The following is a 56,772-nucleotide window of genomic DNA, read 5'->3' as shown; positions in this document are numbered from 1 at the left end:
TTTGGCAACAGTGGCCGAACCTTTACGCAGACCAACGGTAACGTCGACGCCGGAGTCTTTCAGGTTGCAAGCCTGGGCGTGGCCCTGGGAACCGTAACCGATGATGGCAACTTTCTTGCCCTGGATGATCGACAGGTCGCAGTCTTTTTCGTAATAAACTTTCATGAAATTCCCCTATATATCCAGGCCGTTCAGGCCATTCGCTAATTTGGTTTAGATGCTGAGTACTTTGTCGCCGCGGGCAATACCGGTCACGCCACTACGGACGGTTTCCAGAATCGATGCGGTGCCGATGGACTGAATGAAGCTGTCGAGCTTGTCGCTGGTACCGGTCAATTGAACGGTATACACGCTGGCGCTGACATCGACGATCTGTCCACGGTAAATATCGGTGGTGCGTTTGATCTCGGCGCGCTGGGCGCCAGTGGCCTTGACCTTGACCAGCATCAGTTCGCGCTCGATGTGAGCACTTTCCGACAGGTCCACCAGCTTGACCACTTCGATCAGCTTGTTCAGGTTTTTGGTGATCTGCTCGATAACTTCATCATGACCCACAGTGGTCAGCGTCAGACGCGACAGGGTCGGGTCTTCGGTCGGGGCCACGGTCAGGCTTTCGATGTTGTAGTTGCGCTGCGAGAACAGGCCGACTACGCGAGACAAAGCGCCGGGTTCGTTTTCCAGAAGCAAGGAAATAATGTGCCGCATGATTAAGTACGCTCCGTCTTGCTCAGCCACATATCGCGCATGGAGCCGTCTTTGATCTGCATCGGGTAGACGTGCTCGCTGGTATCAACCGAAACATCGATGATCACCAGACGATCTTTCATGGCGAACGCTTCTGCCATCTTCGACTTCAAATCTTTCGATTCGGTGATGCGTACGCCGACGTGGCCATAAGCTTCAGCCAACTTGACGAAGTCAGGCAGCGATTCCATGTAGGAGTGCGAGTGACGGCTGCCATAGCTCATGTCCTGCCACTGACGAACCATCCCCAGAACACCGTTGTTCAGGATGACGATTTTCACTGGCAAGCCATATTGCAGGCAGGTCGACAGTTCCTGGATGTTCATCTGGATACTGCCTTCGCCGGTGACGCAGGCAACGTCATCGTCCGGGAAGCTCAACTTGATGCCCATGGCTGCGGGGAAACCGAAGCCCATGGTGCCCAGGCCACCGGAGTTGATCCAGCGGTTAGGCTTGTTGAACGTGTAGTACTGCGCAGCGAACATCTGGTGCTGACCCACGTCGGAGGTGATATAGGCATCGCCCTTGGTCACTTCGCACAGGGTTTCGATAACGGTCTGGGGCTTGATCTTGCTGCCGTCGCCCTTGTCGTAAGGGAACAGGCCGCGATCACCGCGCCATTCATCAACCTGCTTCCACCAACTGGCCACGGACTCCTTGTTCGGGGTCTCGCCGATTTCCTTGAGGATCGCGACCATTTCGGTCAGGACGCTCTCCACCGGGCCAACGATAGGCACGTCGGCCTTGATGGTCTTGGAAATCGAAGCCGGGTCGATGTCGATGTGAATGATCTTGGCGTTCGGGCAGAACTTCGCCGCGCCGTTGATCACTCGGTCATCGAAACGTGCGCCAACCGCCAGGATCACGTCGGCATGGTGCATCGCCAGGTTGGCGGTGTAGCTGCCGTGCATACCGAGCATGCCGATGAACTGACGATCAGTGCCAGGGAAACCGCCCAGGCCCATCAACGTGTTGGTCACCGGCAGGTTGAGCATTTTCGCCAGTTCGGTCAGCGGAGCGGAACCGTTGCCCAAAATGACGCCGCCGCCGGAGTACAGCACTGGGCGCTTGGCCGCCAGAAGCATTTCTGCTGCCTTGCGGATTTGCCCGGAGTGCCCACGAACGGCCGGGCTGTAGGAACGCAGCTTGGCTTTCTTGGGGAAGATGTATTCGAACTTTTCGGCCGGGTTGGTCATGTCTTTCGGGATATCGACCACGACCGGACCAGGACGACCGGATTGCGCCAGGTAGAACGCTTTCTTCATGACTTCCGGGATTTCCGAGGCGTGCTTGATCATGAAGCTGTGCTTCACGATCGGCCGGGAGATACCGATCATGTCGGTTTCCTGGAACGCGTCGGTGCCGACCATGGTGCTTGGCACCTGACCGGAAATGATCACCATTGGAATCGAGTCCATATAGGCCGTGGCAATACCGGTGATGGCGTTTGTGGCGCCTGGACCGGAAGTCACCAATACCACGCCGGCTTTACCGGTGGCACGGGCGTAGCCGTCAGCCATATGGGTTGCCGCTTGTTCGTGACGAACCAGAATGTGAGTCACTTCCGGTTCTTTGAACAGGGCATCGTAAACATGCAGGAGAGCACCACCCGGGTACCCGTAGATATATTTGACGCCTTCGTCACGCAAGAAGCGGACGAGCATCTCACCGCCAGATAAAAGCTCCACGTTGTTCACCTCTAAAACGCCAGAATACCGCCCACGAAAATGGGACGGGTCTTAATAGGTTTACTTCTCGGCAGAGCATGAGCGACGGTGGTCGCCGACTACGTCAGCACTGACTGAGCAAGTATTGGGATCGTCCCAAGTGTTGCGGGCCTTTCCCACCCAGCGCGAGGTAACGCGTTGCGGGTGTAACAGGTCGGCGCGGGTATGCGCCTCATGATCTACCGAGTGGGTCTGCTTCTGGCAGTCCCTCTACAGCGGACTTTGGATTCTTCTGTTTCGCCCTCTCCAAGTCAAGTCGTCTCTGTGGTTAATTGTGGGTAAGCACATGAGAACGCAAGAAAAAACCTGAAAACAGCTACTCTGTTAGCGTCAATTGCGCAATTTTGCCAAGGAATCAGCATGCGAATGCTTCTGTTAACCCTGCTGATCGGCCTCAGCCCATGGTGCACAGCCGCTCAGATTTACAAATGGGTCGATGCCCAAGGTGTTACGCACTTCGATGCGCAACCTCCGCAAGGCCAACCATCCACCACGGTGCACATGCCCTCCCAAGCCCCGGCAAAACCCGCAGCCATACCGGGCAGCGGTGTGCTGGGCGATCAGAAAGCCATCGACGACAAGGTCAAGAAACAGGTCGACGACCAACAAGCGCAGCTCAAGGCATTTTGTGAGCAGGCACGGACGAATCTTGCGCAATTGCAGAACAATCCGCGTTTGCGAGAGGACGTGGGGGGAGAATTGCGGCGGCTGGATGATGCACAACGGCAGGAGCGCATTGTCGAAGCGCAGAAGCAGATCAGAGAGAACTGCCAGTAAAGCCTGGCAGTTTTCGGTTCAGCGGGAAGCGGTGATCAGCAGGTCAAACTCTTTAAGCAGTACCTGCAGCCGTCGATCCTTGCCCTGCAGATTGCGCTGGGCGAAGACCATTTCCGCCATTTCCTGAATGCCCGAGGCGTTCGGCAGCGGCAGATCCTGTTCAAGGATCATCTTCATGCGGGGCAGGAAGATCCATTGCAGCCACTGCTCGAAATCAAGCGTATCGACCGAAAACGGCTCGACACTGCTCAAGGCCTCGGCCGACGGCGAGACCTCATCCCACCAACCCTGCGTACGCAGCTCACGCTCGATCAGCAATAACTGATCGGCGATTTTCGGGAAGCGCGCATCCATCACAGCGTGACCTTGGCCTTTTGACGGGCCTGAGCAGCGCCGGCGGAATCACCTTGTTTCTCCAGGGACTGAGCGATGATTTCCCACAGGCTGGCCTGCAAATCCGGACGACCGCCGGCCATGGTCAACGCACGACGGGCGAATTGCTCGGCCTGTGGCGCATCGCCTTGAGCCATGCGCACCTGAGCCAGACGATAGAGCACTTGCGGCTCACGCGGGGCGACACGTTGCGCGCGCTCAAGGCTCGACGACGCGCCGTTGAGGTCGCCACCGGCCTGTTGCTGTTGAGCAGTCGTCAACAAGGCGAGCACCGGACCATCCAGTTGCTCGTCCGCCGACAAACCACCGCCACTGCTGGCCGAAGGAATGCCGCTCGGTGTCGAGGGCATGCTGTAGCTGCCGGAGTTGATCGGTGCCGACTCGACTGGCGACGGGTTATATGGCCCCGGCGTAATACCGCCGGATGCCGGGCCCGGCACAATTGGCGCAGCGCTGATCGGTGCCGACGTTGTCGCGCCACCGCCCGGCACCATAACTACGACGCCGGTATCGCCTTGCGGGATGGCTTGAGGCTGGCCCTGCACAGGACGCTTGACCGTCGTCTGACGGAAACCGCCATTGGCGGAAATGCGCTCGCTGTTGGACACGGCTGTGCCCGAATCCACTACAGGGATCGAACCACGCTGAACGGTAGAGCAGCCGCTGAGCAAAGCCACGGCGGTCACCGCTGGAATCAACCACTTGTTCACTTGAAACCCTCTTTGCTTAATTCATCCAGCCCTTGACCCAATCCATCACCGACTCGCCAGATGCAGGCGTTTCGCTTGCACACGCAGGGCCGGGTGGTGGTTCGCTGCCGCGAATATACGGCATCTGCACCGCACCCGGGCAGTTGGCGTCAGAACCTTGCCCGGTACGCGAATCAACCCATGCCTGCACGACGTTATCCGGCTGCGGCATGTCCAGCGGCAGCGGATCGGCCTTGCGCATGAAACTGCTCCAGACCTGCAACGCACCGGTTGCGCCGGTGAACGGCGTCTTGCCGTTGTCATCACGACCCAGCCAGACCACTGCCAGCAAGTCCTGACTGAAACCTGCGAACCAGCTGTCGCGCGAATCGTTACTGGTACCGGTCTTGCCGGCCAGCGTCAGAGTCTTTGGCAACACGTTATAAACCGAGCGGCCTGTACCCTCACGCATTACCCGCTGCATGGCGTTCTGAATCAGGTAGATCGAAGCCGGATCGAAACGCTGCTCGATCTGGAACGGATAGCGCTTGAGCGGCTCCCCTTCGGCGGTCAGTACGCTGCGAATGCCGCGCATCGGCGTATTGAAACCGCCGTTGGCCAGCGTCTGGTACATGGTCGCAACTTCCATCGGCGTCATCGCGCCCGCACCCAGCAACATCGACGGGAACGCCGGGAACTCACGGGTCACACCCAGACGGGCCAGCGTCTTGAGGACATTCGGCACGCCCACTTCCAGACCCAGGCGCGAGGTCGACAGGTTGTAGGAATGCGCCAGCCCCTGATACAGGAACACGGTGCCGTGGGAACGACGATCGTAATTCTGCGGCTTCCAGACTTGACCGTTCGCGCCTTTGACCGACAACGGATCATCCGACAGCCAACTGGTCAGCGTGTACTGGCTCGGTTTCTCCAGCGCAGTCAGATAAACCGCCGGTTTGATCAACGAACCGATTGGCCGCACGGCATCCAGTGCCCGGTTGAAACCGGCATAACTGGCCTGACGGCTGCCGATCATGGCCTGGACTTCGCCGGTCTCAGGATTGGTCACGACCATCGCCGCTTCGACGTCGTCGGAGCCCTTGCGACCGGACAGACGCTTGAAGGTGTCGTTGACCGACGCCTCGGCCTTCATCTGCAGGATCGGGTCGAAACTGGTGAAGATCCGCAGGCCTTCTTCAGTCAAGTCTTCGTCGCGATAGTCTTCACGCAGCTGACGTTTGACCAGGTCGATAAAGCCCGGGAAGGAGCTATCGGCCAGTTTGCCGCGAGTGGTGACACCCAGAGGCATATTCTTCGCTGCAGCAACTTGCTCGGCAGTCGCTACGCCTTGCTGCTCGAGCACGTCGAGCACCAGATTACGACGTTCCAGCGCACGTTCTGGATTGCGGCGCGGGTTGTAATAGGACGGGCCTTTGACCATGCCGACCAGCATCGCGACCTGATGCAGTTTGAGCTCGGACAATGGCTGACCGAAGAAGAACTGACTGGCCAGACCAAAACCGTGCACGGCGCGCTGACCGTCCTGACCGACAAAGACTTCGTTGAGGTACGCCTCAAGGATTTCCTTCTTGTCGTAATGCAGCTCCAGCAACATCGCCATCATGGCTTCGGTGAGCTTGCGGCTCAGGCTGCGTTCGTTGGTCAGGTAGAAGTTTTTCACCAACTGCTGGGTCAGCGTACTGCCGCCCTGAGTCATCTTGCCGCCAGAGGTGTTGACCCAGATCGCCCGGGCAATCGACTTCGGCGACACGCCCCAGTGGCTGTAGAAATCCCGGTCTTCGACGGCGATCAGGGTTTCCAGCAGATACGGCGGCACCTGATCCAGTTTGATCAGGATGCGGTCTTCGAGGTTCTTCGGATAAATCCCGCCGATCAGAACCGGCTCCAGACGTACCACGGACAGTTTCGAACCGTTGGTCGCCGACAACTCGGCCACGTAATCGCCCGAGAAGCGCACGCGCACGGGTTGCGCCTTCTCAAGGCCTTCATAGAACTGGAAGCCACGGGTATTCAGGTCGACGGTGTTTCCGGAAACTGCGGCAGCGCCGGGGCCATTGCTCACGGCTTCGCGGCGATAGCCGAGGGCGTCGAGTTCGGTGAGGAAATCTTCCTTGCTGAGTTTCTGTCCGACGAACAGCTCAAGCGGGCGCGCGTATACCTTGGCCGGGATGGTCCAGCGCTTGCCGGAGAACTTCTCCTGCACCACGGCATCGAGGTAAACGGCGAAGCCAGCCAGCACTACAAGGCCGACCAGACTGAGTTTAATGGCCCAGCCCATCCATGGGCGCAGGCCCTTGGAAGGTGGTTTTTTCTTGGTACGGGGAGATCGAGTTCGAGTCATGGCGGCGGATTATACGCACTTTATTCAGACTCAACAGGAGCGCTCCAAGGTTTGCGTCAGGCGGGCGAGCGGCCATAATGGCGACCTCGAATTTCCCCCAGTCTCTGAAGGATCGCCCGTGAGCCAGTCCCTGATCGCTGCCCTGCAAAACCCGGCCCTGTATCCGCACCCCGTCGAAGGGTTCCAGGTCATCGAAACCCATATTTCGTGGGTGATCCTCACCGGCCCCTTTGCTTATAAAGTGAAGAAGCCGGTGAATTTCGGCTTCCTAGACTTCACCGGCCTCGATCAACGCGAACACTTTTGCGCTGAAGAGCTGCGTCTGAACCAGCGTTTGACCGAAGATTTGTATCTGGAAGTGTTGCCGGTGACGGGCAGCGTCGACGCCCCGCAACTGGGCGGCGACGGCCCAGCGATCGACTACGTGCTGAAAATGCGCCAGTTTCCACAGTCCGGCTTGCTAAGCACCCTGCAGGCCAACGGCGAGTTGACCACCCAGCACATCGATGAAATGGCCGAGCAGATCGCCCACTTCCACCTCAACGCGCCCAAAGTCCCGGCCGAACACGACGCCGGCACCCCGGACAGCGTGATGGCGCCAGTCCGCCAGAACTTCGAACAGATTCTGCCGTTCCTCAGCGACAAAAACGATTTGCTGCAACTCGAGGCTCTGAAAGCCTGGGCCGAAAGCAGCTTCGAGCGCCTAAAGCCGCTGTTCGCTCAGCGCAAGGCCGAGGGTTTCACCCGCGAATGCCACGGTGACATCCACTTGGGCAACGCCACCGTCATCGACGGCAAAGTGGTGATCTTCGACTGCATCGAATTCAACGAGCCGTTCCGCTTCACCGACGTCTACGCCGACACCGGTTTCCTCGCGATGGACCTGGAAGACCGCGGCCTGAAGTCGCTGGCTCGCCGCTTCATCAGCCAATACCTGGAACTGACCGGCGACTACCAAGGCCTGGAAGTGCTGAACTTCTATAAAGCCTACCGCGCACTGGTTCGCGCCAAGGTGGCCCTGTTCAGCATGCCGGCGGACGCGACTCCGGTGCAGCGCGCCACTACCCTGCGCCAGTACCGCAACTACGCCAACCTGGCGGAAAGCTACAGCACCATTCCTTCGCGCTTCATGGCGATTACCCACGGCGTTTCCGCTGTCGGCAAGAGCCACGTGGCCATGCGCCTGGTCGAAGCACTGGGTGCAATTCGTCTGCGCTCCGACGTTGAACGCAAGCGTTTGTTCGGCGAGCAAACCGTAGCCAACGATGTGCAGGCCGGCATTTACAGCGCCGACGCCAGCGCCAAGACCTACTCGCGCCTGCATGAAATTGCCGAGGTCATCCTGCACGCCGGTTTCCCGGTGGTTATCGATGCGACTTACCTCAAGCGCGAGCAGCGCGATAACGCCGCAGAAATCGCTGAAGCGACTGGCACACCGTTCCTGATCCTCGACTGCAACGCCCCGCAAGCAGTGATCGAGAGCTGGCTTGCGATTCGTCAGGCCGATAAACAGGATCCGTCCGACGCCACGTTGGCTGTGATTGAAGCGCAACAGGCCAACCGCGAAGCGTTGACGCCGGAAGAGATTCTGCGCAGCAAACGCATTCAGACCAATGAATCCGGGACACTGGACACCGTTGTCGCGCAGATCCGTCAGCGCCTGCCAGGCTTGTAAGAAACTATTTCGGCCGTGAAGCCCTCGCTCGCTTCACGGCCACTAAATAGTGGCACTATACTGGCGTCATAAAACCAACAGGTGATGTGACATGAGCCAGCCGAAACTTCTCGACACCCCGCTGTATGCCTTGCTGCATAAAGATGACATCACAGGTTTCAACAAGGAACGCCCACAAGACGGCCCGATCGACATGGTCGGTGGCGACTTCCGTGGCCTCGATTTGCGTGAATTGAACGCTGATGGCGTAGATTTCCGGGACGCGTATTTCCGTTCTGCCGATTTGCGTGGCATTGATTTCCGCAACGCCTCGCTTGAAGGCGCAAGCCTGGCCCACGCGCAGATTTCCGGAGCGTACTTCCCGCCGGAACTGAGTGCTGACGAGATTCTGATGTCGATGAATTTCGGCACACGCCTGCGTTATCGCACTCGCTGATATCTCTGACACCACACCCACCCTGTGGGAGCGAGCCTGCTCGCGAAGACGGAGTGTCAGTCACCCTGATCGTGAAAGTAAGACCGCTTTCGCGAGCAGGCTCGCTCCCACATTTGATATTTGTTTGCCCCCTTCTTTCTGCGTTCGCAGGCCTTACAAGCGCCCTTTCTTAGAAGCGTTTGCGTTGAATCCGACCAAACAACCACGCTTTTCCTACTGATGGCTACACTCCTGAGAAGCTCGCCCACGCACCATTCGGCCGTCGCAAGGAGGCTTGATGAATGATGAACTGCAACACCTGAAGAATCTTGGGAAGACGTCGGCGCAATGGCTGCATGCCGTGGGCATCCACAGCGCCTCGGACTTGCGTCGCCTGGGCGCAGTGGACGCCTACCGGGCCGTGCGCACCCGCGGGTTTCGCGCGTCGAAGGTGTTGCTGTATGCGATCGAAGGCGCGTTGATGGATGTGCACTGGAACGACATCCCCGCCGAACGCAAGGACGCCCTGAACAAGCAGCTCGAAGCCATTTCCACACGCCACAAGAATTGAACGGGCGCTGCCATGTACCTGCTTGGGGAACAATCGGCATTGGCCGACGCAATGATCAACCGTTTGCAGAATCTGCCTGCACAGTGGCTGGAAGGCCTTTTGTCGTGCGGGCCGGCAATTGAGCTGGAAGCGACTGATGACCTGTCGGCGCAGTTGCCCGACGATCAAGTGTTTCTACTGGCAGAAGGGGTGATCAACGGCTTCATCGGTTCGCGCGCACTGTTCTATTGGCAGGAAGGCGACTTGATCGGCCTCCAGCAGAGTCACGCCTGGGCGGATTGCCGCTTGCGCAGTGACGGGCCGTTACGTCTGCTGCCTTATCGGCGCTGTGATGTTTTCCAGCATTTATTTGCAGACGCCAGCCGTGCGGAGCAATTTCTCGAGTATCTGCTGGGGCAAATGGCCCTCCTCGCCCACGCCGTGGCCGAACTGAAACCGCGGGAGTTTCGCAGTACCAACGGTTTCAAACGGGTCGAGGCCGGGGAAACCCTGATTCACCAAGGCGACCCTGCCGATCACGTGTTCGTGATCATCGAGGGGCACGCCGAAGTCTTTGTCGACGGACACAAGGTCGGCGAGGTTCCCAAGGACGAGATTTTCGGCGCCATGGCGCTGTTCACCGGGGAGCCGCGCAACGCTACGGTGGTCACGCGAGAACCTTGCACAGTCATGCTGATTCCTGGGGATCAATTTTTGAGCATGACCAGCAGTAATCCGAAGATCGCCCACAGCCTGATTGCGAGCATGGCGCGGCGCATCGGCCAAATGAACCAACAGATCGCCCGTTTGACAGCTGACAAAGGGTAGCGCGAACTCCTTTATTTACGGGGCGTTCGAGCCATTGCAGAGATCAGATCAAATAAATGCAGAATCAGCGATTGACATGGTAATGAGAATCGCTATGATTATCACAACTGGTCGCGAGATCAGTCGATATTCTGAAAAGCCCTTGGTTCGGACTCTCAGATTATCTCCTCATCAGGCTAATCACGGTTATTTGACCCGGTTCTTACCGGGTCTTTTTTTTGCCTGTGGAAAAGTCATTTGCCGAACTGTTTACGCATCTCTTCACAGTAATCGCGCTTCGGGGTGGCCGGGGTGTACCAGACGTAATCGGCCATCGCCTCAGTCACCTCATCGCCCTGCTCTGCCAGCATCAGCACCGTCGGTGCTCGGGACTCGCTCACATCCACGACGTGCAGCGGCACCCCGACATCCTTGCGCGCATGCCACGCGCCGGCCAGCAGCAAGGACGGAGTCGGCGCCGACAGCAAAACCTCTGCCATGCGTCGATCCCGCTGCTGCTGAACCGCCAGCATCGCCGGCATCTGTGAATCAGGCAGCAGACCACAGTGAGAATCGCTGATCTGCCCCAGCAAAGTCGTTTTCACTGCTTCAGCATTGCTGCGCTTGCCACTCAAACCCGGCGGATTACGATAGAAGGCGCGGATTTCGCCGTTATCCAGGTTGGCGGCCAGCAGTGGATACGGTTGCGTGAGGGCGAAGCGGACGATCGGCCCATAGAGATTCCAGTCCCAACCCTCCTGCCAGGCCAATGCGCCGGGAAGGTCAGAGGGAGGCGACGCGGACTGGCGAACCGCAGTAACTTTGGCCTGTTGATCCGGTGTGAGCATTTCCAGCAGCAGGCTACCCTGCGGCCGTAGCTCGCCAAGCGACCTTAAAAGCCATAACTGCGCAGCGTGGTGGTCGGCGTTGTCATGCTGCTCACCGACGATCACCCGATCAGGTTCGGCGAGACGCGCGAGCAATTGCTGCGCGGTCAGCGGCTGACCGCTGTGCAGATCACGAATCTGACCACCTGTCGGCGGCGGCGCAGCAACATGCTGACACCCGGCGAGCAACAACACGGCCAACAGCCACATCCCACGCATGCGATCACCTCGATGAGAAAATCAGCGGGCGATGATCAGCGGATGCCCACGCTCCGGGTGCGGCTGCACCAATACCTCAAGGCCGAACACGGCTTTGAGCGTTTCCGGCTGCAACACCTGCTGCGGCGTATCCAATGCTACCGGACGCCCGCCTTCAAGCAGCAACACGCGATCACAATAACGTGCTGCCAGATTCAGATCATGCAGGATCACCAGCACGGCGGCGCCACGATCGGCAAATTCGCGCACCGCTTGCAACGTCGTGTGTTGATGCAGCGGGTCGAGCATCGAGGTCGGCTCATCCAGCAACAGCGTTTGCCCCGCCTGCCCCGGCCAGAGTTGCGCGAGCACCCGCGCCAGATGCACACGCTGCCGTTCGCCACCCGACAATGCCAGATAACTGCGACCGCTCAGATGCCCGGCGTCTGCGGCCGCCAGTGCCGCGGCGACAATCTCGTCATCGCGCACCCGGCCACTTTGATAAGGCAAACGCCCCATGCCGACCACTTCTTCGACGCGAAAGGCAAAATCCAGCGTCGACACCTGCGGTAACACGGCCAGGCGTTGCGCACGTTGGGTACCAGTCCAGTGGCTCAACACGTGAGCGTCGAGCAAGACCTCTCCCTCACTGGCCGTCAACTCACCGCACAAAGCGCCGAGCAAGGTACTTTTTCCGGCGCCATTCGGACCGAGCACACCGAGTACTTCACCCGGTTCAAGCTCAAGGGTGATACCGCTGAGCACGGTTTTACGACCACGGCGGATGTGCAGATTGTGCGCACGCAACATCAGGCACGCCCTCGCAGCAGCAGATACAGGAAGAACGGCGCACCGATAAACGCGGTGACGATACCGATCGGCAACTCCGCCGGCGCCAGAGCCAGTCGCGCCACCAGATCGGCCAGCAACAACAGGCTCGCCCCGGCTAACACCGAGGCCGGCAGCAAGACCCGGTGATCTGGGCCGGCCAGCAATCGCACCAGATGGGGTACCACCAGCCCGACAAACCCGATCATCCCCGCCGCCGCCACTGCCGCGCCGACACCCAGCGCCGTGCAAAAAACCAGTTCACGTTTGAGCCGTTCGACATCGATGCCCAAATGCCCGGCTTCGGATTCACCCAGCAACAAGGCGTTCAGTGCCTTCGCCCGACGCGGCAACCACAACGCCACACCGGCACTGATGATCAGCAATGGCCACAGCCGCGCATAACTGGCGCCATTGAGGCTACCGAGGTTCCAGAAAGTCAGCGTGCGCAGGGTCGCGTCGTCTGCCAGATAAGTGAACAGGCCAACTGCCGAACCGGCGAGTGCCGTCAGCGCGATCCCCGCCAGCAACATGGTCGCGACATTGGTTTGCCCATTGCGCCGACCGAGACGATAAACCAGTGCCGTAACGCCGAGCCCACCAAGAAACGCGCACGCCGACAACAGATAAGGCCCGAACCATTGCGGCAAGCCGCCAAAAAAAGAACCGCCGACAATCGCAATCGCCGCGCCCAGCGCCGCACCACTGGAAACGCCGACCAGACCCGGGTCTGCCAACGGATTGCGAAACAGTCCCTGCATCGCGACCCCCGACAACGCCAGCACGCCGCCGACCGCCAGCCCGAGCAAGGTTCGCGGCAGACGAATCTGCCCGAGAATCAGCTCAGCCTGCTCAAGCCCTTCCGGTGCCAGCGGTACGCCGATCATGCGCAACGCTGCGCGCAACGTATCGAACAGCGGCAAACTGACCGGCCCCAACGCCAACGACAACCAGATCGCCAGCAGACACAGAAGTGTCAGGCCAATGAACAGGCTGCGGGGTTTTACCAATTTTCGACACACAGCACAGCAACGCGGGTACTCAGGCGCATACACAGCTTCCTTGAACAAGGTTTTCCCGGGCGTCAGGATGTCAGGCCAAGTATCCTCGGCATCTGGCCGGCGCCTTCGGGTGAAGGCCGCCATTTGATAATTGTTTGCATTTAAACGTCAAGCTCGGACATATCCCGACACGACACTAGAGGATAGCCATGAAGTTTCTCTGCGCCGGCGCCGATCTGGCCGAGGCCGGCAGTCGCGGTTTTGATGTCGACGGGAAAAAACTGTTTGCCGTGCGTCGCGACGGTCAGGCGTATGTCTATCTCAATCGCTGCCCGCACCGCGGTGTAGGGCTGGAATGGCACCCGGACCAGTTTCTCGACCCGAGCAATAGCCTGATCCAGTGCGCCACCCACGGTGCACTGTTTCTGATCGAGGACGGTGAATGCGTTTCCGGGCCCTGCGCCGGACAATCGCTGACGGCCATACGTTGCCGCGAAGATGCGCAAGGTCTGTGGATAGATGTTTAACCGTTGAGCAGCACATCGAGGCGGCGGTCGATCACCATTTCTTCATGGCTCAGGCGAACCCCGTAAGCCAAAACCTCAACACCACAGGCGACCGCCTCACGCAACGCCTCGGCATAGGCCGAATCGATTTCGTCGGCCGGACGCACCGCCTCGATTCCGCTGAGATTCACGCAATACAACTGCACAGCACGAATCCCATCCCGCGCCAGATGCGCAAGCTCACGCAAATGCTTGGCGCCGCGCTGGGTGACAGCATCGGGAAACGCCGCCACGTTCGTGCCATCGAAACCCAACGTCACGCTTTTCACTTCCACGTAAGCCGGGCCGCTCGGGTATTCGAGGCGAAAATCGATGCGGCTTTTTTCCTGTCCGTAAGCCACTTCACGCTTCAACGCGGTAAAGCCGTTCAACTCGGTAATGATGCCAGCCTGCAGCGCCTCTTCAACCAAACCGTTAGCGCGGCCGGTATTCACGCAGAACAACCGTCCTTGCGGGGTTTCACCGATTTCCCAAGTGCCGGGTAATTTGCGCTTCGGGTCGTTGGAGCGGCTAAACCAGACCTGCCCGCCCTCGACCTGACAATTGAGCATCGAACCGGTGTTCGGGCAGTGAATAGTCAGCAACTCGCCGCTAACGGTCTCGATATCGGTGAGAAAACGCTTATATCGGCGGATCAGTCGCGCCTCTTCCAGAGGAGGATAAAACCGCATCAGGCTTGCCAGCTCTTCAAGCCACGGGCAATCCGTTCCACCGCTTCCTGTAAGCGAGGGAGGTTTTGCGTGTAGGCAAATCGCACATGGTGACTGGCCTGATAACGGCCGAAATCGAGCCCAGGTGTAAACGCAACGTGCTCGGTTTCGAGGAAATGACGGCAGAACGCGAAGGCATCGCCGCCGAACTTGCTGATATCTGCATAAAGATAAAACGCGCCTTCTGGTTCTACTGCGATGTTGAACCCCAACTCGCGTAATGCCGGCAGCAGGAAATCTCGACGTCGGCTGAATTCGGCGCGGCGCTCCTCAAGAATCGCGATGGTATCCGGCTCGAAACACGCCAGCGCCGCGTATTGGGCCATGCTCGGTGCGCTGATGTAGAGGTTCTGCGCGAGTTTTTCCAATTCACTGACTGCCGCATCCGGTGCGACCAACCAGCCGAGACGCCATCCGGTCATGCCAAAATATTTGGAGAAACTGTTGAGCACAAAAGCGCTGTCATCAACTTCCAGAACGCTGGCCGCATCGGTGCCGTAAGTCAGGCCGTGATAGATCTCATCCACCACCAGATGTCCGTGCCGCGCCTTGATGGCTGTGGATAACCCGGCGAGTTCATCGCGGGTCAGGATCGTCCCGGTCGGGTTGGCCGGCGAGGCCACCAGTGCGCCGACGCTGTCGTGATCCCAGTGCCGCTCGACCAAGTCCGGAGTCAGTTGGTAACGCACCTCCGGCCCTACCGGAACAAGCTGCGCCGCGCCTTCGACCAAGCGCAGGAAGTGCCGGTTGCACGGATAACCCGGGTCCGCCAGCAACCAGTGTTTACCGGGATCGACCAGCAGAGCACTGGCCAGCAGGAGGGCCCCGGAGCCGCCCGGCGTGATCAGGATGCGCCGCGGATCAATGTTCAAGCCGTATCGCGATTGATAAAAACCGGAAATCGCTTCGCGCAGCTCGGGAATACCGCGCGCGGCGGTGTAGCGCGTCTTGCCCGCCGTGAGTGCCGCATGCCCCGCCTGGATGATCGGCTCGGCCGTGGTGAAGTCCGGCTCGCCGATTTCCAGGTGGATCACATCGTGCCCTTCAGCCTGCAATTCATTGGCCCGCGCCAGCAGCGCCATCACATGGAACGGTTCGATCGCACGACTGCGCGCACTGTAGGGCTGAGCCATTGGCCTTCCTTCGACGGGGGAAAAGAAACGATTCTACCCATCTGCCGGAACGAGCGAGAACCCGTAGCGGTCACAGCCACAAGAACGCTGGACTGTAACGATAAGAACGTACGCTCCAGGATTGACTAAAATCAGTGATTGAACAGGTCTTCAACACCGCCAGACACGGCTTGGCAAATATTTCCAGGCACCGTCGGCCGCAGCCTCGACATCCGGGAGTAGCGCGGGCCGAATTGATCTGGTAAGTTCGCCCGCTTGCAGCCGCAGGGCCGGCAGGTGTCGGTGATGGAGCAATCCTGCGCAATGGATTACAAGAGTAGAGGCGGTCCATTTCATGCCCACCCAAGCAAAGCAACAGGCTAATCCGACCGTCAGCGGTTTCGAACCTTATGTTCAGGCCAAAGACGAAGAGTACATGGGCGCCCCGATGCGGGCCCACTTCACCAAGATCCTGAACAAGTGGAAACAGGACTTGATGCAGGAAGTCGACCGTACTGTCGACCACATGAAAGACGAAGCGGCCAACTTCCCTGACCCGGCCGACCGTGCCAGTCAGGAAGAAGAATTCGCTCTGGAACTGCGCGCCCGCGATCGCGAGCGCAAGCTGATCAAGAAGATCGACAAGACGCTTGATCTGATCCAGAACGAAGATTACGGCTGGTGTGAATCCTGCGGCATCGAGATCGGCGTCAAGCGCCTCGAAGCCCGTCCTACCGCCGACATGTGCGTCGACTGTAAGAACCTGGCTGAAATCAAGGAAAAGCAGGTCGGCAAGTAATATCGACCTGAACGAAAAACGGAGCGTGCGAACGCTCCGTTTTTGTTTCTGCCGTTTGCTATCTGCTTTTGTGGGAGCGAGCCTGCTCGCTCCCACAGTGGCCGCCGCAAGTCCTCAAAAGTACTATCGCATTCATGACTGCCAAGACTTCCCCCGCCTACATCGGCCGCTTCGCCCCGACACCCAGTGGCCACCTGCACTTCGGCTCGCTGGTCGCTGCCCTCGCCTCTTACCTGGACGCGCGTTCGGTCGGCGGCCGCTGGCTGGTGCGCATGGAAGACCTCGACCCGCCGCGCGAAGAGCCCGGCGCGCAGGTAGCGATCCTCAAGGCCCTGGAAAGCTACGGCTTTGAATGGGATGGCGACATGGTGCGCCAGAGCGATCGACACGACGCTTATGCCCAGGTGCTCAACAGCCTGTTCAATCACGGCCTGGCCTACGCCTGCACCTGCTCGCGCAAGCAGTTGGAGCCTTATCACGGGATTTATCCGGGGTTGTGCCGCAACGCCGGCCACGACCAGCAAGACGCGGCGATCCGCCTGCGCGTGCCGGAGCTGGAATATCACTTCATTGATCGGGTGCAGGGCGAATATCGCCAGCATCTGGGCCGCGATGTCGGCGACTTTGTGATTCGCCGTCGCGACGGCCTCTATGCCTACCAGCTGGCCGTGGTGCTCGACGATGCCTGGCAAGGCATTACCGATATCGTGCGCGGGGCCGATCTGCTCGACTCCACGCCGCGCCAGCTCTATCTGCAAGAACTGCTGGGCTTGCGTCAACCGCGCTACCTGCACCTGCCGTTGATCACCCAACCGGACGGCAACAAACTCGGCAAGTCCTACCGCTCGCCGCCGCTTGAGGCGGATCAAGCCACGCCGTTGCTGCTGCGGGCCTTGCGTGCATTGGGGCAAAACCCCGGCGCGGAACTCGAACACGCCACGCCGCAGGAACTGCTGAAGTGGGGCAGCGCGCACTGGGATGCCACCCGGATCCCGCGCACACTGACCCTGCCCGAAGCGCAACTGCTATGACGACACTTGCAGTCGCGCTGCCATCCGTTACCATCGCCGCACGTTTTCGGGCACGCGCATAAAAAAGAGAGGCCGGGATGTACATCTATCGCTTGGTCCTGCTTTTGGTCGTGGGGATCTATCTGTTTTCGCCCGCCATCATGGATTGGTGGATCGACGCTACGGGCGCCTGGTATCGCCCGTATCTGCTTTGGCTGATCCTGATTGTCGTGACCTTCATCCTGCAGAGCCAAAAAGATGCCGATGAGCTTTAGCCTGACCCAGATGCTGCTGATCAGCGCCGCCTACCTGGCCGCACTGTTTGGCGTGGCCTGGATCAGTGAGCGTGGAATGATTCCACGGGCGATCATTCGCCATCCGCTGACTTACACCTTGTCGCTGGGGGTTTACGCCAGTGCCTGGGCGTTCTACGGCACGGTGGGCCTGGCCTATCAGTACGGCTACGGCTTTCTGTCCAGTTACCTCGGGGTGTCCGGCGCATTTTTGCTCGCACCGGTGCTGCTCTATCCGATTCTGAAAATCACCCGCACCTATCAACTGTCGTCGCTGGCGGATCTGTTTGCCTTCCGCTTTCGCAGCACCTGGGCCGGAGCGCTGACCACGATTTTCATGCTGATCGGCGTGCTGCCGCTGTTGGCGTTGCAGATTCAAGCGGTGGCCGATTCCATTGGCATCCTCACCGGCGAGCCGATTCAGAGCCGCGTGGCGCTGGCGTTCTGTGCGCTGATCATTCTGTTCACGATTTTCTTCGGCTCCCGGCATATCGCCACTCGCGAGAAGCATGAAGGGCTAGTGTTCGCGATTGCTTTCGAATCGGTGATCAAACTGATCGCCCTCGGCGGCGTTGGCCTGTATGCGCTGTACGGCGTGTTCGACGGCCCGCAACAGCTTGAGCTGTGGCTGCTGCAAAACCAGACCGCCCTCGCCGCGTTGCACACGCCGTTGCAGGAAGGCCCGTGGCGCACGCTGCTGCTGGTGTTTTTCGCTTCGGCGATCGTGATGCCGCACATGTATCACATGACCTTCACCGAAAACCTCAACCCGCGCTCATTGGTCAGCGCAAGCTGGGGTTTGCCGCTGTTCCTGCTGCTGATGAGCCTGGCAGTGCCGCTGATTTTGTGGGCCGGCCTCAAGCTCGGCGCCACCACCGACCCGGAATATTTCACCCTCGGCATCGGCATTGCCGCCAACAGCAAGCCGCTGGCATTGCTCGCCTATGTCGGTGGTTTGTCGGCGGCCAGTGGCCTGATCATCGTCACCACCCTGGCACTGTCGGGCATGGCGCTGAACCACCTGGTGCTGCCGCTTTATCAGCCGCCCGCCGAAGGCAACATCTATCGCTGGCTGAAGTGGACTCGCCGGGCACTGATCGTCGCGATCATCATGGCCGGTTTCGGCTTTTATCTGATGCTCGGCGCCGGTCAGGATCTGGCCAACCTGGGCATCGTCGCTTTTGTCGCCACGTTGCAATTCCTGCCGGGCGTGTTGTCGGTGCTGTACTGGCCGACTGCCAATCGTCGCGGTTTTATCGCCGGTCTTTTGGCGGGGATTCTGGTGTGGGTGGTGACCATGCTCCTGCCGCTGGTCGGCAATCTGCAAGGTTTCTACATCCCGCTGCTGAACATGATTTACGTGCTGGACGACACCAGTTGGCACATGGCGGCGATCGCCTCGCTGGCCGCCAACGTGTTGATGTTCACCCTGATCTCGCTGTTCACCAACGCCAGCCCGGAAGAAGCGTCCGCTGCCGAAGCCTGCGCTGTGGACAACGTGCGTCGCCCGCAACGCCGCGAACTGCATGCCGCCTCGCCACAGGAGTTCGCCACGCAACTGGCCAAACCGCTGGGCGCCAAGGCTGCGCAGAAAGAAGTCGAACAGGCGCTACGTGATCTTTATCTGCCGTTCGATGAACGCCGCCCGTACGCCTTGCGCCGTTTGCGCGACCGTATCGAAGCCAACCTTTCCGGTCTGATGGGCCCAAGCGTCGCTCAGGACATGGTCGAAACCTTCCTGCCGTACAAGGCCGGCGGCGAAAACTACGTCACCGAAGACATTCACTTCATCGAAAGCCGCCTCGAGGATTACCACTCGCGCCTCACAGGTCTGGCCGCCGAACTCGACGCCCTGCGCCGCTACCACCGTCAGACGTTGCAGGAACTGCCGATGGGCGTCTGCTCGCTGGCCAAGGATCAAGAGATCCTCATGTGGAACAAGGCCATGGAAGAGCTGACCGGTATCGCCGCCCAGCGCGTAGTCGGCTCGCGCCTGAGTACCATTGGCGATCCGTGGAAAGAATTGCTCCAGGGCTTCATCAACCTGCCCGATGAGCACTTGCACAAACAACACCTGGCCCTCGACGGCCAGACGCGCTGGCTCAATCTGCACAAAGCGGCGATCGACGAACCGCTGGCCCCCGGCAACAGCGGTCTGGTGCTGCTGGTTGAAGATCTCACCGACACCCAGATGCTCGAAGACAAACTGGTGCACTCCGAGCGCCTGGCCAGCATCGGTCGCCTTGCTGCGGGGGTGGCCCATGAAATCGGCAATCCGATCACCGGCATTGCCTGTCTGGCGCAGAACCTGCGCGAAGAACGCGAAGACGATAGCGAGCTGACCGAAATCAGCGGGCAGATTCTCGAACAGACCAAACGCGTGTCACGTATCGTCCAGTCGCTGATGAGCTTCGCCCATGCCGGCAGCCATCAGCACAGCGACGAGCCCGTTTGTCTGGCCGAAGTCGCGCAGGATGCGATCGGGCTGCTGGCGTTGAACCGGCGCAATTTCGAAGTGCAGTTCTACAACCTCTGCGATCCCGATCACTGGGTCGAAGGCGATCCGCAGCGGCTCGCCCAAGTGCTGATCAATCTGCTCTCCAACGCCCGTGACGCCTCGCCGCCGCACAGCGCGGTGCGGGTCAAGAGTGAAGCCGGCGAACACACGGTCGATCTGATCGTGGAGGACGAAGGCAGCGGTATTCCGAAGAACATCATGGACCGATTGTTCGAACCCTTCTTCACCACCAAGGATCCTGGCGAAGGCACCGGTCTGGGCCTTGCACTGGTCTATTCCATCGTTGAAGAGCATTATGGACAAATCACCATCGACAGCCCGGCTGATGTACAAAGCCAACGCGGCACCCGTATCCGGGTGACCTTACCGCGTCATGTCGAAGCGACGTCCGCTGTGAACTGAGACCGTCGAGAGTATCGAATCAATGCCGCACATTTTGATCGTCGAAGACGAAACAATTATCCGCTCCGCCTTGCGCCGCCTGCTGGAACGTAACCAGTACCAGGTGAGCGAAGCCGGTTCAGTGCAGGAAGCACAAGAACGCTTCACCATTCCTACGTTCGATCTGATCGTCAGCGATCTGCGGTTGCCGGGCGCCCCTGGCACCGAGCTGATCAAGCTTGGCCAAGGCACCCCGGTGCTGATCATGACCAGTTACGCCAGCCTGCGCTCGGCGGTGGATTCGATGAAGATGGGCGCGGTGGACTACATCGCCAAGCCTTTCGACCACGATGAAATGCTCCAGGCTGTCGCGCGAATTTTGCGTGATCGTCAATCGGCGCCTGCTGCCGGTGAGACGGTTACCGCCAAAACCGCCAATGGCAGCGGCAAGTCCGCCGTCGACAACAGCAATGGCGAAATCGGCATCATCGGCTCGTGCCCGCCCATGCAGGATCTTTACAGCAAGATCCGCAAAGTCGCCCCGACCGATTCCAATGTGTTGATCCAGGGCGAGTCCGGCACCGGTAAAGAGCTGGTGGCGCGTGCCCTGCACAACCTGTCGAAACGCGCCAAGGCGCCGATGATCTCGGTGAACTGTGCGGCCATCCCGGAAAGCCTGATCGAGTCCGAACTGTTCGGCCACGAAAAAGGCGCATTCACTGGCGCCAGCGCCGGGCGCGCTGGCCTGGTCGAAGCCGCGGACGGTGGCACGCTGTTCCTCGACGAGATCGGCGAACTGCCACTCGAAGCCCAGGCCCGCTTGCTGCGTGTGTTGCAGGAAGGCGAAATTCGCCGGGTGGGTTCGGTGCAGTCGCAGAAGGTCGATGTACGCCTGATCGCGGCCACTCACCGGGACCTCAAGAGCCTGGCGAAAATCGGCCAGTTCCGCGAAGACCTTTATTACCGCCTCCACGTGATCGCATTGAAACTGCCGGCCCTGCGCGAGCGCGGTGCTGACGTCAACGAGATCGCCAGCGCCTTCCTCGCCCGCCAGAGTGCGCGCATCAACCGTACCGACCTGACATTTGCCGCGGATGCCGAACAGGCCATCCGTCACTATTCATGGCCGGGTAATGTGCGTGAGTTGGAAAATGCTGTGGAGCGCGCGGTGATTCTCAGCGAGAGTCCGGAGATTTCCGCGGAGCTGCTGGGCATCGACATCGAGCTGAGCGATCTGGAAGACGACGAGTTCATCGGCCTGCCACCGCAAACGGGCGGTAACGCCAGCAACAGCAGCCACGAGCCGACTGAAGACCTGTCGCTGGAGGACTACTTCCAGCACTTCGTCCTCGAGCATCAAGACCACATGACCGAGACCGAACTGGCGCGCAAACTGGGCGTCAGCCGTAAATGCCTGTGGGAACGCCGTCAGCGTCTGGGCATTCCACGGCGCAAGACCGGGGTTGCCAGCGAGAGCTGAACGTTACCTGTCGAGTGTGCGGGTAACGTTTAAAGATGTGAAAAAACTGTTACCTCAGTCCATTCACGTAACAGAAGCCGGGGTTATCGGTAACGAAACCCCGGCTTTTTTTCGTCCCGACAAAACGGTTATATCGACCTAACCCCTTGTTTTATTGGGCCTCGCAAAAGTTGGCACGCCCCCTGCTATATGTTTGGTACAAGAACAATAACAAGCAATGCACAAGACAATAAAAATAAGACGAATCGACTCACGCACAATAAAAACAAGACGGCGAGAGACGCAGCTAACTGATTCTTTTGGAGAGGCGTTGTATTTGGGGCTTGCCCCACGACCAGGCCGAGAACAACAAAAACTGTCCTAAGACAGAGCCTGTACTGGTTGGATCGAGAGATCACTGCAATTCAGCGACCAAAGCAATCCGTTTGCTCTTGGCTCCCGATTGGGAGGGTCATGAAGGAAAAGCTTCATGGCGAGGGCACTCAACAAAAACAAAAAGCCCGAATCAATAATAAAAAGAGCACGCAACTACTTTCTTGGGGAGCTTCGGCTCCCCTTGTAGTTTCTCCCTCCCGTAAAAATCCCCGTTTTCATAGCGTCGCAAGCCTGTAGTCCGCGGCTTGCAGGACAAATCGGCTGCGTCCTACACCATCCCCTGACTAAATGCTAGAATCTGCGCCCATCATGCGGTCATTCTTTGGTATGGCCGAACATTCCTTCAAACAGTGCATCCCATGCTGAAGAAGTTGTTCCAGTCATTCCGAACTCCCGTGCGTCGTACGCAACACATCCGTAGCACCCCTGAAGTGCTCAACAGCGGTCAACATTCGCTGCAGAAAACGCAATTCAGCCGCTACGCGGTCAATATTGTCGAACGCTTGCAGGGCGCCGGTTACCAGGCCTATCTGGTCGGCGGTTGCGTGCGTGACATGCTTTTGGGTATCACGCCCAAGGATTTCGACGTCGCCACCAGCGCCACGCCAGAGCAAGTCCGCGCAGAATTCCGCAATGCGCGGATCATCGGCCGCCGCTTCAAACTGGTGCATATCCATTTCGGTCGCGAAATCATTGAAGTCGCTACCTTCCGCGCCAATCACCCCGTAAACGAAGACGATGAAGACAGTAATCAGTCTTCGCGTAACGAAAGCGGGCGGATTCTGCGCGACAACGTCTACGGCACCCTGGAAGAAGACGCGCAACGCCGCGACTTCACCATCAACGCCCTGTATTACGATCCGGTCAGCGAGCGCATTCTCGATTACGCCAACGGCGTACACGACATTCGCAATCACCTGATCCGCCTGATTGGCGATCCAAAGCAGCGTTACCAGGAAGACCCGGTACGCATGCTGCGGGCCGTGCGTTTCGCAGCCAAACTCAATTTCGGCATCGAAAAACACACCGTTCAGCCGATCCGCGAACTGGCACCGATGCTGCGCGAGATCCCCTCGGCGCGCCTGTTCGAAGAAGTGCTCAAGCTGTTCCTCTCCGGACACGGTGCGATCACCTTCGAGATGCTGGTCGATCTGCAACTGTTCGCCCCGCTGTTCCCGGCCAGCGCCGACGCGCTGGATCACAACCCGGATTACACCCACACGCTGATCAGCGAAGCGCTGACCAACACCGACTTGCGCATCAAGCAGAACAAACCGGTGACCCCGGCGTTCCTGTTTGCCGCGATGCTGTGGCCCGCCCTGCCGGCCCGCGTTTTGCGTCTGCAAGAGCGTGGCATGCCGCCGATTCCGGCGATGCAGGAAGCCGCGCACGAGCTGATCGCCGAACAGTGCCAGCGCATTGCGATTCCAAAGCGCTTCACCATGCCGATCCGCGAGATCTGGGACATGCAGGAGCGCCTGCCACGGCGCAGCGGCAAGCGTGCCGACTTGTTGCTCGACAACCCGCGCTTCCGCGCCGGTTACGACTTTCTGCTGTTGCGTGAAAGCGCTGGCGAGCAGACCGACGGCCTGGGCGAATGGTGGACTGACTATCAGGATGCCAACGACAGCGAACGTCGCGACATGATCCGCGACCTCAGCGGCAAGGGTGACGATGCCAGCGGTGCTCCGCGCAAACGTCGTCGCAGCGGCGGTTCCAAGCGCAAGCGCGCCGGTGCGCCGAGCGCCACAGGCGAGTAAGGCATGGAACGCATCTACATCGGCATGGGCAGCAACCTCGCTGACCCTGCCGAACAGTTGCGCAGCGCGGTCGACGCGCTGGGGCAATTGCCGCAGACCGCACTCGTCGGCGTTTCCGCCTTCTATCAAAGCGACTCGCTACTGCCGGGCCAACCGCGTTACACCAACGCGGTCGCCGCGCTCGACAGCGCATTGGCCCCGCTGGATCTGCTCGACGCCCTGCAATCCATCGAAAACGATCAGGGCCGCGAACGTCTGGAGCGCTGGGGTCCGCGCACGCTGGATCTGGATATTCTGCTGTTCGGTGATCGGCTGATCGACGAACCACGACTGAAAGTCCCGCACTATCAGATTCAGGAACGCGCGTTCGTCCTGTATCCGATGGCCGAACTGGCTCCAGCCGATTTGCGCCTTGCCGATGGCCGTAGCCTCGCCGATCTGCTGGCAGCCTGTCCGTTCGTCGGCCTCGAACGCCTCCCCCAAACCTGAAACAAATCCTCCCCTGTAGGAGCTGCCGCAGGCTGCGATCTTTTGATCTTGCTTTTGTTCTTAAACCCCAAGGATCGAAAGATCGCAGCCTTCGGCAGCTCCTACATGGATAGCGTGCGGCATCGCTATTTTTGTCCGACAAAAATTCTGTGATTCAGCCCCGCCGCGCCGCTGAATCGCATCAGTAACGCCGGTAACACTCCCCTCGTAACAACGCGGTAACACACACAATTGACTTCCGCTTGGCTCCTCACGACTATAGGCGTCCCGCTGCCGCCAACCCGGCACATACGGGCGCAATCCAGGCCTTATAAGCACGACAAAAGACCGTGCGCCTGAGTAGATGAAGAATCACGCGCGTTACTCGCAGTAGTTTCCAGAGCGCCTGAACGAGGATTTTTTACATGCCAGCCATCACCCTGACCACGCTCCAGAGCCTCAAGCAGAAAGGTGAAAAGATCACCATGCTGACCTGCTATGACGCGACTTTCGCCCACGCCTGCAACGAGGCCGGTGTCGAAGTGTTGCTGGTGGGCGACTCACTCGGCATGGTCCTGCAAGGTCACGACAGCACCCTGCCGGTGACCACCGCAGAAATGGCCTATCACACTGCCTGCGTCAAACGCGGCAACCGCGATGCCCTGATCATGGCCGACTTGCCGTTCATGGCCTACGCCACTCTTGAGCAAACCATGACCAACGCCGCCATGCTGATGCAGGCCGGCGCGCACATGATCAAGGTCGAAGGTGCATTGTGGCTGGCCGAGTCGATCCGTCTGCTCGCCGAACGCGGTATCCCGGTCTGCGCGCACATGGGCCTGACCCCGCAAGCGGTGAACATTCTCGGTGGCTATAAAGTGCAGGGCCGCAACGAAAACCAGGCGCGGCAGATGCGTGCCGACGCCATTTCACTGGAACAGGCTGGCGCGGCCATGCTGCTGCTCGAATGCGTACCGAGTGAACTGGCAGCAGAAATCAGTCAGGCAGTGAAGATTCCGGTCATCGGCATCGGCGCTGGTAACGCCACCGATGGTCAGGTTCTGGTGCTGCCCGACATGCTCGGTCTGTCGATCTCCGGCCGCGTACCCAAGTTCGTGAAAAACTTCATGCACGGTCAGGACAGTATCGATTCGGCCCTCAAGGCTTACGTCAGCGAAGTCAAAGCCACCACGTTCCCTGGCATCGAACACGGATTCTCTGCATGAACACCGTCAAAACCGTACGCGAACTGCGCGCTGCTGTAGCCCGTGCCCGTAGCGAAGGCAAGCGCATCGGCTTCGTGCCGACCATGGGCAACCTGCACAGCGGCCACGTCGCGCTGGTGACCAAAGCCACGCAACGCGTGGATTTCGTGGTCGCGAGCATTTTCGTCAACCCGCTGCAATTCGGTGCCGGCGAAGACCTCGACAAATACCCGCGCACCCTCGCGGCGGATCAGGAAAAACTGCTGGAAGCCGGTTGCTCACTGCTGTTCGCGCCGACCGTCGAAGAAATGTACCCCGATGGCATGGCCGGGCAGACCCGGGTCAGCGTGCCGCAACTTTCCGAAGGCCTGTGTGGCGCCAGCCGTCCGGGTCATTTCGAAGGTGTGGCGACAGTGGTCAGCAAACTGTTCAACATGGTTCAGCCGGATCTGGCGATTTTCGGTCAGAAGGATTTCCAGCAACTGGCGGTGATCCGCGCGTTGGTGCATGACCTGAACATGCCGATCCAGATCATCGGCGAACCGACAGTCCGCGCTGAGGATGGCCTTGCACTGTCGTCGCGCAATGGTTTCCTCAGCGAAGAACAACGCGCCGTAGCCCCGGTCGTCTATCGCACCCTGAGCACGATTGCCGAGTCGATTCAGCAAGGTGAACGGGATTTCCCGGCACTGATCAGCGCGCAACTGCAGCAGCTCGAAGCCGCTGGCCTGCGCCCGGATTATCTGGAAATCCGCCACGCCTTGACCTTGCGTCCGGCGACGGCTGAAGACCGTGATCTGGTGATTCTGGTGGCAGCGTTTCTCGGCACTACGCGGTTGATCGATAACCTGCACCTGAATCTCGATACGCCGACGTAAGCATCACCGCAATACCCGGTGGGAGCCAGCCTGCTCGCGAACGCAAACTGTCAGATAGCCACGCGCCGCCTGACACGAAGCTTCGCGAGCAGGCTCGCTCCCACAGTTGTTTTCGCGCCACTGCTGGTGTGTATTGGCCGTTTGTCGCCTCGTTCCCGGTATCAATGTTAAAAAAGTACAGGGATCGGGTCAGACAAAGTCAAGACAGATTGCAGCGCGAGGTTTACTGTATTCGCCCTGTGTCCAGAAACCGTGACAACGCAGTTGGCCCACGCCCAAACATGGCGTGCAGGCTTGTTCAGTGTTCAAAAGGCCGTTCAAGTAAAAAGGAAAACCGCAGCGATGGCGTATTACCTCAATCCTCAAGACGTTACCGCTCTGCCCGCCTGGCAAGCGTTGAAAGATCACCGCCAAGCCATGCAGGATTTCAGCATGCGCGAAGCCTTTAACGCCGATCCGCAGCGCTTCAATCAGTTCACCCTCAGCAGCTGCGGGCTGTTTCTCGATTATTCGAAGAATTTGATCAACGCCCAGACCCGCGACCTGCTGGTGAACCTGGCCAATGAAGTCGATCTGAAGGGCGCGATCAAAGCCTTGTTCGACGGCGAAATCGTCAATACGTCCGAACAGCGCCCTGCGCTGCACACCGCCCTGCGCCGTCCGGTCGGCGACAAGCTGTCGGTCAACGGCGTCAACGTGATGCCGGAAGTGCACAAGGTGCTGAATCAGATCACCGATCTGGTCGGTCGCATCCACGACGGCCTGTGGCGTGGTTACACCGAGAAGCCGATCACTGACGTGGTCAACATCGGCATCGGTGGCTCGTTCCTCGGCCCTGAGCTGGTGTCCGAAGCCTTGCTGTCCTACGCGCAAAAAGGCGTGCGTTGCCACTACCTGGCAAACATCGACGGCAGCGAGTTCCATGAACTGACGCAAAAGCTGCGCGCCGAAACCACGCTGTTCATCGTCTCGTCGAAGTCTTTCAACACCCTCGAAACCCTGAAGAACGCTCAGGCCGCACGCGCCTGGTACCTGGCTCAGGGCGGTTCGGAAGCCGAGCTGTATCGTCACTTCATCGCTGTGTCGAGCAACAACGCCGCGGCCGTGGCGTTCGGCATTCGTGAAGAAAACATCTTCCCGATGTGGGACTGGGTTGGCGGCCGTTACTCGCTGTGGTCGGCCATCGGTTTGCCGATTGCCCTGGCCATCGGCATGTCCAACTTCAAGGAACTGCTGTCCGGTGCCTACACCATGGACCAGCATTTCCAGACCGCGCCGTTCGAACAGAACATGCCAGTGCTGCTGGCGCTGCTCGGCGTGTGGTACGGCAACTTCTGGGGCGCGCAAAGCCACGCGATCCTGCCGTACGACCATTACCTGCGCAACATCACCAAGCACTTGCAGCAACTGGACATGGAGTCCAACGGCAAGAGCGTGCGTCAGGACGGTACCCCGGTCTCGACTGATACCGGCCCGGTGATCTGGGGCGGCGTCGGCTGCAACGGTCAGCACGCCTACCACCAGCTGCTGCATCAAGGCAGCCAACTGATCCCGGCCGACTTCATCGTGCCAATCGTCAGCTTCAACCCGGTGGCCGACCACCATCAGTGGCTGTACGCCAACTGCCTGTCGCAGAGCCAGGCGCTGATGCTCGGCAAGACCCTGCCGGAAGCCGAAGCCGAATTGCGCGAAAAGGGCATGAGCGAAGACCAGGTGCACAAACTTGCTCCGCACAAGGTGATCCCGGGCAACCGTCCGAGCAACACCCTGGTGGTCGAACGCATCAGCCCGCGTCGTCTTGGCGCACTGGTGGCCATGTATGAACATAAAGTGTTCGTGCAAAGCGTGGTCTGGGGCATCAATGCCTTTGACCAGTGGGGCGTGGAACTGGGCAAGGAATTGGGCAAGGGCGTTTACAATCGCCTGGTCGGCAGCGACGAAACCAACGCTGACGATCCGTCTACCCAGGGCTTGATCAACTACTTCCGCGGTCGTCACCGCGGTTGATTTGACTGTGTTGCCCACAGATCCTGCGGGCAACACTTATCCACTGTGGGAGCGAGCCTGCTCGCGAATGCGGTTTGTCATTCAGCATCTTTGTTGACTGACACTGCGCATTCGCGAGCAGGCTCGCTCCCACAGTTGTTTGTGGATGACTTGAACCTGTTGACCGCTCGGCGCATCTTTATTCTTCGCACAACAAGAATAAGGAACCGTCATGTTCGATATCAGCACGTTCCCCCAAGCCGATGCCGTCCGCCGGGCTGCTCAGTTGAGTCAGGACGACTATCAGCGCCTGTACCGCGAATCCATTGAACACCCCAGCAGTTTCTGGGCCGAACAGGCCGCTCGCTTCCTGGACTGGAGCACACCGTGGCAAACCGTTCAGCGCTACGACCTGAAAACCGGTGAAGCCGCCTGGTTTGCCGGCGGCAAACTGAACGTCAGTTACAACTGCATCGACCGTCACCTCGCACAGCGCGGCGATCAAACCGCCCTGCTCTGGGAAGACGACGACCCCGCCGAATCGGCGCAAATCACCTACAAAAAACTTCATCACCACGTCTGCCGACTGGCCAACGTGCTGAAAAGCCGTGGCGTGAAGAAAGGTGATCGGGTGTGCATCTACATGCCGATGATTCCCGAGGCCGCTTACGCCATGCTCGCCTGCACCCGAATTGGCGCCGTTCATTCGGTGGTGTTTGGCGGTTTTTCCCCTGACTCCATGCGCGACCGTATCCTTGATGCCGATTGCCGCACCGTGATCACCGCCGACGAAGGCGTGCGCGGTGGCAAATTCGTGCCGCTGAAAAGCAACGTCGACAAAGCCCTGCAAAGTTGCCCGGATGTCAGCACTGTCATCGTGGTCGAGCGCACCCAAGGCAAGGTCGATTGGGTCGAGGGCCGGGACCTTTGGTATCACCAGGCTGTGCGCGACGTCAGCGACGACTGTCCACCGGAACCGATGGACGCCGAAGACCCGCTGTTCATCCTCTATACCTCCGGCAGCACCGGTAAACCCAAAGGCGTGCTGCACACCACCGGCGGCTATCTGCTGCAAGCGGCGATGACCTTCAAATACGTGCTCGATTACCGCGACGGCGAAGTGTTCTGGTGCACGGCCGACGTCGGCTGGGTGACGGGCCACAGCTATATTGTCTACGGGCCACTGGCCAATGGCGCGACCACGCTGATGTTTGAAGGCGTGCCGAGCTATCCGAGCAGCTCACGCTTCTGGCAGGTCATCGACAAGCACAAGGTCAATATCTTCTACACCGCACCGACGGCACTGCGCGCGTTGATGCGCGAAGGTGCCGAACCGTTGAAGGAAACTTCCCGACAGAGCCTCAGATTACTCGGCAGCGTCGGTGAGCCGATCAACCCGGAAGCGTGGGAATGGTATTTCAACGTGGTTGGCGAACAACGCTGCCCCATCGTCGATACCTGGTGGCAGACCGAGACCGGCGGCATCATGCTCAGCCCCTTGGTCAGTGCGCAGCGGATCAAGCCGGGCTGCGCCACGCAACCGATGTTCGGCGTGCAACCGGTGCTGCTCGATGAACACGGCAAGGAGATCAAAGGCGCCGGCAGCGGCGTGCTCGCCATAAAATCAAGCTGGCCGGGACAGATCCGCAGTGTCTACGGCGACCCGCAACGGATGGTCGATACCTACTTCAAGCCCTACCCCGGCTACTACTTCACTGGCGACGGCGCCCGTCGCGACGAAGACGGCGACTACTGGATCACCGGACGTATCGACGATGTGATCAACGTCTCCGGCCATCGTATCGGCACCGCCGAAGTGGAAAGCGCGCTGGTGCTGCACAACAGCATCGCCGAGGCGGCGGTGGTCGGTTATCCACATGACGTCAAAGGTCAGGGCATTTACGCCTTCGTCACACCGATGAACGGCACCGAGCCCAGCGATGAGCTGAAAAAAGAACTGTTGGCCCACGTCAGCAAGGAGATCGGCAGCTTCGCCAAACCGGATCTGATCCAGTGGGCGCCGGCCTTGCCGAAAACCCGCTCAGGCAAGATCATGCGGCGCATATTGCGCAAGATCGCCTGCAACGAACTCGACAGCCTCGGTGACACTTCGACCCTGGCCGATCCGAGCGTGGTGCAAGGTCTGATCGACACGCGCCTCAATCAGTAACCCTTGCGGGCGCGGCCAACCGAGCGCGCCCCTTACCCACTGAGTGCTCATGGAATTCATCCGCAGTCGTATCGAAAACCAGCTCATGAGCCTGACCGGTCTGTCCCTCGGCCAGCTCGATCTGGAAAACCCCAAGGGCGACCCGGGGCTGTTTGGTCCCGACTCGGTCAGTTGGCAGGTGCACGGCGACTTCAGCAGCATGTTGATCGGCGGCATCAGTGCGCTATTGCTGCAAGCGCTGCATCCACTGGCGCTGGCCGGAGTCTGGGACCACTCGAACTTTCGTGAAGACATGCTCGGACGCTTGCGCCGCACCAGTCAGTTTGTCTCCGGCACCACTTTCGGTTCACGCCGCGACGCCGACTGGTTGATCGAGAAAGTCCGCACCATTCACCTGCAAGTGGTCGGCACGGCGCCAGATGGCCGGCCTTATGCGGCCAGCGATCCGGATTTGCTGACGTGGGTGCATGTGGCGGAAGTCAGTAACTTTCTCGCGGCGCATCTGCGTTATCGCAATCCACAGTTGTCATTGGCCGATCAGGACCGGTATTACGCAGAAATCGCCGTGGTCGCCGAGCGTCTCGGCGCCCGGGATGTGCCGAAATCGCGCCAGGCCGTGGCGGATTATCTGCAACGCATGCGCCCGCAATTGCTCTGTGATGAGCGCAGCCGCGAAGTCCTGCGCCTGCTGCTCGAAGCCCCGGCCCCCAGCCTGATGGCGCGGCCATTTGGCGATCTGATGATGAAGGCCGGCATCGATCTGTTGCCGGACTGGGCCAGCGACATGCTCGACGCCCGACAGCATCCGCTGCAACGCCAACTGATCCGCGCCAGCGTCAAGCGCAGCGCGCCGATGCTGCGCTGGGCGATGCGCAATGGCTCGGTGCAACGGGCCAAGCGGCGGATGGGGCTGCTTCGCTGACGCTCAGAGCTGCAAGCTGCAAGCTGCAAGCTGCAAGTTTTGAGCTTGAGGCTTGAAGCTTAGAGCTTGCAGCTCAGTAACTGTTAAACTCCCGCGCCCCAATTCTCTCCAGCAAGGCGCCCGCATGTCTTCCTTGAATCAGGCGCTGCGCGCCGCCCTCGATCAACGTCAGGACTTGCTCTCTGTACTGCACAGCCAGGGCACCGATTGCTATCGCCTGTTCCATGGCAGCCAGGAAGGCGCCGGCGGCCTGACCATCGACCGTTACGGCCCGCAATTGCTGGTGCAAAGTTTTCACCAGACGCTGGAGCGTGACGATCTGCTGCAACTGCACGCTATCGTCAATCAGACCCTGGGCCTGGAGACTTTGCTGGTCTACAACGACCGTTCCCGCGGCAACTCGCGTATCGACCGCGAAGACCACGTCTACCGTGCCGATGACGCGGCGCTGGTGGATCTGGTCGGTCACGAATGGGGCCTGAATTACCGTGTACGCGGACGCCATGCCGGGCAGGATCCACTGCTGTTCCTCGATCTGCGCAACACCCGCGGCTGGGTCAAGGATCACGCCAAAGGCAAAAGCGTGCTCAACCTGTTCGCCTACACCTGCGGCGTTGGCTTGAGTGCCGCGGCCGGTGGCGCCCGTGAAGTGTGCAACCTGGATTTTGCCGAGGGCAACCTCGCCGTCGGTCGCGAAAACGGGTTGCTCAATCCGCAGTTGCCGGAAATGGAGTTCGTCCAGTCCGACTACTTTCCGGCCATCCGCCAACTGGCCGGTCTGCCCATCAGTCAACGACGCGGGCAGAAACTGCCGAGCTATCAGCGCCTGGAACAGCGTCAGTACGATCTGGTACTGCTCGATCCGCCGGCCTGGGCCAAGAGCGCGTTCGGCACCGTCGACCTGCTGCGCGACTATCAAAGCCTGCTCAAACCGGCCCTGCTGACCACCGCCGACAACGGCGTGCTGATCTGCTGCAACAACCTGGCAAAAGTCAGCATGGATGACTGGCGCGAACAGGTCCTGCGTTGCGCCGAGAAGGCCGGGCGCCCGGTGCGCGAATGGAGCGTGATGACCCCGGGCGTGGATTTCCCGTCGCTGGACCAACAGCCGCCGTTGAAAACCCTGATCCTGCAACTCTGATCACATTGCTTTGCGGCGAACAACCTCTGGGAGCTGGCTTCCCAGCAATTGCGGTGGACCAGGCGACATCTATGTCGAATGATCGGCCGTCATCGCTGGCAAGCCAGCTCCCACAGTGTTTTATGTTTTCCGAAGAATCTGAACAATCCTGTTCTACACCAGGTACTTCGGAACCAGAATCGCGTGCCATACTCCAAGGCACTCCGTTTCCGACAGATGAAGCCGCACATGCCCAAAGGATTGATTCGCGCGATTGGCGCACTGTTGACCGCTCTGGCCCTTTACAGCTTGCTCGGGTTTCTGATTTTACCGGGCATCGCCTTGCGTGTTGCCAACCAGCAACTGGCCAACTATGCGACGGTGCCTGCGCATATCCAGCGCATCGAACTCAATCCGTTCAGCCTTGAAGTCACCCTGTGGGGCCTGGTCATCGGCGAGCCCGGCAAAGAGCAGGTCGGTTTTGAACGCCTGTACGCCGACCTGCAACTCGATAGCCTGTGGACGAAAGCAGTCCATCTGTCCAACATCGAACTGGACAAACCGAAGACCGAAATCCTCTTCGCCAAAGACGGCAAGCTCAATCTGCTCGGTCTGTTCAACATACCTGCCGGTGAACCGACACCTGCCGATCCCGATGCCAAACCGTTTCCTCTGCGCATCGACCAGATCAAACTCGCCAACGGTGTCGTGCACTTTGAGGATGTGCGCCCGAGCGAACCCATCGAATTCCTCTACGACGATCTCAACTTCGAGCTGAAAAATCTCAGCACCCTGCCCGAAGACAGCGCCGACATGACGCTGGTCGCGATTGGTCCCAACGGTGGCCGAATCGACTGGAGCGGCAATTTCAGCCTGATCCCGATCATCTCCGAAGGCACGCTGAAAATCACCGACGGCAATATGAAAGCGTTTTGGCCTTACGTGCGAGACGCGGTGCCCCTGGTTCTTGAAAACGGCGTGATGAACCTCAGCACCGAATACAAACTCAATCTGTCGAAACAAACCGAGCTGCAACTGAACAACGTTGCAGTGAGCATCGCGCCGTTCGCGATCAAGGCACCCGACGGGCGCCCACTGGCGAAACTCGAACGTCTTGATGTCAGCGAGACCTCGGTGGACCTGGCGAAACAGCAAGTGGTGGTTGGCAAGATTCGTAGCCAGAAACTGGAAACCTGGGCCGCCCTCGAGGCTGACGGGCAACTGGACTGGCAGAAACTGTTCGCCAGCCAGCCGTCGAAACCTGCCGCCAAAGCCGCCGCCGAACCGGCCAGCACGCCTGCGACCGCCGACTCGCCGAAACCTGAGCCGAGCGCGCCGGACAAGCCATGGCAAGTACTGCTCAAAGATGTGCAGCTGCGCAACTACACCGTCCATCTGGCCGACCGGTCGGCCAATCCACCGGTGACACTGGATGTCACCCCGCTGAACGTCGACCTGCAGGATTTTGACAGCCTCAACGGATCCCCCTTCAAGCTCAAACTCGATACCGGGTTAGGCAAGCAGGGCAAGATCCTCGCCGATGGCACGGTCAATCTGGCGCCGGTCAACGCCCAGCTCAACGTTAAAACCCAGGACATCGACCTGCGTGTCGCGCAGTCCTACATCAATCCGTTCATTCGTCTCGAATTGCGCAGCGGCATGCTTGGCAGTGACCTCAAGGTCAACCTCAAGAGCACCGAACCTCTGGCGCTCAGCGTGACCGGCCGCGCGCAGATTGATCAACTGCACACCCTCGACACCCTGAAAACCCGCGACTTCCTCAAGTGGCAGCAAGTGGTCGTGGAAGGCTTGAACTACCAGCACGGCGACAGCCTGTCGATCGACAAGGTCAACCTGTTACAGCCGTACGTGCGCTTCATGATCAACGATGACCGCACCACCAACATCGATGACCTGCTGATTCCGCAGCCTGCCGACAGCGGCACGGCAACCGCCTCCGCCAAACCGGCCAGCAAAGACAAACCATTGGGCATTCGCATCGGCGGTATCGCCATCAACGACGGCTCGGCCAACTTCGCCGACTTCAGCCTGACGCCGAATTTTGCCACCGCCGTCCAGCAACTCAACGGCCAGATCGGCACCATCGACAGTCGACAGTCGAAACCGGCCACTGTCGACATCAAAGGCAAGGTTGACCGCTATGCACCGGTGACCATCAAGGGCGCGGTCAATCCTTTCGACCCGATGGCCAGCCTCGACATCACCACCAGTTTCAAACGGGTCGAGCTGACCACCCTGACGCCCTACTCCGGCAAATTCGCCGGATACCGCATCCGCAAGGGCCGCCTCAACCTCGACCTGCATTACCTGATCACCAAGGGCCAACTGAAGGCCGAGAACAAAGTGGTGGTCGAGCAATTGCAACTGGGTGAGAGAGTCGACAGTCCGGATGCGACAAGCCTGCCGTTGAAACTGGCGATCGCGCTGCTCAAGGACGTCGACGGCAAAATCTCCATCGAGTTACCCGTGACGGGCGACTTGAACAATCCGCAATTCAGCGTGATGCCGATTGTCTGGCAGACCCTGCGCAATCTGATCGTCAAAGCCGCTGCGGCACCATTCAAAATGATTGGTGGATTGGTCAGCGGTGGCGGCTCCCAGGATCTCGGCACGGTGTCCTTCGCGCCGGGCTCCAGCGAGTTGAACAAGGATGCCGAGGGTGCGCTGATCAAGCTGTCCCAGGCACTCAAGGAGCGTCCGGCCCTGCGCCTGGAAATCGAGGGCGTCGCCGCCAAAAGCAGCGACGGCCCATTGCTTGCCGAACAGCGCCTGGAACGTGAATACCAATACAACTACTACAAGATGCTCCAGCGCCGCGGCGATAAAGTCCCGGCTCAGGCATCCTTGATTGACGTGCCGGACAGCGAGAAAGGCCCACTGCTCGAAGGCATCTATCGCACTCGTCTGAAGACTCAGCCGCCGGCCGAATGGAAGGATCTGGGCAAGGAAGAACGCACAGCGAAAATGCGCGAAGGCGTAATCCAGTTCTGGAGTTCCAGCGATGTGCTGCTGCGTCAGTTGGGCCAGGACCGTGCCAGCAGCATCAAGGATTTTCTGGTGGACAAGGGCCAACTGGCTGACGACCGCGTGTACTTCATCGACACTAATCTGGGCGAGGCTGAAAGCGACGGTAGGGTGGTGACGCAAATGCACCTGGATGCCGAATGACCCATCGTAAATGGCTGGCGGCAATGGCACTGACATTCGTTGCTGGCCAGGCGTCAGCCTCCGATACGCTGCGTTGCGGCAGCCAACTGATCAGCCTTGGCGACCGCGCAAGCGAGGTGCTGAACAAGTGTGGCGAGCCCGTGAGCCGCGATGTACTGGGTTACAAGCGCAGCGCCAGTCGGCGGGAAGAGTTTCAGGTCGAGGAATGGACCTACGGCCCGAAAAACGGCATGTACCAATACCTGCGTTTCGAAGGCAGCCGCCTGCGCGAGATCACCAGCAAGCGCGGTAACTGACCCGACACCAAACTCATGTGGGAGCGAGCCTGCTTGCGAATGCATTGCGTCAGTCGACATCTTCGTCGGCTGACAGAGCACTTCGCGAGCAGGCTCGCTCCCACATTGTTTGTTGCGTGCCAAATAAAACGGGCCCCGACACAAAGTGCCGGGGCCCGTAATGATCACATCCGTGTGATCGTTCGCATGAACTCTAAAGTTGCGGCAGACGTATTGCTCGGCCCGTCTGTCGCCCCTTCTCCCGGTCCAGGCGAGAAGACATGTCTTACTCGGCTTTCAGGCCGTCAGCGGAGACCGCTTTAACGCCTTTGATTTTCTTGGCGATGGCAACAGCTACGTCTTTCTGCGAATCGGTTACAGCAGTAGTAGACGACAGCGACACAACGCCTTTGTTGGTTTCAACTTTGATGTCGGTACCTGGGATGCCTTTTTCGGTTACCAGGTCAGCTTTGACTTTGGTGGTGATCCAGGTATCGGAAGTATCTTGTTTCATCTCGGTGACTTCACCGGCTGCCAGAGTCATTGGAGCCTGAGTAGCCTGAGCCGATTGTGCGAATGCACCGGAAGCCATGGTCAGGGTCAGCGCGGTTGCAGCAGCGGCAGTGATAGCGAACTTCTTCATACGAGTAACTCCTGTTTTTCTGGAAAGTCTGCTGGATGTCTTGTCAGCAGGGTTACCGTAGATATTGCGAACGCTGTGCCAACTTTTCAAATGACATAAAACCTTTATAAATCAACAACTTATAAATAAGGCAAATTTCCGGATTCATGCAAAATGCATGAGTGGCTGAATATTCACATGCAAGTTGCGGCTTTTTGAAAAGTTCCTAAGGCGCTGAAATTATTGAAGCTTTTGTGAAGCGCTGCGCAATGAAAAATGCCCCGCATTGCGGGGCACTTAGCCACAAGACAATGACAGCCTTATGTGCCGGTAGCAGTGCAGCCTTTTGGCGAATAGTCAGGTGCAACGGTAGTGCCGCAAGTCCAGAGACCCGCGCCGGTGCCAGAGGACCGAGTGAGCGTGATGGTTTTGTCCAATACTGGGCCTGGCGCATTTTTGATCGTACAAACGATAGTCCCGGCACCCGAAGAAGCTGTGCCTGACGCGGTCACCGAACAGTTTGAGGTGGTAACCGTCGCACTGCCCGCCACGTTAGTCAGTGTGGGATCAGTACCTTGGTTAATGACGTCCTCGAATGGCACTTTCATCGCGCTGATCTCTGCCAGCCCCGCCGTCACCTTGGATCGCGCTTGATATTTCGAATACTGCGGCAGGGCGATAGTCGCCAGAATCCCGATGATCGCCACTACGATCAGCAGCTCGATCAGCGTAAAACCTTGTTGTTTTTTCATAGAAACGCTCCATGCATGAGTCGAAATCTCATGATCTGAGAAGAACAGAGCATAGCCCATGCCAAACGCCTGAAAGCCCTGCCCACAAAGCGCGAGCAGCGCTCTACGCAGTTTCCTACAGCCCGCAGCCGCACTATCTGACACTTTTTGTCACCTGCACCGACCGTGTTTGGCGCTGTCACTTGACTAGGCTATAAGTCATGAACTGCAAGCGTGCGGAATCCCCATGAATGACATCGCTCTGAGCGGTCTGGCCAAGCAATTGGTGCAGGCCGAACTGCTCACGGAAAAAAGTGCCCAGCAGGCCTGGCAACAGGCCCAGCGCAATCGGCTGTCGCTGGTCAGTTATCTGGTGCAGAACAAACTGGTAAAGAGCGCACAGGTCGCCGAGATCGCCTCCGAGCACTTCGGCATGGCGTTCCTCGACCTTAATTGCCTGGACAAGGAAACCCAGCCCAAAGGCCTGGTCAGTGAAAAACTGGTGCGCCAGCATCACGCCCTGCCCCTATGGCGACGCGGCAACAAGCTGTTCGTGGGAATTTCCGACCCGAGCAATCATCAGGCAATCAACGACATCCAGTTCAGCACCGGGTTGAGCACCGAAGCCATCCTGGTGGAGGACGACAAGCTCAGCGATGCCATCGAAAAATTCTTCGACACCCATGGCACCGGTCTCGAAGACATGGCCGACGTCGATCTCGACGGCCTCGATGTCGAATCGATCGACGACAACAAGCAGGACGCCATCGGCGGACAAGACGCCGACGATGCGCCGGTGGTGCGTTTCGTCCACAAGATGCTGCTCGATGCGATCAAAAGCGGCTCCTCCGACCTGCATTTCGAGCCTTACGAAAAAAACTACCGGGTACGGGTGCGCACCGACGGCATTCTGCGCGAGGCGGCCAAGCCACCGATCCAACTGGCCGGGCGCATCGCCGCACGTTTGAAAGTCATGGCCAGCCTCGACATCTCGGAACGGCGCAAACCGCAGGACGGGCGGATCAAGATGCGCCTGTCCAAAAGCAAGTCGATCGACTTCCGGGTCAATACCCTGCCGACCCTGTGGGGCGAAAAAGTGGTGATCCGGATTCTCGACCCCTCCAGCGCGCAAATGGGCATTGACGCCCTCGGCTATGAGCCTGAGCAGAAAGACCTGTATTTGGCAGCCCTCAAGCAGCCACAAGGGATGATTCTGGTCACCGGCCCCACTGGCTCGGGCAAAACGGTGTCGCTGTACACCGGGCTGAATATTCTCAACACGGTCGACATCAACATATCCACCGCCGAAGACCCGGTGGAGATCAACATGGAAGGCATCAACCAGGTCAACGTCAACCCCAGACAGGGGCTCGACTTTGCCCAAGCCTTGCGCTCGTTTCTGCGTCAGGATCCGGACGTGATCATGGTCGGCGAGATCCGCGACCTAGAAACCGCCGAGATCGCGATCAAGGCTGCGCAGACCGGCCACCTCGTGCTTTCGACACTGCACACCAACAGCGCGGCGGAAACCCTGACGCGACTGCATAACATGGGTATCCCGGGCTTTAACATCGCCACTTCGGTCAGCCTGATCATCGCCCAGCGGCTGGCGCGCAAGCTGTGCAGCCACTGCAAGAGAGCCATCGAGATTCCGCGCGAAACCCTGATCAAGGAAGGTTTCCCCGAGGAACGCATCGGCAGTTTCACGATCTACGAGCCAGTCGGTTGCGATCACTGCAATGGCGGTTACAAGGGACGCATGGGGATTTATGAAGTGGTGAAGAACACAGCAGACCTGCAACGACTGATCATGGCCGAGGGCAACTCGCTGGAAATCGACATCCAGATGCGCCGCGACGGCTTCGACGACCTGCGTACCTCAGGCCTGCGCAAAGCCATGCAAGGCATTACCAGCCTGGAAGAAATCAACCGGGTCACCAAGGACTGAACATGGCGGTCAAGGCAGCGAAAATCAGCGTCTACGCCTGGGAAGGCACGGACAGGAAAGGCAGCAAACTCAGCGGTGAATTAAGCGGGCAGAACCCGGCACTGATCAAGGCTCAACTGCGCAAGCAAGGGATCAATCCGGGCAAGGTGCGTAAAAAAACCGCCTCGCTTTTCAGCTTCGGCAAACGCATCAAACCCCGGGACATCGCCCTGTTCACGCGGCAGATGGCAACCATGATGAAGGCTGGCGTGCCGCTGCTGCAGTCGTTCGACATCATCGGTGAGGGCTTCGAAAACCCGGCCATGCGCAAACTGGTCGACGAGGTGAAACAGGAGATCGCCGCCGGTAACAGCTTTGCCAACGCTCTGCGCAAGAAGCCGCAGTACTTCGATGAGTTGTATTGCAACCTCGTGGATGCCGGCGAACAGTCCGGCGCCCTCGACACGTTGCTGGAACGGGTCGCGACCTATAAGGAAAAAAGCGAAGCCCTCAAGGCCAAGATCAAGAAAGCCATGACTTACCCCACCGCCGTGGTGCTGGTTGCAGCCGTGGTGACCGGGATTCTGCTGGTGAAAGTGGTGCCGCAGTTCGAGTCGGTTTTTTCCGGTTTTGGCGCCGAGTTGCCGGCCTTCACCCTTCTGGTCATCAGCCTCTCGGAGTTCATGCAGCAATGGTGGTGGGCGATACTCGTTGCGCTGGTGGCCGCTTTTTTCGGCACCCGCCATGCGCTGAAAACATCCCAGCCCATGCGCGATCGCAAAGACACCTGGCTATTGAAGCTGCCGTTGGTGGGCACGTTGATGTACAAATCTGCCGTTGCACGCTTCGCCCGGACCCTGTCGACCACATTTGCTGCCGGCGTGCCGTTGGTGGAAGCGCTCGACTCGGTGGCCGGCGCCACGGGCAACGTGGTGTTCAAGCGCGCGGTATTGCGCATCCGCCAGGATGTTTCCACGGGCATGCAGCTGAATTTTTCCATGCGCACCACCGGGGTTTTTCCCAACATGGCGGTGCAGATGACCGCCATCGGCGAAGAGTCCGGCGCGCTGGACGAAATGCTCGACAAGGTCGCCGGGTTTTACGAGGACGAAGTGGATAACATGGTCGACAACCTCACCAGCCTCATGGAGCCGTTCATCATGGTCGTCCTGGGGGTGATTGTCGGCGGTCTGGTGGTGGCGATGTACCTGCCGATCTTCCAACTCGGCTCAGCGATCTGACATGCCTATCGACGAACTCTTTGCCGTTTACCCACTGGCCTTTGTCTGCACGGCGTTGCTGCTCGGTCTTATCGTCGGCAGCTTTCTCAATGTGCTGGTCTGGCGCCTGCCGAAAATGCTCGAGCGCGATTGGCGCCAGCAGGCGCAGGACGTGCTCGGTCTGCCCGGCGAAACGCCGCTGCCGACCTACAACCTGATGCTGCCGCACTCAGAGTGTCCGCACTGCGCACATCGAATTCGTGCGTGGGAAAACATCCCGCTGCTCAGCTATCTGTGCCTGCGCGGACGCTGCTCCGCGTGCGCAGCGCCGATCAGCAAACGCTATCCACTGACCGAACTGAGTTGTGGACTGCTTTCGGCGCTTATCGCCTGGCAGGTGGGTTTTGGCTGGCCGGCCTGTCTGTTGATCTTCCTCACCTGGGGCTTGCTGGCGATGAGCCTGATCGACACCGAGCATCAATTGCTGCCCGATGTGCTGGTGCTGCCGTTGCTGTGGCTGGGGCTGATCGTCAACAGTTTCGGGCTGTTCGTGCCGCTGCACGATGCCATGTGGGGCGCGGTGGCCGGTTATATGGCGCTGTGGTCGGTGTTCTGGCTGTTCAAACTGCTGACCGGCAAGGACGGCATCGGTCACGGTGATTTCAAGCTGCTGGCGCTGCTCGGCGCCTGGGGTGGCTGGCAGATTCTGCCGCTGACGATCCTGCTGTCTTCGCTGGTGGGAGCGATTATCGGGGTGATTTTGCTGCGTGTGCGCGAGCAGAAAACCTCGACGCCGATCCCCTTCGGCCCCTATCTGGCAATTGCCGGCTGGATTGCCTTGCTCTGGGGTGGTCAAATAACCGACTTCTATTGGCAGTTTGTCGGTTTGAAATGAATACCCCTGTGGAAAAACCCTGGATTCTCGGCCTGACCGGCGGCATCGGCAGCGGCAAAAGCGCTGCGGCCCAGCACTTCATCGACCTTGGCGTCCATGTGGTCGACGCTGATCACGCAGCACGCTGGGTGGTCGAACCGGGTCGCCCGGCGCTGGCCAGGATTGCCGAGCACTTCGGCGCCGGCGTGTTACAGGCTGACGGCACGCTGGATCGCGCCGCCCTGCGCAAGCTGATCTTCGAAGTCCCGGAGCAGCGCCGCTGGCTCGAAACCCTGCTGCATCCGTTGATCGCCGAGGAAATCACCCATCATCTGGCGCTGGCAAAATCGCCTTACGCGATTCTGGTTTCACCGCTGTTGATCGAATCCGGGCAATACGCGATGACCCAAAGAATTCTGGTGATCGACGCACCGCAACAACTGCAGATCGAACGCACCTTGCAGCGTGACCAGACCAGCGAACAGCAGGTTCAGGCGATCCTCAAAGCCCAGTCGAGCCGTGAAGACCGCGTGAGCCGTGCCGACGACGTGGTGGTCAACGACCGCGACCTCGCCTGGCTGCACAGCGAGGTCGAGCGCCTGCATGACTTTTACCTGACTTTAAATGGAGGCCAATCATGAGCCAGATCCCGACCCTAGAATGCCCAACGTGTGGCGCCCCCGTGGAATTCACTCCCGCTAACAAATTCCGGCCGTTCTGCTCCGATCGCTGCAAACTGATCGACTTGGGCGCCTGGGCCTCGGAAGAGCACAAGATCCCGGTCGCACCGGACGCCGAGGATGAACTGTTTTCCGGCGATTTCGATCCGCGCCACTGATCCCGTCAGGGCCGCATGAAGCCGTAGTCCTGATCGTCGTCGAGGTTTTCCGCCAGAAAGCGCAACTCGTCGGCCAGGTCTTCGGCGTTGCGCACGGTCTTGCTCTGTTGCACCACCGCACTGAGCAAGGCGCGCAGGCTCAACCCCGGATCGAACCCCACCTCTTGCGCCATCTCCAGACTCTTGCGGGTTTCCTGCCGCGCCCACTCGTAAACACTCATGCTGCCGCTCCTGAAGGAATTTGGCCGAGCATGAAATGCCGCGCGCGTGGCGGGTTTGATGTGGATCAAGACTTGGGATCGTCGTCCTTCCAAGGTGCCGAAAGGTAGCGCGTGCGATTGAACGTCTCCAGCCATTCCGGGCTGAACACCACCAGTGCGCTGACCACCATGCCGTTGATGAACGCCTCGGGGAATATGATCAGCCATAGGTAGCCGATGAAGTCTTCCAGCCATTCGGGCATGGCAAACAGGCCGTCGTACCAGAGCAATGTCAGGCTCAGCAGCAGACACAGCAACGCCGCCAGCGCGGCGGCGAGAAACCCGGAGCAGAAGATGTACACGAAGGGATTGCGTGGCTGGGCGCGCTCGACGAGGATCGCCACGCACTCGGTAACCAGCACCGGCAGCAGAATAAACAGCGCGCCGTTGACCCCCAGTGCCGCGAGATCCTGGCGCCCGAGCAGCACCAGGCCAACTTGCGCCACCAGCCCGCCGAGAATCGCCAGCGGCCAGTCGAGCAGCAATGTCACTGCCGTCATGCCGATGAAGTGATAAGCCACCCCGGTATCGAAATCCCGGCGCACCAGCCACAACAGAAACAGCGCGAACACCGTGCCGAACAACAGATGCTGGCGACGGCTATCACTGAACAACTCGACCCAAGGAGCACGAACAATCGCCCAGAACAGCACCGGCAGATAGATCAGCCATCCGAGCGTCAGACTTGTGGATGACAGCAGTTCGGCGCCGATCATAGGTGATCCTTCGCTGACGCCTGGGGCCACGCCAGCCAAAGATCGAGCAGCAACACTGTTATTTTTTTCACGCGGTTCTCCCGTCGAGACAGTTCTCAGTCTATACCGCCGTTTGCGACTCGCCGTGTCACGCTACTGCGCGTGGCGGCTGGAGATACTCACCGTCCTGGTGCTGTTCACACCGGTTTTCTTGAAATACCAGTCTGGACAACCAATTGCGATTTATTGCCTAGACTCCTCTTGTCCACCGTGCAAACGCTTTTCAGCCATGAACCGCACGAGAACTAAAACAAGAGGAACATCTCAATGCTTAAATCATTGCGCAATGCAGTCGTCTGCGCACTCGCGCTGGGCGTATCAGGCCTGGCGCTGGCGGCCGATCCAATCGTTATCAAGTTTTCCCATGTCGTCGCCGAGCAAACGCCCAAGGGCCAAGGCGCCCTGCTATTCCAGAAACTCGTCGAAGAACGCCTGAAGGACAAGGTCAAGGTTGAGGTCTACCCGAACTCTTCATTGTTCGGCGACGGCAAGGAAATGGAGGCACTGCTGTTGGGCGATGTGCAACTCATTGCTCCGTCGCTGGCAAAGTTCGAACAATACACACCGAAATTGCAGCTATTCGACTTGCCGTTCCTGTTCAACGACATCTCGGCCGTCGACCGTTTCCAGCGCAGCCCTCAAGGCCAGGAACTGCTCAAGTCGATGGAAAGCAAGAACATCACAGGCCTGGCTTATTGGCACAACGGCATGAAGCAGCTGTCCGCCAACAAGAAGCTGGTTGTACCGGGCGATGCCCGGGGTCTGAAATTCCGTGTACAGGCGTCGGCCGTACTGGATGAACAATTCAAAGCAGTGAAAGCCAACCCGCGCAAGTTGAGCTTCGCCGAGGTGTATCAGAGCTTGCAGACCGGTGTCGTGAATGGCGCGGAAAACCCTTACTCGAACATCTTCAGTCAGAAAATGCACGAAGTGCAGAAGTTCATCACCGAATCCGACCATGGCTTGCTCGACTACATGCTGATCACCAACACCAAGTTCTGGAATGGCCTGCCGCCGGATGTGAGAACCGAACTGGACAAAATAATCGTCGAGGTTACTGCCCAGGTGAACAAAGACGCCGAGAAGCTCAACCAGGACGCCAAACAGCATATCGTCGACGCCAAAACCACTGAAATCATCCTGCTGACTCCGGAACAACGTGGCGAGTGGCGTGAAAAAATGAAGCCGGTCTGGGCGAAGTTCGAAGGTGCTATCGGCGCCGACCTGATCAAGGCCGCCGACGCCTCAAACCAGGCTCAGTAAATCTGCCCGCATGTGCTGCCTCAAAAGGGCGGCACCTGTTTCATTGTGCTCACTCGATCGGGAGCAGTTACTCATGAATGCCTTGCGGCGCATCTGGGACCACTTCGAGGAAGGCTTCATTGTTTTCCTGTTGGCGGCAATGACGCTGGTGACGTTCGTTTACGTCATCCTGAACAACCTCTATAGCGTTTTCTACAGCTTCGCCGAGCAATGGCAAGGCGCAAGTGAACCGTTATTCGCGATTGGCGACAGCATCATGGGGATGGCCCAGGCCATGACGTGGAGCATCGCGTTGACCAAAGCCCTGTTTGCCTGGCTGATCTTTTTTGGCTTGTCCTATGGCGTGCGCACTGCCGGGCATATCGGCGTGGATGCCTTGGTGAAGCTGGCCAGCAAACCGACTCAGCGCATCATCGCCATCATTGCCTGCCTGTGCTGTCTCGCCTATGCGGGGCTGCTCAGTGTCAGCAGTTTCGAATGGATTCAGACGTTGTTCATCGCCGGTATCGGCGCCGAGGATCTCGGTCACTACGGCATCATGCAGTGGCACATCGGGCTGATCGTGCCTGTCGGTTTCGCTCTGGTGTTCATTCGCTTTGCCGAAATCCTCGTGCGCATCGTGCAACACCGTCAAACCGGTCTGGGCCTGGCCGATGAAGCCGCAGAAGCGATGAAACTGACCGAACATAAGGATGACAAGAAATGACCATTCTGTTCCTCTTCGTCGCCCTGTTCGTGCTGATGTTCATCGGCGTACCGATCGCCATTTCCCTGGGTTTGGCCGGTTCGATGACGATCATTCTGTTCAGCCCCGACTCCGTGCGCTCACTGGCCATCAAGTTATTCGAGACATCCGAGCACTACACGTTACTGGCGATCCCGTTCTTTTTGCTGGCCGGCGCGTTCATGACCACGGGCGGCGTGGCGCGACGCCTGATCGACTTTGCCAATGCGTGTGTCGGTCATATTCGCGGCGGTCTGGCCATCGCAGCCGTCCTCGCGTGCATGTTGTTCGCCGCGCTGTCCGGCTCGAGCCCTGCAACGGTCGCGGCCGTGGGCTCCATCGCAATTGCGGGCATGGTCCGCTCCGGTTATCCACAGGCGTTCGGTGCCGGCATCGTGTGCAATGCCGGTACGCTGGGCATTCTCATTCCACCCTCCATCGTCATGGTGGTGTATGCCGCTGCGACAGAGACCTCGGTCGGCAAGCTGTTCATGGCCGGGGTCATACCGGGTTTGCTGCTGGGTACCGTGCTGATGGTGGCCATCTATATCGTCGCGGTCAGAAAAAACCTGCCTGCCATGCCTCGTGCCACCGTTCGTGAATGGTTTACGGCAGCACGTAAAGCCATCTGGGGCCTGTTGCTCATGGTCATCATCCTGGGCGGCATTTACTCAGGAATGTTCACGCCCACCGAGGCGGCGGCAGTCGCGGCGGTCTACTCGGCATTCATTGCACTGTTCGTCTACAAGGACATGACGTTCCGTGAGACCCCGAAAGTGCTGCTGGAATCCGCCAAGCTGAGCATCATGCTGATGTTCATCATCGCCAATGCCATGCTGTTCGCTCATGTGTTGACCACCGAGCAAATTCCGCAACAGATCACCGCCTGGGTCATCGGCGCGGGGCTGACGCCGGTGACGTTCCTGCTGGTGGTGAACATCGTATTACTGGTGGCGGGGGCGTTCATGGAGCCTTCGGCAATCATCCTGATCCTGGCGCCGATCCTGTTTCCGATTGCCGCGCAGCTGGGGATCGACCCGATCCACCTGGGCATCATCATGGTGGTGAACCTGGAGATCGGACTGATTACCCCGCCCGTGGGGCTGAACCTGTTCGTCACGTCGGCGGTGACAGGCATGTCGCTGGGTGCCACCATCCGTGCGGCGATGCCTTGGCTGGTTATCCTGTTACTGTTCCTGATATTGATAACCTATGTACCGTGGATTTCGCTGGCCTTGCCAAACTGGCTGGGGATGACGTAACCGGGAAGAGTTTTCCTGGCCACTACTTCGATCACATTTGAACGCTAAGCTTGGCCTATGGATGACTCAGATTACTTACGCCTGCTGACCATCGCGGCCGAGCAGGCCAACGCATTCCTGTCCAATGCCCGCAAATGGGAGCGTGAGCGTTGGGTCTGCCAGCGCCTGCTGCAAGGCCTGAACATTCCTTATCGCGCCGACGAGTTCGCGCCTGCCGGCGAGCCGCCGGACGTGCTGTTTCGTGACGCCAACTTCGAAGTATTCTTCGTCCTCGACGAGGGGCGCAGGCTTAACGACGAATGGCGCGATGAACTGCAACGTCGGCGCAGCGCGTTTTCCCTCAGTCAACTGGTGCGCCGCGAAGCCAAGCCGAAGCGGATTCCGGCCAATGAGTTCCTCTTGCGCCTCGCGCCGACGCTGCGTAAAAAAGCCCACAACTACAAGGAACGTGGCATGGATCTGGGCGAGCTGGACATCATCGCGTTCGCCAGCCTCAAACGCGAGGTGCTGGACCTCAATAGCCACTTTCCGCCGCCGACCGAATATTTGCGTCAGGGCTGGCGTTCGCTGTCCCTCGTGGGTCCGACGTTCGCCCGCGTGCTGTTTGCGCACCCCGATGCACCGGATTTTCTGCGCAGTAACCTGGGGCGCAGCATCGTCTTCGATGTAGGGATCAGCCTGTGACACCACTTCAGCAATTGATCGCCGATGTCCCGCAAACCGGCACCGTGCGCTGGATCGGCGTGCGCCCCGAATCCCGTGGACCGATGATCGAACTCGATGCCGTTGAAGCACGCCTTGAAGCCGGACTGACCGGCGACCACGCCCGCCCCGGGGTGCGCAACGCGCGGCAAGTGACGCTGATTCAGTGGGAACATCTGGCCGTGATCAGCGCATTGATGGGACGCCCGCACGATCAACCAGTAAAACCTGAAGATCTGCGGCGCAATCTCGTTATAAGCGGGATCAACCTGTTCAGCCTCAAGGGCAGGCGCTTTCGTATCGGTCAGGCGATTTTCGAAACCACCGGCTGGTGCCAGCCCTGCGCACGCCTGCAGAACAACCTCGGCCCCGGCACCTTTCAAGCGGTGCGCGGGCATGGCGGAATCACCGCGCGGGTGTTACAAAGCGGCATCATTCGCCTCGACGATAGCCTCTGTGTCGAACCGGTTCCGGACAGCGGCTATGCTGCGTTCAACCCCGGTTGAAAACCGCTGTAGCTTCTGCACATTCAGCAACGTCTACCTGACGAGGCCTTTATGACCAGCCGCCTGAAACCCGAAGACCAAAAGCATGTCGAAGAGTACCTGCAACTTTCCCAACACCGCGTCGAGCGCCGGCCTTTCCGGCCGTGGATGCTCCTGGTGCTGGTGCTGGCAGTGACCATTGGTCTGGGCCTGTTGAGCCGATTTATCAGTTACCTGACGCTATGAGCTGCATCGCGCTCGCTCGGGTAATCGCACCGATTTCTTTTAAAAACCTTGCGAGTTATCCCTATGTCCCATCGTATTGTTATTGTCGGCGGCGGCGCCGGCGGTCTGGAGTTGGCTACCCGCCTGGGTAAGACTCTGGGCAAGCGCGGCACGGCCAGTGTGATGCTGGTCGACGCGAACCTGACGCACATCTGGAAACCGCTGTTGCACGAAGTGGCGGCTGGATCGCTGAACTCCTCCGAAGACGAACTCAACTATGTTGCCCAGGCAAAATGGAACCACTTCGAGTTCCAGCTGGGGCGCATGAGCGGGCTTGATCGTGCCGCGAAGAAAATCCAGCTGGCCGCTACCTACGACGAAAACGGCGTCGAACTGGTACCCGCCCGCGAAGTGGCGTATGACTCGCTGGTGATCGCAGTTGGCAGTACCACCAACGATTTCGGCACGCAGGGCGCGGCGCAGCACTGTCTGTTCCTCGACACCCGCAAACAGGCCGAGCGTTTCCACCAGCAACTGCTCAACCACTATCTGCGTGCCCATGCGGGGCAAACCGATGTGGTCCAGCAGATCAGCGTGGCCATCGTCGGCGCCGGTGCTACCGGCGTCGAGCTGGCGGCAGAACTGCACAACGCGGCGCATGAACTGGCGGCGTACGGCCTCGACCGCATCAAACCGGAAAACATGCACATCACCCTCATCGAAGCCGGGCCACGGGTGCTGCCTGCCCTGCCGGAGCGCATCAGCGGGCCGGTGCACAAGACCCTGGAGAAACTCGGGGTCAACGTGATGACCAACGCGTCGGTCAGCGAAGTGACGGCCGATAGCCTGATTACCGCCGATGGCAACGAGATCAAGGCCAGCCTGAAGGTCTGGGCGGCGGGCATTCGTGCACCGGGTTTCCTCAAGGATATCGATGGCCTGGAAACCAACCGCATCAATCAACTGCAAGTGCTACCCACCCTGCAAACCACCCGCGACGAAAACATCTTCGCGTTCGGCGATTGCGCCGCATGCCCGCAACCTGGCTCCGATCGCAACGTGCCGCCGCGTGCGCAAGCCGCGCACCAACAGGCGTCACTGCTGGCCAAATCGCTGAAACTGCGCATCGAAGGCAAGACCCTGCCGGAATACAAATACACCGACTATGGCTCGCTGATTTCGCTGTCGCGCTTCTCGGCTGTGGGTAACCTGATGGGCAATCTGACCGGCAGCGTGATGCTCGAAGGCTGGCTGGCGCGGATGTTTTACGTGTCGCTGTATCGCATGCACCAGATGGCGCTGTACGGGCCTTTCCGCACGGCAATGCTGATGCTGGGCAGCAAGATCGGTCGCGGGACTGAGCCGCGTCTGAAGCTGCACTGATGCAATACCTGTAGGAGCTGCGGCACGCTGCGATCTTTTGATCTGGTTTTTAAAGATCAAACGATCGCAGCTTCGGTTCACTCGAAGGCTCCTACAGGTTTTGTTGATTATTTGCAGAGATGTGTCTGACTGTATCCCGCCCCGCTCTCCCCACCTTCGCTTACAAACGCCCCGCTCCACGACACAGACGCGATACACCGCCATCGCCTAATGGCCCCACCTGAGCACACCTGCTCCGGCTGATCGCCCTTAACGTGTGGTTGCGCTGTGCAACCGTAGGAGAATGCAATGTCCCATCACTCGACTCTCGGCAAAAAATCCATTGGCCTGTTCGGCGCTGCGCTGGCGGGAGGTCTGATGCTGTCCGGCTCGGTATTCGCCGCGCAGCCACTGGCTCAGGGCTACATGGTCGCGTCAGCAGAAACCTCGGTAAAAACTCCGGAAGGCAAATGCGGTGAGGGCAAATGCGGCGATGCCTCGATGGCCAAGACTGACAGCGATGGCGACGGCAAAGTCTCGCGCGCCGAGTTCATCAAAGTCGCGCCGAAATCCGACTTCGACAAGATCGACACCAACCATGACGGCTTCATCGATGAGCAAGAAGCGTATGACAACGTGAAAGCCAACTTCGAAGCCAACGGCAAGAAAATGCCCAAGGGTCTGTTCGAACACCTGAAAGATCAAGACGGCGCCTGAGTCGGCTGAAGACAAAGCCGCTTCTTCCTTTGGAAAACGCGGCTTTTTTACGCCCCAAACAAACACTGTTGCTGTTGGGCTTATAAATGCCGGACAAAAAAAATCCCCGTATCTTTCGATACGAGGATTTTTAATATGGTCGGGGTAAGGGGATTCGAACTCCTGACATCCTGCTCCCAAAGCAGGCGCGCTACCGGACTGCGCTATACCCCGGTAAAAAAAAGGCGACCTTTCGATCGCCTTCTTCGATCAGCGCTTTTGGCCTCTGATCTTAAGATTCGATCCCAGCGTTAACTGGTTTCAAAAATGGTGGGTCGTGTGGGATTCGAACCTACGACCAATTGGTTAAAAGCCAACTGCTCTACCAACTGAGCTAACGACCCAAAAATGGTCGGGGTAAGGGGATTCGAACTCCTGACATCCTGCTCCCAAAGCAGGCGCGCTACCGGACTGCGCTATACCCCGGCTTGAAATTGGCTCCGTGACCAGGACTCGAACCTGGGACCCAATGATTAACAGTCATTTGCTCTACCGACTGAGCTATCACGGAACTACATATTTCAATTTACAACGGTGAAACTTGAAGCTTTCAGACTCCGTTCGCATCGCTGCGTTCGTGTGTCTGAGGCGCGCTATTCTACAACCTAGAACACCTCTGTCAACCCCCTAAATCGCTTTCAAGTTAATGATTTGCAACTTATTTCAGATTTCCGCTCAGTGAGCTGAAACCCTTGTGGGTGACTGACTGCGGGGCGCACTTTACAAGCCTTTTCCTTTCAGTTCAACAGCCTGGCGAAAAAAAGGCCTCGCAATGCGAGGCCTTCCTTATTTTATTGACGCTGCGGATCAGTTGAAAACGATTTCGTCGTTCTCCACTGCACCTGTTGCTGTCGCGCCAGGCAGGAAATGCCCCGACAGGATCAGTTGCGCCAACGGGTTTTCGATCCAGCGCTGGATCGCCCGCTTCAGAGGACGTGCGCCATAGACCGGGTCGTAGCCGACGGCAATCAGCTTGTCCATCGCCTCCGGACTCAGTTCCAGCTTCAGCTCGCGCTCGGCCAGACGGCTGCGCAGGCGGCCCAACTGGATCTCGGTAATACCCGCGATCTGATCCCGCGCCAAAGGCTCGAAGATCACCACCTCGTCGACCCGGTTGATGAACTCCGGACGGAAGTGGGAAGTCAGCGCGTCCATGACTGCCGCACGTTGTGCCTCATGATCACCGACCAGCTCCTGGATCTGCGACGAGCCGAGGTTAGAGGTCATGACGATCACGGTATTGCGGAAATCGACCGTACGGCCATGACTGTCGGTCAGACGGCCATCTTCAAGCACTTGCAGCAGAATGTTGAACACATCCGGATGCGCCTTCTCGACTTCGTCCAAGAGGATCACCGAGTAAGGCTTGCGCCGTACCGCTTCGGTCAGATAACCGCCCTCTTCGTAACCGACGTATCCCGGTGGCGCACCGATCAGCCGTGCCACGGAATGTTTCTCCATGAACTCGGACATGTCGATCCGCACCATCGCCTCTTCAGTATCAAAGAGGAACTCGGCGAGAGCCTTGCACAGCTCGGTTTTACCGACACCGGTCGGGCCGAGGAACATGAACGAGCCGCTCGGACGATTCGGGTCGGACAACCCGGCGCGCGAACGACGCACCGCATTGGAAACCGCCACGACCGCCTCTTCCTGACCGATAACGCGCTTGTGCAACAGGCTTTCCATCTTCATCAGCTTGTCGCGCTCGCCTTCGAGCATTTTCGACACCGGGATGCCGGTCCACTTCGACACGACTTCCGCGATTTCTTCCTCAGTCACCTTGCTGCGCAGCAACTGGTTTTCGCTCTTGCCGTGCTGGTCGACCATTTGCAGGCTGCGCTCCAGATCCGGGATGACCCCGTACTGCAACTCCGCCATGCGGTTCAGATCGCCTTTGCGGCGCGCGGCTTCCAGTTCCTGACGGGACTGTTCGATCTTCTGCTGAATCTGTGCAGAACCCTGCACCTCGGCTTTTTCCGAGTTCCAGATTTCTTCCAGGTCCGAGTATTCGCGCTCAAGACGGACGATTTCTTCCTGAAGTTTTTCCAGGCGCTTCATCGCCGCTTCATCGCTTTCTTTCTTCAGTGCCTGAGATTCAACTTTCAACTGAATCAAACGGCGCTCCAGACGATCCAGCACTTCCGGCTTGGAATCGATCTCCATGCGGATGCGGCTGGCGGCCTCGTCGATCAGGTCGATGGCCTTGTCCGGCAACTGCCGATCAGTGATGTAACGGTGACTGAGCTTGGCCGCCGCAATGATCGCGCCGTCGGTGATCGCGACTTTATGGTGAACCTCGTAACGCTCTTTGAGGCCACGCAGGATCGCGATGGTGTCTTCTTCGCTCGGCTCTTCCACCAAAACTTTCTGGAAACGCCGTTCGAGGGCCGCATCCTTCTCTATATATTGGCGGTACTCGTTGAGCGTGGTTGCGCCAACGCAATGCAACTCGCCGCGAGCCAGCGCAGGCTTGAGCATGTTGCCCGCATCCATGGAGCCTTCGCCCTTACCGGCGCCGACCATGGTGTGCAGTTCGTCAATGAACAGAATGATCTGCCCTTCCTGCTTCGACAGCTCATTGAGTAGCGATTTCAGGCGCTCTTCGAACTCACCGCGATACTTGGCACCGGCAATCAGTGCGCCCATATCGAGGGACAGCAGACGCTTGCCCTTGAGGCCATCCGGCACTTCGCCGTTGATGATGCGCTGGGCCAGACCTTCGGCAATCGCGGTTTTACCCACGCCAGGCTCACCGATCAGCACCGGGTTGTTCTTGGTGCGACGCTGCAGAACCTGGATGGTGCGACGGATTTCGTCGTCACGGCCGATCACCGGATCAAGCTTGCCGTCTTCGGCGCGCTTGGTCAGGTCGACGGTGTACTTATCCAGCGCCTGACGCGACTCTTCGTGGTTGGCGTCGTTAACAGCTTCGCCACCGCGCAGGTTGTTGATCGCGTTTTCCAGAGCTTTCTTGCTCACGCCCTGGCCGAGCAACAGCTTGCCGAGCTTGCTGTTTTCGTCCATTGCAGCGAGCAACACCAGTTCGCTGGAAATGAACTGATCGCCCTTTTGCTGGGCCAGACGATCAGCCTGATTGAGCAGGCGCGCCAGATCCTGCGACATATTCACGTCGCCAGTCGGGTTCTGGATTTTTGGTAATTGATCGAGCTCTTTGGTCAGCTCTTTTCGCAGACTGTTGACGTCAAAGCCTACTTGCATCAGCAGAGGTTTGATCGAACCACCCTGCTGTTCAAGCATGGCCTGCATCAAGTGCGCCGGCTCGATGGCCGGATGATCGTGGCCGACCGCCAACGACTGGGCGTCGGACAAGGCCAACTGTAATTTGCTGGTTAAACGGTCTATACGCATGGGGTCACCTTCCTTTTGAGCAGGCCGGACCTGAAAACCATCCTGAATAAAGAAACCTGCCAGATACCACTGTAGATGCGGTCGATTCTGGGAGATTCAAGCGTCGGAGAGTTGATGCAGATCAGAGAGTTTAGCGGGAGAGCCAAACAAGGGAGGCGAAACGACCGGTGCGCGACGCACGGCGGTAAGAAAAGAAGCGCGGATCGGTCACGGTGCAGAAACCGCCACCATAAACAGCCGTGACACCCCGCTCAGCCAGACGCAGGCGCGCCAGCAGATAGATGTCAGCCATGAACTTGCCGGCATTGTCGCTCGGTACGAACGCTTCTGCTGCTTCAGGCAGTTGATTGATGAAGACTTCCCGTACTTCCGGACCGACTTCAAAGGCTTTCGGGCCAATGGCCGGACCGAGCCAGACCAGCACGTCTTCGGCCGGGACATCGAGCGTGTCGAGCGTGGCTTCGAGTACGCCCGCCGCCAGACCTCGCCAACCGGCATGGGCTGCCGCAACACGAGTGCCCGCGCGATTGCAGAACAGAGCTGGCAAACAGTCCGCCGTCATCGCCGCGCAGGCGATACCGGGCGTTGCAGTCCAGCTGGCATCGGCCGTAGCCACAATGCCTGGGTCAGCCTGTGCCACGGCAATCCCGTGAACTTGCTGCAACCAGGCAGGTTTTATAGAGAAGTAATCGGTCAGTCGCCGACGATTCTCGGCAACAGCCTCGGGACGATCATCAACATGATCACCCAGATTGAGGCTGTCGAACGGCGCCTCGCTGACACCTCCCTCGCGGGTGGTAACACAGGCCCTGACGCTGGCCGGCGCAGGCCAGTCCGGCGTCAGCCAGTTCATCCGATGAACGCCTCGCGATCCTGTTTGAGCAGGGTCAGCAGCCAGACGAAATCTTCCGGCAACGGCGATTCCCAGCTCATGCGCTGACCGGTCGTCGGATGATCCAGCTCAAGGAAACGCGCGTGCAGTGCCTGACGCGGGAACTGCTTGAGGGTTTCGACCATGTTCACGTTCGCGGCTGGCGGAATGCGGAAGCGACCGCCGTACGCCGGATCGCCGACCAACGGGAAGTTGATGTGCGCCATGTGCACGCGAATCTGGTGAGTACGACCGGTTTCCAGTTTGACCCGCACGTGAGTGTGGGAACGGAAACGCTCCAGCACGCGATAGTGGCTGACGGCAGGCTTGCCGCCCTCCATCACCGCCATGCGCTGGCGCTGCTGGCCGTGACGACCGATCGGGGCGTTGATCTTGCCCCCGGCGGTGACCACGCCAATCACGATGCACTCGTAGATCCGGCTGACGCTGCGACTCTGCAATTGAGTAACAAGCTTTGTCTGCGCCTGAATGGTCTTGGCCACCACCATCAGACCGGTGGTGTCCTTGTCCAGACGATGCACGATACCGGCGCGCGGGACATTGATGATGTCCGGCACATGGTGCAGCAAGGCGTTGAGCAGCGTGCCATCAGCGTGACCGGCAGCCGGGTGCACCACCAGGCCCGCAGGCTTGTTGATCACCAGGATGTCGTCATCTTCGTAGACGATATCGAGTTCGATGTCCTGGGCGATCCACTCACCCTGAGCTTCCTGCTCGGCAGTCAGTTCAAGGATGGCACCGCCATGAACGATGTCGCGCGGGCGGATGACCGCCCCGTCCACAGTCAGGCGACCTTCTTTGATCCAGGCGGAAAGGCGCGAGCGTGAGTGCTCAGCGAAGAGTTGGGCAGCGACTTGATCGAGGCGTTGGCCGCCCAATTCGGACGGCACCTCTGCGCGAAGTTCAATTTTCTCGGACATGCTCTGACTGTGCGTCGGCACAGCTTTTGGTTTCGGCTGCGCGCTTGTGGTTAAATACGGCGTCTTTTGCCCCGAGGCTTTTCAACGGGGCGCTCATCATAACAGGACGGCCCCGCCCAAGACAGCGGCCGTCATAGGGACGCAAGCCGCCATGCAAGTGAAACACCTGCTGCTGATCGCCATCCTCGCATTGACCGCTGCTTGCTCATCGAAGGAAGTCGTAGACGAAAACCTGAGTGAAGCCGAGCTGTATCAGCAGGCTCAGCAGGACCTGGACAACAATAGCTACACCAGCGCCACAGCCAAGCTGAAGGCCCTGGAGTCGCGTTATCCGTTCGGTCGCTACGCTGATCAGGCACAACTCGAACTGATCTACGCCAACTACAAGAACGCTGAGCCGGAAGCTGCAAAGTCTGCCGCCGAGCGTTTCATTCGTTTGCATCCGCAGCATCCGAACGTGGATTACGCGTATTACCTCAAGGGTCTGACTTCCTTTGACCAGGACGTCGGCCTGCTGGCGCGCTTCCTGCCGCTGGACATGACCAAGCGTGACCCGGGCGCTGCCCGCGACTCCTACAACGAGTTCGCACAGCTGACCAGCCGCTACCCGAACAGCCGCTACGCGCCGGACGCCAAGCAGCGCATGATTTACCTGCGCAACCTGCTGGCCGCCTACGAAATCCACGTAGCCGACTATTACCTGACCCGTCAGGCTTACGTCGCCGCCGCCAACCGTGGCCGTTATGTAGTGGAAAACTTCCAGGAAACCCCATCGGTCGGCGACGGCCTGGCGGTGATGACCGAGGCTTACCAGCGTCTGCACCTGGACGAACTGGCCAACACCAGCCTGGAAACGCTGAAGCTCAACTACCCGGATCACCCGACCCTGCAAGACGGCCAGTTCGTGCCAAGGGTTGCAGAAGCCGACAACCGTTCGTTCCTGAGCAAGGCGACCCTCGGCCTGATCGAGTCGCGTCCGCCACTGCCGCCGGGAGAGACCCGCGCCAACCAGGACGTGCAGAAGCAGTACCAGGACGCGAAAGACTCGATCCCGAACGAGCTCAAGCCTAAAGACGAGAACGGCGACGTGATCGAAGAGCCGGAGCCGGAATCTGCCGACACCGACCGCTCGTGGTTCAGCTACATGACTTTCGGCGTGTTCGACTGATCACACCGGATGCACAGAAAAGGGAGATCTTCGGATCTCCCTTTTTCATTACCGCCCTTAATAGCGCTGTGCGCTTGTCAGGACCTTGGCTAAACTGCCGAATCATCCGTCGAAAAGCCGCTCATCATGCTTCGTTTATTGTTC

Annotated in this window: 54 protein-coding genes and 4 tRNA genes (2 of these 58 running past the window's edge); 36 read left to right on the top strand and 22 right to left on the bottom strand. The window is 59.0% G+C overall.

What is annotated here, in order from left to right; translation table 11 throughout:
* The 3 genes in view from ilvC to IEQ42_RS22135 are tightly spaced (at most 48 nt apart) and all read right to left on the bottom strand, a layout consistent with a single transcriptional unit that may run on beyond the window.
* A protein-coding gene (gene ilvC / locus IEQ42_RS22145) for a ketol-acid reductoisomerase (protein WP_042561081.1) crosses the window boundary here: on the bottom strand, positions 1 to 165 show its beginning. It extends 852 nt beyond the left edge of the window; only the first 165 of its 1,017 coding nucleotides appear in the window; its start codon is at positions 163 to 165; its stop codon lies off the left edge, out of view.
* A 48-nt stretch (positions 166 to 213) separates the two neighbouring features.
* Positions 214 to 705, bottom strand: a complete 492-nt coding sequence (gene ilvN, locus IEQ42_RS22140; RefSeq protein WP_003176102.1) for an acetolactate synthase small subunit — start codon at positions 703 to 705, stop codon at positions 214 to 216.
* Positions 706 to 707: 2 nt separating this feature from the next.
* The gene (locus tag IEQ42_RS22135; RefSeq protein WP_210705212.1) at positions 708 to 2,432 is read right to left on the bottom strand and encodes an acetolactate synthase 3 large subunit; all 1,725 of its coding nucleotides are present in this window, start codon (positions 2,430 to 2,432) and stop codon (positions 708 to 710) included.
* A 399-nt stretch (positions 2,433 to 2,831) separates the two neighbouring features.
* Between IEQ42_RS22135 and IEQ42_RS22130 the strand changes: the two genes are divergently transcribed.
* On the top strand, positions 2,832 to 3,248 hold the full coding sequence (locus IEQ42_RS22130; RefSeq protein ID WP_210705210.1) for a DUF4124 domain-containing protein: 417 nt from the start codon (positions 2,832 to 2,834) through the stop codon (positions 3,246 to 3,248).
* 18 nt (positions 3,249 to 3,266) lie between these two features.
* On the opposite strand, the gene IEQ42_RS22125 is transcribed toward IEQ42_RS22130, so the two are convergent.
* Genes IEQ42_RS22125 through mrcB form a run of 3 tightly spaced genes read right to left on the bottom strand, consistent with a single transcriptional unit; the run spans position 3,267 to position 6,692 of the window.
* On the bottom strand, positions 3,267 to 3,602 hold the full coding sequence (locus tag IEQ42_RS22125) for a YqcC family protein (RefSeq protein ID WP_210705208.1): 336 nt from the start codon (positions 3,600 to 3,602) through the stop codon (positions 3,267 to 3,269).
* Positions 3,602 to 4,351 (bottom strand): tetratricopeptide repeat protein, encoded by a 750-nt coding sequence (locus tag IEQ42_RS22120; RefSeq protein WP_210705206.1) that lies wholly within the window; start codon positions 4,349 to 4,351, stop codon positions 3,602 to 3,604. Before IEQ42_RS22120 ends, IEQ42_RS22125 begins: the two co-directional genes overlap by 1 nt.
* Before the next feature lie 16 nt (positions 4,352 to 4,367).
* On the bottom strand, positions 4,368 to 6,692 hold the full coding sequence (mrcB, locus tag IEQ42_RS22115; protein ID WP_210705205.1) for a penicillin-binding protein 1B: 2,325 nt from the start codon (positions 6,690 to 6,692) through the stop codon (positions 4,368 to 4,370).
* Between the two features lie 118 nt (positions 6,693 to 6,810).
* Here mrcB and IEQ42_RS22110 point away from each other — a divergent pair, with 118 nt between their 5' ends.
* From IEQ42_RS22110 to IEQ42_RS22095, 4 genes are all read left to right on the top strand, one after another.
* Positions 6,811 to 8,367 carry a bifunctional aminoglycoside phosphotransferase/ATP-binding protein gene (locus IEQ42_RS22110; protein ID WP_210705204.1) on the top strand — a complete coding sequence of 519 codons (1,557 nt, stop codon included), beginning with the start codon at positions 6,811 to 6,813 and terminating at the stop codon, positions 8,365 to 8,367.
* Positions 8,368 to 8,458: 91 nt separating this feature from the next.
* On the top strand, positions 8,459 to 8,803 hold the full coding sequence (locus tag IEQ42_RS22105) for a pentapeptide repeat-containing protein (protein WP_007909940.1): 345 nt from the start codon (positions 8,459 to 8,461) through the stop codon (positions 8,801 to 8,803).
* 277 nt (positions 8,804 to 9,080) lie between these two features.
* Positions 9,081 to 9,353: a TfoX/Sxy family protein gene (locus IEQ42_RS22100; protein ID WP_042561087.1), complete on the top strand. Its 273-nt coding sequence runs from the start codon at positions 9,081 to 9,083 to the stop codon at positions 9,351 to 9,353.
* Between the two features lie 12 nt (positions 9,354 to 9,365).
* A complete protein-coding gene (locus IEQ42_RS22095) occupies positions 9,366 to 10,160 on the top strand; it encodes a Crp/Fnr family transcriptional regulator (protein ID WP_210705203.1) in 795 nt (264 codons plus the stop codon).
* Positions 10,161 to 10,393: 233 nt separating this feature from the next.
* On the opposite strand, the gene IEQ42_RS22090 is transcribed toward IEQ42_RS22095, so the two are convergent.
* From IEQ42_RS22090 to IEQ42_RS22080, 3 genes are read right to left on the bottom strand one after another with little or no spacing between them, the layout of a single operon-like run.
* Complete coding sequence (locus IEQ42_RS22090; RefSeq protein WP_210705202.1) at positions 10,394 to 11,245, bottom strand: ChaN family lipoprotein; 852 nt, start codon at positions 11,243 to 11,245, stop codon at positions 10,394 to 10,396.
* Positions 11,246 to 11,266: 21 nt separating this feature from the next.
* Complete coding sequence (locus IEQ42_RS22085; RefSeq protein WP_210705201.1) at positions 11,267 to 12,034, bottom strand: heme ABC transporter ATP-binding protein; 768 nt, start codon at positions 12,032 to 12,034, stop codon at positions 11,267 to 11,269.
* On the bottom strand, positions 12,034 to 13,017 hold the full coding sequence (locus tag IEQ42_RS22080) for a FecCD family ABC transporter permease (RefSeq protein ID WP_210705223.1): 984 nt from the start codon (positions 13,015 to 13,017) through the stop codon (positions 12,034 to 12,036). Before IEQ42_RS22080 ends, IEQ42_RS22085 begins: the two co-directional genes overlap by 1 nt.
* 245 nt (positions 13,018 to 13,262) lie before the next feature.
* On the opposite strand from IEQ42_RS22080, the gene IEQ42_RS22075 reads away from it, so the two are divergent.
* Positions 13,263 to 13,580, top strand: coding sequence for a Rieske (2Fe-2S) protein (locus tag IEQ42_RS22075; RefSeq protein ID WP_210705200.1), 318 nt, complete (start codon positions 13,263 to 13,265; stop codon positions 13,578 to 13,580).
* On the opposite strand, the gene sfsA is transcribed toward IEQ42_RS22075, so the two are convergent.
* Entirely contained in the window at positions 13,577 to 14,290 is a 714-nt protein-coding gene (sfsA, locus tag IEQ42_RS22070; RefSeq protein WP_210705199.1) for a DNA/RNA nuclease SfsA, read from the bottom strand. The two genes, IEQ42_RS22075 and sfsA, sit on opposite strands and share 4 nt — an antisense overlap.
* Positions 14,290 to 15,462: a pyridoxal phosphate-dependent aminotransferase gene (locus tag IEQ42_RS22065; protein ID WP_210705197.1), complete on the bottom strand. Its 1,173-nt coding sequence runs from the start codon at positions 15,460 to 15,462 to the stop codon at positions 14,290 to 14,292. The genes sfsA and IEQ42_RS22065 overlap by 1 nt, the downstream gene beginning before the upstream one ends.
* A gap of 334 nt (positions 15,463 to 15,796) precedes the next feature.
* Between IEQ42_RS22065 and dksA the strand changes: the two genes are divergently transcribed.
* The 15 genes from dksA (at position 15,797) to IEQ42_RS21990 (ending at position 36,291) form a co-directional block, all read left to right on the top strand.
* Complete coding sequence (dksA, locus tag IEQ42_RS22060) at positions 15,797 to 16,240, top strand: RNA polymerase-binding protein DksA (RefSeq protein ID WP_042561095.1); 444 nt, start codon at positions 15,797 to 15,799, stop codon at positions 16,238 to 16,240.
* Positions 16,241 to 16,374: 134 nt separating this feature from the next.
* Positions 16,375 to 17,271, top strand: a complete 897-nt coding sequence (gene gluQRS, locus IEQ42_RS22055; RefSeq protein WP_047303253.1) for a tRNA glutamyl-Q(34) synthetase GluQRS — start codon at positions 16,375 to 16,377, stop codon at positions 17,269 to 17,271.
* A gap of 77 nt (positions 17,272 to 17,348) precedes the next feature.
* A complete protein-coding gene (locus IEQ42_RS22050; protein ID WP_003176118.1) occupies positions 17,349 to 17,525 on the top strand; it encodes a hypothetical protein in 177 nt (58 codons plus the stop codon).
* Positions 17,509 to 20,463, top strand: a complete 2,955-nt coding sequence (locus IEQ42_RS22045; RefSeq protein WP_210705195.1) for a sensor histidine kinase — start codon at positions 17,509 to 17,511, stop codon at positions 20,461 to 20,463. The genes IEQ42_RS22050 and IEQ42_RS22045 overlap by 17 nt, the downstream gene beginning before the upstream one ends.
* A 22-nt stretch (positions 20,464 to 20,485) precedes the next feature.
* Positions 20,486 to 21,922 (top strand): sigma-54-dependent transcriptional regulator, encoded by a 1,437-nt coding sequence (locus IEQ42_RS22040; RefSeq protein ID WP_150688187.1) that lies wholly within the window; start codon positions 20,486 to 20,488, stop codon positions 21,920 to 21,922.
* A gap of 734 nt (positions 21,923 to 22,656) precedes the next feature.
* Entirely contained in the window at positions 22,657 to 24,057 is a 1,401-nt protein-coding gene (locus IEQ42_RS22035) for a polynucleotide adenylyltransferase PcnB (protein WP_042561099.1), read from the top strand.
* A gap of 3 nt (positions 24,058 to 24,060) precedes the next feature.
* Positions 24,061 to 24,546 carry a 2-amino-4-hydroxy-6-hydroxymethyldihydropteridine diphosphokinase gene (folK, locus tag IEQ42_RS22030; protein ID WP_210705193.1) on the top strand — a complete coding sequence of 162 codons (486 nt, stop codon included), beginning with the start codon at positions 24,061 to 24,063 and terminating at the stop codon, positions 24,544 to 24,546.
* 404 nt (positions 24,547 to 24,950) lie between these two features.
* On the top strand, positions 24,951 to 25,751 hold the full coding sequence (gene panB / locus IEQ42_RS22025) for a 3-methyl-2-oxobutanoate hydroxymethyltransferase (RefSeq protein WP_210705191.1): 801 nt from the start codon (positions 24,951 to 24,953) through the stop codon (positions 25,749 to 25,751).
* A complete protein-coding gene (gene panC, locus IEQ42_RS22020) occupies positions 25,748 to 26,608 on the top strand; it encodes a pantoate--beta-alanine ligase (RefSeq protein ID WP_210705190.1) in 861 nt (286 codons plus the stop codon). Before panB ends, panC begins: the two co-directional genes overlap by 4 nt.
* 342 nt (positions 26,609 to 26,950) lie before the next feature.
* Complete coding sequence (gene pgi, locus IEQ42_RS22015) at positions 26,951 to 28,615, top strand: glucose-6-phosphate isomerase (RefSeq protein ID WP_210705189.1); 1,665 nt, start codon at positions 26,951 to 26,953, stop codon at positions 28,613 to 28,615.
* Between the two features lie 211 nt (positions 28,616 to 28,826).
* Positions 28,827 to 30,764, top strand: a complete 1,938-nt coding sequence (gene acs, locus IEQ42_RS22010; RefSeq protein WP_210705188.1) for an acetate--CoA ligase — start codon at positions 28,827 to 28,829, stop codon at positions 30,762 to 30,764.
* Positions 30,765 to 30,813: 49 nt separating this feature from the next.
* Positions 30,814 to 31,686, top strand: a complete 873-nt coding sequence (locus IEQ42_RS22005; protein ID WP_150597117.1) for an oxygenase MpaB family protein — start codon at positions 30,814 to 30,816, stop codon at positions 31,684 to 31,686.
* Positions 31,687 to 31,810: 124 nt separating this feature from the next.
* Positions 31,811 to 32,827: a class I SAM-dependent rRNA methyltransferase gene (locus IEQ42_RS22000; RefSeq protein WP_210705187.1), complete on the top strand. Its 1,017-nt coding sequence runs from the start codon at positions 31,811 to 31,813 to the stop codon at positions 32,825 to 32,827.
* A gap of 216 nt (positions 32,828 to 33,043) precedes the next feature.
* Complete coding sequence (locus IEQ42_RS21995) at positions 33,044 to 35,995, top strand: DUF748 domain-containing protein (RefSeq protein WP_210705221.1); 2,952 nt, start codon at positions 33,044 to 33,046, stop codon at positions 35,993 to 35,995.
* The gene (locus IEQ42_RS21990; RefSeq protein WP_210705186.1) at positions 35,992 to 36,291 is read left to right on the top strand and encodes a DUF2845 domain-containing protein; all 300 of its coding nucleotides are present in this window, start codon (positions 35,992 to 35,994) and stop codon (positions 36,289 to 36,291) included. Before IEQ42_RS21995 ends, IEQ42_RS21990 begins: the two co-directional genes overlap by 4 nt.
* Positions 36,292 to 36,556: 265 nt before the next feature.
* On the opposite strand, the gene IEQ42_RS21985 is transcribed toward IEQ42_RS21990, so the two are convergent.
* Positions 36,557 to 36,913 (bottom strand): BON domain-containing protein, encoded by a 357-nt coding sequence (locus IEQ42_RS21985; protein WP_150597113.1) that lies wholly within the window; start codon positions 36,911 to 36,913, stop codon positions 36,557 to 36,559.
* 299 nt (positions 36,914 to 37,212) lie between these two features.
* Positions 37,213 to 37,644 carry a pilin gene (locus IEQ42_RS21980; protein WP_210705185.1) on the bottom strand — a complete coding sequence of 144 codons (432 nt, stop codon included), beginning with the start codon at positions 37,642 to 37,644 and terminating at the stop codon, positions 37,213 to 37,215.
* Positions 37,645 to 37,870: 226 nt separating this feature from the next.
* Between IEQ42_RS21980 and pilB the strand changes: the two genes are divergently transcribed.
* The 5 genes from pilB to yacG are packed head-to-tail and all read left to right on the top strand — an operon-like array spanning position 37,871 to position 42,482.
* Positions 37,871 to 39,571, top strand: a complete 1,701-nt coding sequence (gene pilB, locus IEQ42_RS21975; protein WP_210705183.1) for a type IV-A pilus assembly ATPase PilB — start codon at positions 37,871 to 37,873, stop codon at positions 39,569 to 39,571.
* 2 nt (positions 39,572 to 39,573) lie between these two features.
* Positions 39,574 to 40,791: a type II secretion system F family protein gene (locus IEQ42_RS21970; RefSeq protein ID WP_210705181.1), complete on the top strand. Its 1,218-nt coding sequence runs from the start codon at positions 39,574 to 39,576 to the stop codon at positions 40,789 to 40,791.
* 1 nt (position 40,792) lies between these two features.
* Entirely contained in the window at positions 40,793 to 41,665 is an 873-nt protein-coding gene (locus IEQ42_RS21965; protein WP_210705179.1) for a prepilin peptidase, read from the top strand.
* A complete protein-coding gene (coaE, locus tag IEQ42_RS21960) occupies positions 41,662 to 42,285 on the top strand; it encodes a dephospho-CoA kinase (RefSeq protein WP_210705178.1) in 624 nt (207 codons plus the stop codon). Before IEQ42_RS21965 ends, coaE begins: the two co-directional genes overlap by 4 nt.
* Positions 42,282 to 42,482 carry a DNA gyrase inhibitor YacG gene (gene yacG, locus IEQ42_RS21955; RefSeq protein WP_210705177.1) on the top strand — a complete coding sequence of 67 codons (201 nt, stop codon included), beginning with the start codon at positions 42,282 to 42,284 and terminating at the stop codon, positions 42,480 to 42,482. The genes coaE and yacG overlap by 4 nt, the downstream gene beginning before the upstream one ends.
* 5 nt (positions 42,483 to 42,487) lie before the next feature.
* Here yacG and IEQ42_RS21950 read toward each other — a convergent pair whose 3' ends face one another.
* On the bottom strand, positions 42,488 to 42,703 hold the full coding sequence (locus IEQ42_RS21950) for a hypothetical protein (protein WP_042561116.1): 216 nt from the start codon (positions 42,701 to 42,703) through the stop codon (positions 42,488 to 42,490).
* 65 nt (positions 42,704 to 42,768) lie between these two features.
* Positions 42,769 to 43,458 (bottom strand): energy-coupling factor ABC transporter permease, encoded by a 690-nt coding sequence (locus IEQ42_RS21945; RefSeq protein ID WP_210705176.1) that lies wholly within the window; start codon positions 43,456 to 43,458, stop codon positions 42,769 to 42,771.
* A 306-nt stretch (positions 43,459 to 43,764) separates the two neighbouring features.
* On the opposite strand from IEQ42_RS21945, the gene IEQ42_RS21940 reads away from it, so the two are divergent.
* From IEQ42_RS21940 to IEQ42_RS21905, 8 genes are all read left to right on the top strand, one after another.
* A complete protein-coding gene (locus IEQ42_RS21940) occupies positions 43,765 to 44,760 on the top strand; it encodes a TRAP transporter substrate-binding protein (protein ID WP_200613028.1) in 996 nt (331 codons plus the stop codon).
* A gap of 73 nt (positions 44,761 to 44,833) precedes the next feature.
* A complete protein-coding gene (locus tag IEQ42_RS21935) occupies positions 44,834 to 45,466 on the top strand; it encodes a TRAP transporter small permease (RefSeq protein WP_210705175.1) in 633 nt (210 codons plus the stop codon).
* On the top strand, positions 45,463 to 46,746 hold the full coding sequence (dctM, locus tag IEQ42_RS21930) for a TRAP transporter large permease (protein ID WP_210705174.1): 1,284 nt from the start codon (positions 45,463 to 45,465) through the stop codon (positions 46,744 to 46,746). The genes IEQ42_RS21935 and dctM overlap by 4 nt, the downstream gene beginning before the upstream one ends.
* Positions 46,747 to 46,803: 57 nt before the next feature.
* On the top strand, positions 46,804 to 47,430 hold the full coding sequence (locus IEQ42_RS21925) for a DUF1780 domain-containing protein (protein WP_007909887.1): 627 nt from the start codon (positions 46,804 to 46,806) through the stop codon (positions 47,428 to 47,430).
* On the top strand, positions 47,427 to 47,954 hold the full coding sequence (locus IEQ42_RS21920; protein ID WP_042561122.1) for an MOSC domain-containing protein: 528 nt from the start codon (positions 47,427 to 47,429) through the stop codon (positions 47,952 to 47,954). Before IEQ42_RS21925 ends, IEQ42_RS21920 begins: the two co-directional genes overlap by 4 nt.
* A 51-nt stretch (positions 47,955 to 48,005) precedes the next feature.
* Complete coding sequence (locus IEQ42_RS21915; RefSeq protein ID WP_042561123.1) at positions 48,006 to 48,179, top strand: DUF3094 family protein; 174 nt, start codon at positions 48,006 to 48,008, stop codon at positions 48,177 to 48,179.
* Positions 48,180 to 48,242: 63 nt separating this feature from the next.
* Positions 48,243 to 49,541, top strand: a complete 1,299-nt coding sequence (locus IEQ42_RS21910; RefSeq protein WP_210705173.1) for an NAD(P)/FAD-dependent oxidoreductase — start codon at positions 48,243 to 48,245, stop codon at positions 49,539 to 49,541.
* A gap of 288 nt (positions 49,542 to 49,829) precedes the next feature.
* Positions 49,830 to 50,237: an HvfA family oxazolone/thioamide-modified RiPP metallophore gene (locus IEQ42_RS21905; protein ID WP_042561125.1), complete on the top strand. Its 408-nt coding sequence runs from the start codon at positions 49,830 to 49,832 to the stop codon at positions 50,235 to 50,237.
* 136 nt (positions 50,238 to 50,373) lie between these two features.
* On the opposite strand, the gene IEQ42_RS21900 is transcribed toward IEQ42_RS21905, so the two are convergent.
* From IEQ42_RS21900 to rluD, 7 genes are all read right to left on the bottom strand, one after another.
* Positions 50,374 to 50,450: transfer RNA gene (locus IEQ42_RS21900), tRNA-Pro, on the bottom strand.
* 94 nt (positions 50,451 to 50,544) lie between these two features.
* Positions 50,545 to 50,620, bottom strand: a tRNA-Lys gene (locus IEQ42_RS21895).
* Between the two features lie 5 nt (positions 50,621 to 50,625).
* A tRNA-Pro gene (locus tag IEQ42_RS21890) sits at positions 50,626 to 50,702 on the bottom strand.
* A 9-nt stretch (positions 50,703 to 50,711) separates the two neighbouring features.
* Positions 50,712 to 50,787, bottom strand: a tRNA-Asn gene (locus tag IEQ42_RS21885).
* Between the two features lie 296 nt (positions 50,788 to 51,083).
* On the bottom strand, positions 51,084 to 53,648 hold the full coding sequence (gene clpB / locus IEQ42_RS21880; RefSeq protein WP_042561126.1) for an ATP-dependent chaperone ClpB: 2,565 nt from the start codon (positions 53,646 to 53,648) through the stop codon (positions 51,084 to 51,086).
* Between the two features lie 130 nt (positions 53,649 to 53,778).
* Positions 53,779 to 54,501, bottom strand: a complete 723-nt coding sequence (gene pgeF / locus IEQ42_RS21875; RefSeq protein ID WP_210705172.1) for a peptidoglycan editing factor PgeF — start codon at positions 54,499 to 54,501, stop codon at positions 53,779 to 53,781.
* Positions 54,498 to 55,460 (bottom strand): 23S rRNA pseudouridine(1911/1915/1917) synthase RluD, encoded by a 963-nt coding sequence (gene rluD / locus IEQ42_RS21870; RefSeq protein ID WP_210705170.1) that lies wholly within the window; start codon positions 55,458 to 55,460, stop codon positions 54,498 to 54,500. Before rluD ends, pgeF begins: the two co-directional genes overlap by 4 nt.
* Before the next feature lie 151 nt (positions 55,461 to 55,611).
* Between rluD and IEQ42_RS21865 the strand changes: the two genes are divergently transcribed.
* On the top strand, positions 55,612 to 56,628 hold the full coding sequence (locus tag IEQ42_RS21865; protein WP_042561129.1) for an outer membrane protein assembly factor BamD: 1,017 nt from the start codon (positions 55,612 to 55,614) through the stop codon (positions 56,626 to 56,628).
* 126 nt (positions 56,629 to 56,754) lie between these two features.
* Positions 56,755 to 56,772, top strand: the start of a protein-coding gene (locus IEQ42_RS21860) for a PP0621 family protein (protein WP_042561130.1). It continues 216 nt past the right edge of the window; only the first 18 of its 234 coding nucleotides appear in the window; its start codon is at positions 56,755 to 56,757; its stop codon lies off the right edge, out of view.

Source organism: Pseudomonas iridis, assembly GCF_017980685.1.
Classification (GTDB): domain Bacteria; phylum Pseudomonadota; class Gammaproteobacteria; order Pseudomonadales; family Pseudomonadaceae; genus Aquipseudomonas; species Aquipseudomonas iridis.
The sequence above is the reverse complement of the archived record's forward strand: the minus strand, read 5'-3'. Positions and strand labels throughout refer to the sequence as shown.

Excerpts from the sequence above, each read along its gene's own strand:
- ilvN (WP_003176102.1), bottom strand. The coding sequence starts at position 705 with ATGCGGCACATTATTTCCTTGCTTCTGGAAAACGAACCCGGCGCTTTG.
- IEQ42_RS22130 (WP_210705210.1), top strand. The coding sequence starts at position 2,832 with ATGCGAATGCTTCTGTTAACCCTGCTGATCGGCCTCAGCCCATGGTGC.
- IEQ42_RS22125 (WP_210705208.1), bottom strand. The coding sequence starts at position 3,602 with ATGGATGCGCGCTTCCCGAAAATCGCCGATCAGTTATTGCTGATCGAG.
- mrcB (WP_210705205.1), bottom strand. The coding sequence starts at position 6,692 with ATGACTCGAACTCGATCTCCCCGTACCAAGAAAAAACCACCTTCCAAG.
- IEQ42_RS22105 (WP_007909940.1), top strand. The coding sequence starts at position 8,459 with ATGAGCCAGCCGAAACTTCTCGACACCCCGCTGTATGCCTTGCTGCAT.
- IEQ42_RS22100 (WP_042561087.1), top strand. The coding sequence starts at position 9,081 with ATGAATGATGAACTGCAACACCTGAAGAATCTTGGGAAGACGTCGGCG.
- IEQ42_RS22095 (WP_210705203.1), top strand. The coding sequence starts at position 9,366 with ATGTACCTGCTTGGGGAACAATCGGCATTGGCCGACGCAATGATCAAC.
- IEQ42_RS22090 (WP_210705202.1), bottom strand. The coding sequence starts at position 11,245 with ATGCGTGGGATGTGGCTGTTGGCCGTGTTGTTGCTCGCCGGGTGTCAG.
- IEQ42_RS22085 (WP_210705201.1), bottom strand. The coding sequence starts at position 12,034 with ATGTTGCGTGCGCACAATCTGCACATCCGCCGTGGTCGTAAAACCGTG.
- IEQ42_RS22075 (WP_210705200.1), top strand. The coding sequence starts at position 13,263 with ATGAAGTTTCTCTGCGCCGGCGCCGATCTGGCCGAGGCCGGCAGTCGC.
- sfsA (WP_210705199.1), bottom strand. The coding sequence starts at position 14,290 with ATGCGGTTTTATCCTCCTCTGGAAGAGGCGCGACTGATCCGCCGATAT.
- IEQ42_RS22065 (WP_210705197.1), bottom strand. The coding sequence starts at position 15,462 with ATGGCTCAGCCCTACAGTGCGCGCAGTCGTGCGATCGAACCGTTCCAT.
- dksA (WP_042561095.1), top strand. The coding sequence starts at position 15,797 with ATGCCCACCCAAGCAAAGCAACAGGCTAATCCGACCGTCAGCGGTTTC.
- gluQRS (WP_047303253.1), top strand. The coding sequence starts at position 16,375 with ATGACTGCCAAGACTTCCCCCGCCTACATCGGCCGCTTCGCCCCGACA.
- IEQ42_RS22050 (WP_003176118.1), top strand. The coding sequence starts at position 17,349 with ATGTACATCTATCGCTTGGTCCTGCTTTTGGTCGTGGGGATCTATCTG.
- IEQ42_RS22045 (WP_210705195.1), top strand. The coding sequence starts at position 17,509 with ATGCCGATGAGCTTTAGCCTGACCCAGATGCTGCTGATCAGCGCCGCC.
- IEQ42_RS22040 (WP_150688187.1), top strand. The coding sequence starts at position 20,486 with ATGCCGCACATTTTGATCGTCGAAGACGAAACAATTATCCGCTCCGCC.
- IEQ42_RS22035 (WP_042561099.1), top strand. The coding sequence starts at position 22,657 with ATGCTGAAGAAGTTGTTCCAGTCATTCCGAACTCCCGTGCGTCGTACG.
- folK (WP_210705193.1), top strand. The coding sequence starts at position 24,061 with ATGGAACGCATCTACATCGGCATGGGCAGCAACCTCGCTGACCCTGCC.
- panB (WP_210705191.1), top strand. The coding sequence starts at position 24,951 with ATGCCAGCCATCACCCTGACCACGCTCCAGAGCCTCAAGCAGAAAGGT.
- panC (WP_210705190.1), top strand. The coding sequence starts at position 25,748 with ATGAACACCGTCAAAACCGTACGCGAACTGCGCGCTGCTGTAGCCCGT.
- pgi (WP_210705189.1), top strand. The coding sequence starts at position 26,951 with ATGGCGTATTACCTCAATCCTCAAGACGTTACCGCTCTGCCCGCCTGG.
- acs (WP_210705188.1), top strand. The coding sequence starts at position 28,827 with ATGTTCGATATCAGCACGTTCCCCCAAGCCGATGCCGTCCGCCGGGCT.
- IEQ42_RS22005 (WP_150597117.1), top strand. The coding sequence starts at position 30,814 with ATGGAATTCATCCGCAGTCGTATCGAAAACCAGCTCATGAGCCTGACC.
- IEQ42_RS22000 (WP_210705187.1), top strand. The coding sequence starts at position 31,811 with ATGTCTTCCTTGAATCAGGCGCTGCGCGCCGCCCTCGATCAACGTCAG.
- IEQ42_RS21995 (WP_210705221.1), top strand. The coding sequence starts at position 33,044 with ATGAAGCCGCACATGCCCAAAGGATTGATTCGCGCGATTGGCGCACTG.
- IEQ42_RS21990 (WP_210705186.1), top strand. The coding sequence starts at position 35,992 with ATGACCCATCGTAAATGGCTGGCGGCAATGGCACTGACATTCGTTGCT.
- IEQ42_RS21985 (WP_150597113.1), bottom strand. The coding sequence starts at position 36,913 with ATGAAGAAGTTCGCTATCACTGCCGCTGCTGCAACCGCGCTGACCCTG.
- IEQ42_RS21980 (WP_210705185.1), bottom strand. The coding sequence starts at position 37,644 with ATGAAAAAACAACAAGGTTTTACGCTGATCGAGCTGCTGATCGTAGTG.
- pilB (WP_210705183.1), top strand. The coding sequence starts at position 37,871 with ATGAATGACATCGCTCTGAGCGGTCTGGCCAAGCAATTGGTGCAGGCC.
- IEQ42_RS21970 (WP_210705181.1), top strand. The coding sequence starts at position 39,574 with ATGGCGGTCAAGGCAGCGAAAATCAGCGTCTACGCCTGGGAAGGCACG.
- IEQ42_RS21965 (WP_210705179.1), top strand. The coding sequence starts at position 40,793 with ATGCCTATCGACGAACTCTTTGCCGTTTACCCACTGGCCTTTGTCTGC.
- coaE (WP_210705178.1), top strand. The coding sequence starts at position 41,662 with ATGAATACCCCTGTGGAAAAACCCTGGATTCTCGGCCTGACCGGCGGC.
- yacG (WP_210705177.1), top strand. The coding sequence starts at position 42,282 with ATGAGCCAGATCCCGACCCTAGAATGCCCAACGTGTGGCGCCCCCGTG.
- IEQ42_RS21950 (WP_042561116.1), bottom strand. The coding sequence starts at position 42,703 with ATGAGTGTTTACGAGTGGGCGCGGCAGGAAACCCGCAAGAGTCTGGAG.
- IEQ42_RS21945 (WP_210705176.1), bottom strand. The coding sequence starts at position 43,458 with ATGATCGGCGCCGAACTGCTGTCATCCACAAGTCTGACGCTCGGATGG.
- IEQ42_RS21940 (WP_200613028.1), top strand. The coding sequence starts at position 43,765 with ATGCTTAAATCATTGCGCAATGCAGTCGTCTGCGCACTCGCGCTGGGC.
- IEQ42_RS21935 (WP_210705175.1), top strand. The coding sequence starts at position 44,834 with ATGAATGCCTTGCGGCGCATCTGGGACCACTTCGAGGAAGGCTTCATT.
- dctM (WP_210705174.1), top strand. The coding sequence starts at position 45,463 with ATGACCATTCTGTTCCTCTTCGTCGCCCTGTTCGTGCTGATGTTCATC.
- IEQ42_RS21925 (WP_007909887.1), top strand. The coding sequence starts at position 46,804 with ATGGATGACTCAGATTACTTACGCCTGCTGACCATCGCGGCCGAGCAG.
- IEQ42_RS21915 (WP_042561123.1), top strand. The coding sequence starts at position 48,006 with ATGACCAGCCGCCTGAAACCCGAAGACCAAAAGCATGTCGAAGAGTAC.
- IEQ42_RS21910 (WP_210705173.1), top strand. The coding sequence starts at position 48,243 with ATGTCCCATCGTATTGTTATTGTCGGCGGCGGCGCCGGCGGTCTGGAG.
- IEQ42_RS21905 (WP_042561125.1), top strand. The coding sequence starts at position 49,830 with ATGTCCCATCACTCGACTCTCGGCAAAAAATCCATTGGCCTGTTCGGC.
- clpB (WP_042561126.1), bottom strand. The coding sequence starts at position 53,648 with ATGCGTATAGACCGTTTAACCAGCAAATTACAGTTGGCCTTGTCCGAC.
- pgeF (WP_210705172.1), bottom strand. The coding sequence starts at position 54,501 with ATGAACTGGCTGACGCCGGACTGGCCTGCGCCGGCCAGCGTCAGGGCC.
- rluD (WP_210705170.1), bottom strand. The coding sequence starts at position 55,460 with ATGTCCGAGAAAATTGAACTTCGCGCAGAGGTGCCGTCCGAATTGGGC.
- IEQ42_RS21865 (WP_042561129.1), top strand. The coding sequence starts at position 55,612 with ATGCAAGTGAAACACCTGCTGCTGATCGCCATCCTCGCATTGACCGCT.